Source organism: Pseudomonas oleovorans subsp. oleovorans, from assembly GCF_002197815.1.
Lineage (GTDB): Bacteria > Pseudomonadota > Gammaproteobacteria > Pseudomonadales > Pseudomonadaceae > Aquipseudomonas > Aquipseudomonas oleovorans.
In genome coordinates this window covers 1-57671 of the sequence record NZ_NIUB01000024.1, presented here as the reverse complement: position 1 = coordinate 57671, position 57671 = coordinate 1, and the positions used below count along the sequence as shown (strand labels likewise).

The window sequence follows — 57671 nt, the reverse complement described above, 5'->3', positions numbered from 1 at the left end:
CCTGGCTGTAGTCGCCCTGGGTGCGCAACAGCTCCACTTTCTCCCCGGAAACCAGGGTGCCGACGATACGGTAGCCATCGGTAGGGCCACTGCGCACGTAGGTATTGAGGCTGTCGCTGACCCAGCGCTGGTTGCCAGACGTCTCTTCGGCCAGAGACGGTTGTGCGCCGCCGAGCAGGCCACCGAGCAGCAGGCAGGCACCGAGAATGCGAGGTTGAAATGGAGTATGACGAGATAAAAACATGGGGCGATCTTCACGTGGCAGTCAGACGAACCCGGCGAACGGGATGGACGTTGCCGGCCACGCGCTGAACAAAACGCTCGAGCATGATTCAGGCAGAATCCGCGACGTAGACGCCACGCTAGCGGCCAATAGCCATCTATTTCTGCCGGTATGGGCCGACAGCAGACAGACATTGGCCGCTTGCCTGGAGTTCACTCCAGGCAGGAGATGGTAGATGGACGGAAGGTGGCGTCAGCCGTTGTGGCGCTGGACGAAGGTAGAGAAATCCACCAACGGCATCGGCCGGCCAAGCAGATATCCCTGGAACTGAGTGCAACCGTTGTCCGCCAGAAACCTATGCTGCGCCTCAGCTTCCACGCCCTCGGCGATCACCGTCATGCCCATGCTCTGCCCCAGAGCGATCACCGTGCGCACGATGGTTTCGCTGTTGGCATCGGTGAGCACGTCGCAGATGAACGACCGGTCTATTTTCAGTTTGCTCAGCGGCAGGCGCTTGAGGTGGCTGAGGGAAGAAAAGCCGGTACCGAAGTCATCCAGCGAGAAGCGCACGCCATGTTCGACCAGCGCCGTCATCTTGCGCGTGAGGTCTTCCATGTCATGCACGATCAGCGTTTCGGTCAACTCCAGTTCCAGGCGCCGGGCATCGATACCGTGGTGCTCGATCAGACCGAGAATTTCGGCGACGAAACTGCTTTGCGAGAACTGCTTCTGGCTGATGTTCACCGCCAGGCCCAGGTCGCCGAAGAGCGGGTCATCTTTCCATTGCCGCAAGCGCGCGGCCGTTTGCTCCAGCACCCACAGGCCAATGGGGATGATCAACCCGGTGTTCTCGGCGTGATCGATGAACTCACCCGGCGCCAGCAAACCACGCTGTGGGTGCTGCCAGCGAATCAGCAATTCGGCACCGATCACCCGGTTGGCGTCATTGAGCTGCGGTTGGTAATACAGCACGAACTGCCGCTCACGCACGGCCGCGCGCAGGTCACGATCCAGCTCCGAGCGCTCGGCGGTATCGCTTTGCAGGATGTGCAGGAGCAGGAAAAACAGCGCCATGGCGGAAACGCCCTGCACCCAGGAGCCGACGATACGCACGTCGTCCGGCAACGCATAGAGATCGGTGGGCCGCCAGTTGGACGCGGCCAGTGCAACGAACAGCAGCAGACAGAGCAGGCACATGCCGTAACGCAGCCACAGGGGCTCATCGCGGAAGGCCATCAACACGCCGACAGCCACCGGTAGCAGATAGAGATGTGTCGCACGCGGCGCCATGAGGGTCGGCGGGTCGAGCAGCAGGGTCGAAGCGACGACGATAAGGATCAGCGCACCGAACAGAATCAGGTTGGCGCTGCGGGCCTGGTTGCGCAGCGTCAGGGCGAAGACCGCCACACCGCTGAGGATGATGGTCACATCCATGATGACGATGGCCCAATAGCCGCGAGAGGAAAAGAACAGCCCCCAGAGCAGGCCCATCACGATCATCACCAGACTCGACAGCATGCGCATGCGGCGCTCACGGCGCTGACCGACCAGAGCCAGGTCTGCACCATGCCAGAGTTTGCGAACGCGCCTGCCGAAGCTCGAGAGTGATGGCATGGTGAAATCCTGATCCGATCACTTCATTCTTGAAGCTGCCTGGCCGAATGCAAGTTTCCCAGATGTTTTTAATGCAGCCAGTACGCCTCACTGGCCAAGCGTTCGGCCATCAAGTCCATCGGACTCCGCCATGGTGATACCCCTCCCACCGCCTACAGCGCCCCCGTGCGCTGCTATTGCCCCACCTAACGCCGCGCCAGACGCGCCGCTCATATGAACGGTAAGGCCCACCTTCGCGCCCCGCATCTATACAAAAACTGTACAACTTTATTTTTGTACATATATTGGATTCAAACAGGGCTCGTACAACGCTTGCACACCTTGCTCCAGGCCTGCTTGCCACGACCGACGTCAGCCCAAACAAGCTGCGCAATCCGGCAACACTCTCTCCCCTTTTTTGGTTGCCGGATTTTTTTACTCAACGCCCGTCGCCGCCGGGCTCCGAATCAACGGCTGGACGCGGCCCCCGTCAGCCGCCTCAGAGGCAACGACCATGGCCACCCTGATTCGACCTCTGCCCCCTGCCGTATTGCTGTTTTTGCTGCTGCTCGGCCAGCCAGTGCAGGCCACCACCCAGGACGGCTGGCGTGAACAACTACCGCAGGCCAGTCTGGTGGGTAGCGGCGACTTCAGCTGGTTCGGCTTCTCGGTCTACAACGCCAAGTTGTGGAGCCCAGTGCAGCGCGTGGATTTCTCTCAGCCCTTCGCCCTGGAACTGACCTACCGGCGCAGCATCAGCCGGGAAACCCTGGTCGATACCAGCCTCGACGAAATTCGCCGGATCAACGGCGAGCCCCTCGACAGCGAACAGCAAAGCGTCTGGACGAAACAGATGAGCCAGGCGTTCGTCGACGTGAAGGATGGCACGCGCATCACCGGCGTATTCCTGGCCGGCGAGGGCTGCCGCTTCTACGTCGACGGTGAGTTGCAGCACGTGATCGACGACCCGGAGTTCGCCCGCGCCTTCTTCTCCATCTGGCTCGACCCGCAGACCCGCAGCCCGAAACTGCGTGCCGCCCTGCTTGGCCTTAACCCATGAGGTACTACATGAAAGCCCTATTGATCGTGCTGAGCAGCCTGCTGCTGATCAGCTGCGGCCAGGTCCCGGTCGAGCGTTACGCCAACGAGAAACCCGTGCTGGATCTGCCCACCTACTTCTCCGGGCCGGTGCAGGCCTGGGGCATGTTCCAGGATCGCTCCGGTGAGGTGATCAAGCGCTTCCACGTCGATATCCAGAGCCGCCGCGAGGGCGACAAGCTGATCCTCGACGAGCGCTTTCTGTACAGCGACGGCACCCGTCAGCGCCGGGTCTGGACCCTGACCCCGGACGGCGAAGGACGCTGGATCGGCACCGCTGACGATGTGATCGGCGAAGCCATCGGTGAAGTGGCCGGCAACGCCCTGCGCTGGCGTTATCACCTCAACCTGCCGGTGGACGATACAACCTATGTCGTTTACTTCGACGACTGGATGTACCTGATGGATGACGAAACCCTGATCAACCGCTCAGCCATGAGCAAGTTCGGCATCGAGCTGGGCCAGGTCACGCTGTTCTTCCGTCGAGGCACTGCCACACCATGACCCTGCACAGCCTGGGCAACGGCTACAAGGCGCTGGTGATTGGCGCCAGCGGCAGCATTGGCCAGGCCTTCTGCCGGTTACTGCGCGCCGACCCAAACTGCGCCAGCGTGCGTGAGCTGAGCCGCAGCAGCTCACCTGCGCTCGATCTCGAAACTCCCACCAGCATCGCCGAAGCTGCAGCCGCACTGGCCGGCGAAGCACCGTATCAGTTGATCCTGCACACGGCCGGTCTGCTGCACCGCGACGGTATCGCACCAGAGAAAAGCCTGGCTGCCATCGAGGCCGATGCGCTGCAGGCGGTATTTCAGGTCAACGCACTGGGACCGGCGCTGGTGCTGCGCCACTTTCTGCCTCTGCTGGACAATCAGGGTGCCATGGCCATGCTCTCGGCCAAGGTCGGCAGCATCGGCGACAACCGCCTCGGTGGTTGGTACGCCTACCGTGCATCCAAGGCGGCGCTGAACATGCTGATCAAGACCGCCGCCATCGAATTGGCACGCAGCAAGCCCAAAGCTCGACTGCTCAGCCTGCATCCCGGCACAGTGATTTCGCCGCTGTCACAGCCCTTTCGCGGCGCCAGCGCTGCGCGTCCGGCCGAACTGGCCGCCGCTGAAATGCTGCGGGTGATCTATGCGCTGGGGCCCGAGCACAGCGGCAGCTTCCACGCCTACGACGGCCAACCACTGCCCTGGTAGCACCCCCTACAAGCCACCGAACAGGTCGAAGGAGTCCAGCAGACGCCAGGCGATTTCCGGCCTTTTCTCCATGGCCCGGCGGATCGCCGCCGGAATGCTCTGCCGGGTTTTGCGACACAGCCCTGGATGAGTATCAAAATGCATGTGGATGCCGCGCATGCTGCGCACCTCGCCATGGGCCGGCTCGATATGCAGGCGAATGCCCAACTGCTCGAACATGCGCTGTTGCATGCGCTCAAGGTCTTCCAAGCTCTGCAGGTTTTCCAGGCGTTCGAGCAGGCGCTGCTCCTCCTGCCGGGTCAACAGCAGCACGCGGGTATCGGCACCCGGCCTGTCCAGCAGTTCATCACGCTGGCAGTCGCAAGCGCCTGGCGGGCAAGGATTTCGGAGCAGCAGCGGCGAATTCATGGCCCTGATCATAGCCATAGCGAAACGCGCTGCCCATCCACGGCTATCGGCCGACTTGCCAGTAACGCAGACTCCGTTAAGCTCACAGCATTTCCCCCGATGCAAGGATCACCATCATGCTGCGCCTCACTACTCTTGCCGCTGGCCTGCTGCTCTCGGCCAACGCCTTCGCGCTGTCCCTCTCCGATCTGAGCCAGCAGGACGCCAGCGGCGGCCTGAAAGACGCGCTGATCCAGGGCGCCCAGGAGGCCGTCAAGCAACTGGGCACGCCCGGCGGATTCAGCAACAACCCGGACGTGCGCATCGAGCTGCCCGGCAAACTCGGCAAAGCCGCCAAGACCATGAAGATGATGGGCATGGGCGCCCAGGTCGATCAGCTCGAAGCGAGCATGAACAAGGCTGCCGAAGCCGCCGTGCCACAGGCCCAGGCGCTGCTGGTCGACGCGGTGAAGAAGATGACCGTGGCCGATGCCAAATCAATTCTCAGCGGCCCGCAGGACTCGGCCACCCAGTACCTGAACAAGAGCAGCCGCGAACAGATCCGCGCCAAGTTCCTGCCCATCGTCAAGCAGGCCACCGACCAGGTCGGTCTGGCCCAGCAGTACAACGCCTTCGCCGGCCAGGCCGCCAGCTTTGGCGTGGTCGACGCCAAGAGCAGCACGGTGGAAAGCTACGTGACCGAACAGGCACTCGATGGCCTGTTCGAGATGATTGCCAAGCAGGAAGCCAGCATCCGCCAGAACCCGGCCGGTGCCGCTACCAGCCTGGCGAAGAAGGTGTTCGGCGCGCTCTGAGAAGAGCCCTTGACGCAGCCTGAGTAGGAGCCCCGCCCCGGGGCGAAGCCTTTGGCTTTGCGGTGATCTTTCGATTCGCCGCGAGGCGCGGCTCCTACGGGGTGATGTGACCTGCGGGTTATCCGTTTTTGGCCATAGCACGCCGCCCTGATTCGCGGCAGGGTGCCGCTCACATTCGCTACGTCAGCACTTAACTGTCCCCACCAGCGGTGCGTTTGCGCTTAGGGCAGACAAAGCTTGTCCAACGCGGGCCTGGCGAAGAAAAAGCCCTGCATGTAGCGGATACCAAGCTCGATCAGCGCATCACGCTCACCAACACTTTCGATACCCTCGGCGATGATGCGAATGCCCAGGCGCTGCGCGACCAGCACGATACCGGCGACGATGGCCTGGCGCACCGGGTCCTGATCGATGCCGCGGGTCAGGGCCATGTCCAGCTTGAGCAGGTGCGGTTGGAATTCGGCCAGCAGATTGAGCCCGGAGTAGCCCGCGCCAAAATCGTCGATGGCGGTGGTGAAGCCCTGCTTGCCATACTCGGCGAAGATCCGCTTGAGGTGCTCCGCATCATGGATCTGCTCGCCTTCGGTCACCTCGAACATCAGCCGTTCGCGCGGGAAGTCAAAGCGCTGCGCCGCCTCCAGCGTGGCGCGAATGCAGGTCTCGGCGCGATACACCGCATTGGGCAGGAAGTTGATGCTGAGCAGACAATCCGGAATATCGAGCAGCCCGAGCTTCGCAGCCCGCTCGATGGCCTTGACCCGGCAGGCCTGATCGAAACGGTAGCGGTTGCCATCGTTGACCCGTCCGAGAATCTCCCCCGCCGACTCGCCGTTGACACCACGCACCAGCGCCTCGTAGGCGAAGGGTCGCTGCTCCTCGACATCCAGAATCAGCTGAAAGGCCATGGTGAAGTCGAACCCCAGTGCCTCGGGGTTGCGACACTCGGCGCAGCCCACAGCCCGAAATGGCTGAGGAAAGATGCTCTGACTGACAATACCCATAGGCGCTTCCTTATAGAACAAGACGTGGAGACTCCGTCATTGTCATCCTAGTCAAAAACGAAAGGAAGCCACCTGTTTTTCCAGCAACAACGCCAGTTGCTGCAAGCCTTGTGCGGTACGCGATGTATCGGCCACCGCCTCACTGTTCTCCATCGACATCTGTGCGATGCGCTCGACATTGCGCGCCACGTCCTGACTGGCGACCGTCTGCTCACGCAGCGCCAGGGAGATCTGATCCACCACACCGACCACGCTGGTGGCTGCGTGGGACTGCTCCTGAGTGGACACCGACAGCTGGCTGGCGGCGCTGGAGATGTTCTGCGCGGCGCCGACCAGTTGTTCGGCGCCGCCGGCTCCGGCAGAAGCCGACGGCGAAGGAGGGCATAACCCAAAACGAAAGCCCCGCCGGGCTTTTGGCCGGGCGGGGCTTTCGGTTGCCGTTACCGATCAGGCGCAGGCGGCTTGCATCTGCCGATGCGTGTCGATGAGGTGCTGCACCACGCCAGGATCGGCCAGCGTGGAGATGTCGCCGAGGGAGTCGTATTCGGCGGTAGCGATCTTGCGCAGGATGCGGCGCATGATCTTGCCCGAGCGAGTCTTCGGCAGGCCAGGCGCCCACTGAATGACGTCCGGCGTGGCAATCGGACCAATCTCCTTACGCACCCAGTTCTTCAGCTCCTGACGCAACTGCTCGGAAGACTCCTCGCCAGCGTTCAGGGTGACGTAGACGTAGATGCCCTGACCCTTGATGTCGTGCGGTACGCCAACCACCGCGGCCTCGGCCACTTTCGGGTGGGCGACCATGGCGCTTTCCACTTCGGCTGTGCCCATGCGGTGGCCGGAGACGTTGAGCACATCATCGACGCGACCGGTGATCCACCAGTAGCCATCTTCGTCGCGGCGCGCACCGTCACCAGTGAAGTACATGCCGCGGAAGGTCTTGAAGTAGGTGTCGACGAAGCGGTCGTGGTCGCCGTACAGGGTACGTGCCTGACCCGGCCAGGAATCGATGATCACCAGGTTGCCCTCGGCAGGGCCTTCGATGATGTTACCCAGGTTGTCCACCAGCGCCGGCTGCACGCCGAAGAACGGCCGTGCGGCGGAGCCCGGCTTCAGGCCGTGAGCACCTGGTAGCGGGGTCATCAGGCAGGCACCGGTTTCGGTCTGCCACCAGGTATCGACGATCGGGCAGCGGCTCTGGCCAACGTTCTCGTAGTACCACTGCCAGGCTTCCGGGTTGATCGGCTCACCCACAGACCCCAACAGACGCAGGCTGGAACCATCGGCACCTTCGACTGCGGCCTTGCCCTCAGCCATCATGGCGCGGATCGCGGTCGGCGCGGTATAGAGGATGTTGACCTTGTGCTTGTCGACGATCTGCGCCACGCGACGCACGTCCGGATAGTTCGGCACGCCCTCGAACATCAGGGTAGTGGCGCCGTTGGACAGCGGCCCGTAGACGAGGTAGGTGTGGCCGGTGACCCAGCCGATGTCGGCGGTGCACCAGAAGACCTCGCCCGGACGGTAGTCGAACACGCGTTCATGGGTCAGCGAAGCGTAGGTCAGGTAACCGCCGGTGGTGTGCAGCACGCCCTTGGGCTTACCGGTGGAGCCGGAGGTGTAGAGGATGAACAGGGCTTCTTCAGCACCCATTTCCTTCGGCGCGCAGACGCTGCCAGCGACCTTCATCAGGTCTTCGTACCAGATGTCGCGATGCTGGTTCCACTTGATGTCGGAGCCGGTGCGTTTGACCACGATGATCTTCTGCACGCTGGCGGTTTCCGGGTTGGTCAGCGCATCGTCGACGTTGGCTTTCAGCGGCACCTTGCGGCCACCACGCAAGCCCTCGTCGGCGGTGATCACCACCTTGGACTTGCAGTCGATGATGCGGCCAGCCAGCGCTTCCGGGGAGAAGCCGCCAAAAACCACGGAATGGATGGCGCCGATGCGCGCGCAGGCGAGCATCGCCACCACGGCTTCGGGAATCATCGGCATGTAGATGGTGACGACGTCACCACGGTGCACGTCCTGCCCACGCAGGGCGTTGGCGAACTTGCTCACCTCTTCGTGCAGTTGGCGATAGGTGATCTCGCGGTGCTCGGAAGGATCGTCGCCTTCCCAGATGATCGCGACCTGGTCACCACGCTCTTCCAGATGACGGTCGAGGCAGTTGTAGGAGACGTTCAGGGTGCCATCGGCGTACCACTTGATATCGACGTGGTGGTCATCGAAGGTGGTTTGCTTGACCTTGGTGTAGGGCTTGATCCAGTCGATCCGCTTGCCCTGCTCGCGCCAGAAACCCTCGGGGTTGACCACGGACTGTTGGTACATGGCCTTGTACGTGGCCTCGTCAGTGAGGGTCCGCGCGGCCACTTCGGGACGCACAGGGTAAAGAGACGCAGCACTCATGGAATCACCTCGACGGGGAGTTGTTTTTGTATGGTGCCTTTTGTATCCCCCGACCCTTCGTGAGGCCATTCGACCATGGTCTTACCGCTCTAAGACCATCGTCTTGAAGCCCTGCCTGGCATATGGCGAGCCAATTCGACAGCGTCATGGATATGTCGCGACGAAGCAAAAAAACCCGGCACAAGGCCGGGCACAGAGGTAGACACAATTGCTCAGCTCATCCCCAGCCAGTTCGGCAATGCCATGGACACGGCCGGGATGTAGGTGATGATCATCAGGAAGCTCAGCAGCAGCGCTTCCATTTCCTTGCCATCGCCATACAGCGAGGAGTTGGCGTAGACATCGACCTTAACCTTGCCGGCCAGACGCTCCTCCACCAGCTTCTTGAACAGCAGCGCGCCCTGGCCCTTCGGCGTGCTGTCGGCGGTGATATGGGAAAACTTGATCAAGATCGGGGCGGTCGGCTGCGACTCGGCTGCGTGTGCCGAGAGTGCGCCGAGAGTGCGCAACCGGCAAGCACACCGGCCAGGCCACGACGGACGAAATAAAACTTCATGGAAGGCTCCTGTTGTTTTTGTCTGAGCGTCGAGGGAGAAACCCTTCGATTGGCCCGGACTCTACTGCGCCCTCCCCCACGCTGAAATTCACATTTGAACAACCGAGCCTTCGGCATTCACGAAGGCAGTGTTGAAAGATCCTCTGTTGATGAGCTGTTACGCAGATGGTCGAGCATCTGCTTCGCGGTCAGCGAAAGGTTGTCCTGGTTACGCACCGCCACCTTGAGTTCGCGCCGAGCCCAGGGATCGTGCAGCGGGATCACTCGCACATCGAGCGCCGGCAAATAGGTACGCACCGCCAGGTCCGGCAACACACCGACGCCCATGCCAGTGTGGATCATCCGGCAAATGGCCTCGAAGCTACGCACCTGAATGCGCAGGCGCAGGGCCACGCCCTGGCTGTGCGCCGAATGTTGCAGCAGGCTGTGCAAGGACGCGTCCTGCTGCAGGCCGATGAAGTCGTAGCCCACCGCCTCGCGCAGGAACAGGCCGTCGCGCTCGGCCAGCGGATGTTCGCGCGGGGTAACCAGCGCCAGTTGGTCATGGCGGTAGGTGAATACCTGCAGATCCTCGGCCGGCACATGCCCGGCGAAGATGCCGATATCGGTCAGGCCCTCGCGTACGGCGCGGATGGTCTCGCTGCTGACCCGCTCCTCCAGGTCGATCTTCACCTGCGGGTGCAGGCGGCTGAAACTGGCCAGATCCTCGGGCAGAAACTCGATCACCGCCGAGGTGTTGGCGTGGATGCGCACATGGCCTTTCACCCCTTCGCTGAACTCGCTGAGATCGGCGTTGAGCTGCTCGAGGTTGTCCATCATGTTGCGCGCGTGATGCAGCAATGCGTGGCCCGCCGGGGTCAGTTCGACGCCCTTGGGCTGGCGATAGAGCAAAGCGATGCCCAGCTGGTTTTCCAGGTCGCTGACGCGCTTGCTCACTGCGGCAAGAGCCAGGTGCTCGCGTTCGGCGGCGCGGGTCAGGCTGCGCTCGTCGGCGATGGCGACGAACAGCTTGAGGGTGACGAAATCGATGCGGCGCATGAGGGTCTCCATTTCGTGCCTGGCGAAGCGAAGCTACCAGAAAGCTGATTTACAGCATGCCACTTCGTGATACGCGAAGCCTAGCTTGACCATTGGGCAATTGTCGGCACCGCGCCGCTGCGCCATTCTGCGCACCACGAGAAACGCACAGGCAAATCAGGTGCAGCCATGACTCAAAACAACACCCGCAACATGGCCCTGCAGGGGCTCAAGGTGATCGAGATGGGCCAGCTTATCGCCGGTCCCTTCGCCAGCAAACTGCTCGGCGAATTCGGCGCCGACGTGATCAAGATCGAGCCGCCGGGCGTCGGCGACCCACTGCGCAAATGGCGCAAGATCAAGGACGGCACCTCGCTCTGGTGGCACGTGCAGTCGCGCAACAAGCGCTCGCTGACCCTCGACCTGAAGCAGGCCGAAGCCCAGGACATCGTGCGCAAGCTGGTGGCCGAGGCCGATGTGCTGGTGGAGAACTTCCGCCCCGGCACGCTGGAAGGCTGGGGCCTGGGCTATGAGGCGCTGAAGGCGATCAACCCGCGGCTGATCATGCTGCGCATCTCCGGCTATGGGCAGACCGGCCCCTACCGCGACCTGCCAGGTTTCGGCGTGATCGGCGAAGCCATGGGCGGCCTGCGCCACCTTTCCGGCTACCCCGGCCAGGCACCGGTACGCGTGGGCATCAGCATCGGCGACTCGCTGTCCTCGCTGTACGGTGTGATTGGCGTGCTGCTGGCCCTGCAGGAGCGTGCGCGCAGCGGCGAAGGCCAGGAAATCGACGTGGCACTGTACGAGTCGGTATTCGCCATGATGGAAAGCCTGATCCCCGAATACGACGCCTTCGGCTACGTCCGCGAGCCGGCCGGCAGCGCCCTGCCCGGTATCACGCCGTCCAACTCCTACCCCTGCAACGACGGCAGCTACGTGCTGATCGCCGGCAATGGCGACAGCATCTACAAGCGCCTGATGAGCCTGATCGGCCGTGACGACCTGGGCAACGACCCGCGCCTGGCGCAGAACGACGGACGCAGCCAGCATGCCGAGCTGATTGACGGCGCCATCGCCGAATGGACCACGCAGCGTGGCCGCGATGAGGTGATCGAAGCGCTCAAGAGCGCCCGCGTGCCGGCCGGCTACCCTTACACCGCCGCCGATATCGTCAGCGACCCGCACTACCTGGCGCGGCAGATGATCGAGCAGGTGCAGACCAGCGTCGGCCCGCTCAAGGTGCCGGGCGTACTACCGAAGCTCAGCCGCACGCCAGGCCGTATCGGCACCGGCGGCCCGCAGCTCGGAGAGCACAACGACGACATCCTCGCCGGGCTTGGTCTGAGTGCTGAGCAGGTCGCTGGGCTGCGCGAACGCGGGATCATCTAGCCAGATGGCTGCAGATAGTTCCCACGCTCTGCTGCGTGGGAACTCAGCCCAGGACGCTCCGCGTCCACCCCTTAGAGCAGACGACGCAGAGCGTCTGCCGGATGCATTCCCACGCGGACGGTTCGACGTGGGAACGATCAAAGATTGAGGATTACCCATGAGCAAACGCCTTTATATCCAGGACGTCGCCACCCGTGACGGCTTCCAGATCGAAGCGTCCTTCGTGCCCACCGAAGACAAGATCGCCCTGATCGACCGCCTGTCCCACACCGGCCTGGCCAAGATCGAGGTCACCTCCTTCACCTCGCCCAAAGCCATCCCCAACCTGCGCGATGCCGAAGAGGTGATGCGCGGCATCCAGCGCGTGGCTGGCGTGGAATACACCGTGCTGGTGCCCAACGTGAGGGGCTGCGAGCGCGCGTTGTCGTGCGAAGTGGATGAGATCAACCTGGTGATGTCGGCCAGCGACACCCATGGCCTGGCCAACCTGCGCATGACGCCGGAGCAATCGCTGGCGCAGTTCGCCGAGATCATCGAGGTGACGCGTGGCAGCGGCGTGCTCATCAACACCTCGCTGTCGACCACCTTCGGCTGCCCCTTCGAGGGCGAGGTGCCCGAGACGCGCGTATATGAACTGACCGAGCGTCTGCTGGAGATCGGCGTACAGGGCGTGACCCTGTGCGACACCACCGGCATGGCCGACCCGGCACAGGTCGAGCGCATCTGCCGCGAGGCCCTGCAGCGCTGGCCCGAAGCAGTATTTACCGCGCATTTTCACAACACCCGTGGCATGGGCCTGGCCAATGCACTGGCGGCGCTGAATGCTGGCATCGACCGCTTCGACGCCTCGCTCGGCGGCCTCGGTGGCTGCCCCTACGCGCCGGGTGCCAGCGGCAATATCTGCACCGAGGATCTGGTGCACATGTTCCAGCGCATGGGCCTGGACACCGGCGTGAACCTCGATGCCCTGCTCGACGCCGCCGCCACCCTGCCCGACCTGATCGGCCACGAGGTGCCGGGCGCCATCCTCAAGGCGGGCAAATCCGATCGCCGCTATCCCAAGCCGAAGTGGATGCAGGAGGCCGGGCTCTGAGGTTCGGCTACCAAATCGCGGCTAAAGCCCCTCGCACAAGATAGCGTCGGTCCGTCTGCATACCACTTTCATCGCCTGCCCCCGAAGGCTAAGCCCAAAAGCACGGAGTTGATGCTTATCGTGGGAGTCGCGCCCCGCGACGAATGCCATGGCCAACGCTAAAGTCACTCAATGGCTGCAATCGCTTCGCCCCGAGGCGGAGCTCCTACACGGGTAATGAGGTCACACCGTCGCGGCGTTAGGGTCTGCGCCGAGTTGCAACAGCCAATTGCGGTCAGGGGCTGACAAAATAATGTGGGAGGGGCTTTAGCCGCGATGCCCTCATTCGACATGAAAACGCCCGGCACAAGCCGGGCGTTTTCATGTCAGAGGGGAACACTCAACCCTGGTTGGACTTCTCCGCCGCCTGGATCAGCTCGGCACCGATCTCCTTCTCGAACTTCTGCCATACCGGGCGCATCGCCTCACGCCACTCGGCGCGCTGCTGCGGGGTCAGCTCGATGATCTCGGTGGTGCCTGCCTTGGCGATATCCTCTTTGGCCGTGCGGTTGAGCTCGTCAGCCTGCTTGTTCACCTCGACGGAAACCTCGGCCATGATGGTTTCCAGCTCACTGCGCACGTCATCCGGCAGACCCTTCCAGAACTTGGTGTTGGTAATCACCATGTAGTCGATCAGGCCATGATCGGACTCGGTCATGTACTTCTGCACCTCGTGCACCTTCTGGCTGTAGTAGTTCGACCAGGTGTTCTCGGTGCCGTTGACCACGCCGGTCTGCAGGCCCTGATAGACCTCGGCAAAACTCATCTTGCGCGGGTTGGCGCGCACCGCCTTGAACTGCTCCTCGAGCACCGCCGACGCCTGCACACGGAATTTCAGGCCACGGGCATCGGCCGGATCACGCAACGGTTTGTTGGCCGACATCACCTTCAGGCCGTTGTGCCAGTAAGCCAGGCCGGTGATGTTCTTGTCTTCCATTGAGGTCAGCAGCCCACGACCCTCCGGGCTGGCCTGGAAGCGGTCGACCGCCTCCATGTTGTCGAACAGAAATGGCAGGTCGAAGATCTGCACCGGTTTGGCGCACTGCTCGAACTTGGCCAGCGACGGCGCCAGCATCTGCACGTCGCCGAGCAGCAGCGCCTCCATTTCCTTGCCATCGCCGAACAGCGACGAGTTGGGGTAGACCTCTACCTTCACCCGGCCTGGCAGGCGCTCTTCGGCCAGTTGTTTGAACAGCAGCGCGCCCTGCCCCTTGGGTGTGTTGTCTGCCACCACATGGGCGAACTTGATCAGGATGGGCGCATCGGCAGCCTGAGCCAGGCCTGCACAGGACATAATGGCGGCGCAGGCGAGCGCCTTGGCGGTGAGTTTGAACATGACGTTACCTCATTGTTTTTGTAGGTTGGTACGTGGTTACAAGGTGGTTGACTGCCTTGGCAGCCAGCCGTTTTTTGTAGGAGCCGGCTTGCCGGCGATCGGCTGATAAGCATCGCCCGCAAGCGGGCTCCTACGGTTCTCCTGCGCGTTGCAGCAGACGACGAGCGCGACCGAGTACGGGGGCGTCGACCATCTGGCCGTCGACCACGAAGACTCCGTCGCCGCGGCTGGCTGCCGTCATCACCCGGCGCGCCCAGGCCAATTCCTGGTCGGTCGGGCGCAAGGCGTCGTGGACGAGCGCCACCTGAGTCGGGTGGATGCAGAGCAAACCGTCGAAGCCCATGTCGCGGGCATCGCGCGTCGTGCGGGCAAGGCCGTCGCGGTCCTCGATGGCGGGAAATACGCTGTCGAGCGGTGCGGCCAGGCCGGCCGTGCGCGAATGCAGCAGCAAGGCATAACGGGCCTGGTCGAGGATGCGTTCGGCCGCGGCGCTGCCGCTGCTCAGGCCCAGGTCCAGCCCCAGGTCAAGGGCGCCGAAGGACAGGCGCTCGACGCCTTCGCTGCGGGCGATCTCCGCCAGCGCCAGCAGCCCCGCTGCACTCTCGATGATCGGCCACACCGGCTTGCCGCAGGCCGCCACACGCGCCACCTGCGCAGCACTTTCCACCTTGGGCAGCAGCACGCCGATGACACCGGCATGACGGCCGCACAGTTCGATATCGGCGCCATGGCCGGCATGCTCTGGCGCGTTGATGCGCACCAGCAAGCGAGCCTCTGGATTGGCGGTGAGAAAGCCATCGAGATGGGCGCGGGCCTCGACCTTGAGGCTCTCCTGCACGGCGTCTTCCAGGTCGACGATGACCGCGTCGGCACCGACGGCGAGCGCCTTGGGGATGCGCTCCGGGCGGCTCGCCGGCACGAACAGGGCGCTGCGAATGATCTGTGAATTCATACCTTGCCCCGTAGGGTGCGCCGTGCGCACCAGCTTCTGGATTCATCGGTGCGCACAGCGCACCCTACGCAACGACACGCAACCGGATTGAATCCGCAAACAGGCGAGTTCATACCGCCCCCTGTTCATGCAGGCGCTGGATATCGCCAGCGGCATAACCCAGCTCGACGAGCAACGCATCGGTGTGCTGGCCCAACGCCGGGATGGCATCCATGCGCGGTTCGAAGGCGCTGTTGCGCCCCGGCGGCAACAGCGCCGGCAGGCTGCCGCTGGGGCTGTCGACCTGGCGCCAACGCTGGCGCGCTTCGAGTTGCGGGTGAGCCCAGACGCCAGCCATGTCGTTGACCTGGGCATTGGCGATCTGCGCCAGCTCCAGGCGCTCGATGACCTGCGCCGTACTCATGCGCGAGAAGGCTTCGACGATCAGCGCACGCAGTTCGCTGCGGTTTTCGGAACGTTTGAAGTTGGCGGCAAAGCGCTCGTCACTGGCCAGTTCTGGCTGCTCCAGCACCTTGGCGCAGAACGCCTGCCACTCACGCTCGTTCTGCAGGCCGAGCATCACCGTGCCGCCGTCGCCAGCCGGGAACGGGCCATAGGGGTAGATGGTCGAGTGCGCGGCGCCAGCGCGCGGCGGCGGCGTGGCGCCGTCGTAGGCGTAGTACAGCGGGTAACCCATCCACTCCACCAGGCTTTCCAGCATCGACACATCGACGCGACTGCCGACACCGGTCTTGCCGCGCAGCATCAGCGCTGACAGCACGCCGGTATAGGCGTACATACCGGCAGCGATATCGGCGATGGAGCAGCCGGCCTTGGCCATCTCCTCCTCGCCAGCGCCGCCGGTGACGGAGAGAAAGCCGCCCTCGCTCTGGATCAGCAGGTCGTAGGCCTTCTTCTGCTCGTACGGGCCGCCTTCACCGTAGCCGGAGATGTCGCAGACGATCAGCTGGGAAAAGCGTTCGTGCAGCGCTTCGAACGACAACCCCATGCGCGCGGCGGCGCCCGGTGCGAGGTTCTGCACCAGCACGTCGGCCTTGGCCAGCAGGCTATCGAGCACCTGCATCGCATCGTCCTGCTTGAGGTCGAGGGTCAGGCTTTCCTTGGAGCGGTTGGTCCAGACGAAATGCGAGGCCAGGCCGTCGACGCGCTCGTCATAGCCACGGGCGAAGTCGCCACTGCCGGGACGCTCGACCTTGATCACCCGCGCGCCGAGGTCGGCGAGCTGGCGGGTACAGAACGGCGCAGCGATGGCATGTTCCAGGCTGACCACGGTGATGCCATCCAGTGGCCGGGGTTGTTGTGCGTTGTTCATGTCCATGTCCTCGGTCAGACCAACTGGCTCAGGTCGTCGGTTTCGCGCAGGCGCCAGACCCGCTCGATCAGCACGCCGGCCTCATCGCTGCTGCGCTGGCCGGCGAAGGCCAGCAGACGGCGGAACTTGTCTTCCAGCTCGGCGCGGCTGAGGGTGTTGCCGGGGTCGCCCTTGGGTTCGTCGATGGCACCACGCAGGGTGCGGCCATCGGTGGTGATCACCTCGACGCGGCCCAGCCAGCGCTGCGGGTAAGCCACATCCACCTCCGGGTCCAGGCGCATCTGCACCTTGTCGCGGAAGGCGGCCACGGCCGGGTCCTGCAGCGCCAGATTGGCGAACTCGGTCAGCTGCGCACTGCCATGCACGGCGATCAGGCCGAGCACCGTGCCCATGGAGAACTTGGCCTGGTGCACGGTCTGCGGCACGGTCACGCGGCCGAGCACATCGATGGCGCCTTGATGCACACGGGCGATGACGCGCTCGATCTGCTCGTGGCGCAGACCTTCGCGCTGCATCAGGTCGAGCAGCGCGTCAGCCGCCGGATGGGTATGGCGGCAGGAGGCGTGGAACTTGAACGAGGTCTCCACCAGCGCCCAGCGCCGGCCGAGACGGTCCGACAGCTTGCTTGGATTGGCGTCACTGGACATGCCCGCAGCCATGCCCTGCTCGCCTTCGAGAATGTTCTGCGCGCCGGTCAGGCCCTCCTCGGTGAAGTACGCGGCAAGCAGACCATCGGCCGCCGCCTTGGCGGTGTGCAGCTGCTTGGAGTCGGCGGCATCGCGCAGGAACTCCCACAAGCCTGCAGCCTGGGTACCGGCATTACCGAGCAGGTGGATGAACTGCTGCTGGTCGAAGTCCAGCAGCTTGCCCACGGCCACCGCAGCGGCCAGGGTGCCCACAGTCGCCGTGGTGTGAAAGATGCGGTAGTGCGAGCGACCAAGGAATTCGCCGATGCGAATGCCCGCCTCGTAGCCGGCGACCGAGGCCAGCAGCAGCTCGCGCCCGGACTTGCCGAGATCCTGCGCCGCCGCCAGGGCCGCCGGGAAGACCACGGTGGCCGGGTGCAACACCGAGCTGTTGTGCAGGTCGTCCTGCTCTACCAGGTGCGACGATGCGCCGTTGACCAGTGCGGCGAAGTACGCCGAGGTGCCACGACCATTGACCAGGATGCGCGCCGGGCCATCGGCCGGGCCCATCTTCTGCGCATAGGCCTCGAACAGCGGGATGGGGCGGGCGCCCTCGCTAGCCAGAGCCGAGCCGAGCCAGTCGAGGAACAGGTCTTCGGTGCGGTCCAGTACGTGCTCGGGAATCTGCTCGTAATTGAGATTGGCGAGGAATGCAGCGAGCTGCTGAGTATGTGTGCTCATGGTCGCGGCCTCAGAAAGAGCGTGGCAGCTCGAGCAGGTGCTCGGCTACATAAGAGAGGATCAGGTTGGTGGAGATCGGCGCCACCTGGTACAGGCGGGTTTCGCGGAACTTGCGCTCGACGTCGTATTCGTTGGCGAAGCCGAAGCCGCCATGGGTCTGCAGGCAGGCGTTGGCCGCCTCCCAGCTGGCCTTGGCCGCCAGGTACTTGGCCATGTTGGCAGCGGCCCCGGCATTGCGCCCCGCGTCGTATTCCTCGCAGGCGCGCCAGCGCATCAGGTCGGCCGCCTCGATCTCGATATGCGCCTCGGCGATGGGGAATTGCACGCCCTGGTTCTGCCCGATGGGCCGGCCGAACACCACACGATCACGGGCGTACTGCGCGGACTTCTCGATAAACCAGCGACCATCGCCGATGCACTCCGCCGCGATCAGCGTGCGCTCGGCATTGAGGCCGTCGAGGATGTAGCGGAAACCTTTGCCTTCTTCACCAATCAGGCTGCTGGCGGGGATTTCCAGGTTGTCGAAGAACAGCTCGTTGGTCTCGTGGTTGACCATGTTGGCGATCGGCTGCACGGTCAGGCCGTTGCCGATGGCCTCGCGCAGGTCGACCAGGAAGATCGACATGCCCTCGGACTTGCGCTGCACCTCGGCCAGCGGCGTGGTGCGCGCCAGCAGGATCATCAGGTCGGAATGCTGCACACGCGAGATCCACACCTTCTGCCCGTTGATCACATACTTGTCGCCCTGGCGCACGGCGGTGGTCTTGATCTTGGTGGTGTCGGTGCCGGTGGTCGGCTCGGTGACGCCCATCGACTGCAGGCGCAGCTCGCCGCTGGCCAGCTTCGGCAGGTAGTGGCGCTTCTGCTCCTCGCTGCCGTTACGCAGCAAGGTGAACATGTTGTACATCTGCCCGTGGATGGTGCCGGAGTTGCCGCCGCAGTGGTTGACTTCCTCGAGGATCACCGAGGCTTCGGCCAGCCCCAGGCCCGAGCCGCCGTATTCCTCGGGGATCATCGCCGACAGCCAGCCGGCTTCGGTCATGGCCGTGACGAAGGCCTCGGGGAAGCCCTTCTCTTCATCGATCTTGCGCCAGTATTCGGCCGGGAATTCCGCACAGAGCGCGCGCACGCCTTCACGGATGGCGTTGAGTTCTTCGTTATTGTTGTAGTCCATCGGTCTTCCTCGAAATCATGTGGGCGTGGCACTGCCCGGTAACGATGTAGGGCGTACTCGCGAAGCAGTACGCCGTTAGAAAGCTGAGCCTTAGGTGCGGTGCCGGTACTGGCATGGTTCGGCGGACTGTTCGCTGTCGCTACGAGCGGCCGGCGTCCCGGTCCGCCCTACAAAATCAGTCGAACTGCACGTCGGCGCGCTGCGCCAGGCCGGCCTCGTTACCTGCCCACAGCTCGGCGTGGCCCTCGCCACTGATACGCCCGCCCACCTCGAAGGGGTTCGGTGCGATCAACGGGCGCAGGCCGCGATAGGCGAAATGACGCAGGCGCGCCTGCGGGTTGGCGCGGCAGAAGGCGCGCAGGTTCAGGGTGGCGATCAGCGGGCCGTGCACCACCAGGCCGCTGTAGCCTTCGGTTTCGGTGACATAGGGCCAGTCGTAGTGGATGCGGTGGCCGTTGAAGGTAACCGCGCTGTAGCGAAACAGCAGGGTGCTGGACGGTGTGACTGCCTCACGCCAGTCGCCGGCAATAAGCGGCTCGCCACTGCTGGTCTTGGGCGGGCTGGGCTCGCGGTAGACGATGTCCTGCTCCTCGCGGATGGCCAGTTGGCCGTCCTGCAGGTAGTCGTGCTGCACGGTGACGAACAGCAGCGCGCCGGTGCGGCCGTGCTTTTCCTCGATGTGCTTGATGGTCGATACCCGGCTGGCTTCGCCACCCACCCGCAGTGGCTGGATGAACTCGATTCGGCCGCCGGCCCACATGCGGTTGCGGTTGTCGGCCGGCGGCAGGAAGCTACCACGCGCCGGATGGCCGTCCTCGCCCAGACCGTTCTCGGCGATTGGCTCTTGAAAAAACGCCCAGTGCCACAGCGGCGGCAGCACCTCGCCATGGGCCGGCGTGGCTTCGCCAAAGGTGGCGGCGATGCGCTTGACCAGATTGCGGCTGAGTTGGTCGTGGGCTTCTTCGCTACGACCGATCCAGGCGGAAAAAGCAGAATCACTCATGGGGCAGGTTCCAGCTCGGTTCTTGTGTGAGCTGGAGCATGCGACGCCGCCCGCGTTCAGAGAATCCGCATTTATTTAAACCAGCGTTCGGATATGCTTAACGCCAATCCTGTAGGAGCCCGCTTGCGGGCGATGCTTTACAGATCGCCAGTGATCGCCCGCAAGCGGGCTCCTACGAATGACCTCAGGAAATGGCCACCATGCATTTCGATCTGCCCGACCTGCGCCTGTTCATCCATATCGCCGAGTCGCCAAGCCTGACCCAGGGCGCGCGCAAGGCGTTTCTCTCGCCGGCCGCCGCCAGCGCGCGGATCAAGGCGCTGGAAAACCAGCTCGGCAGCCGCCTGCTGTACCGCGACAGCCGTGGCGTCGAGCTGACCCCGGCCGGCCAGCGCCTGCTGCAGCATGCGCGGCTGATCATGCGCCAGGTGGATTATCTGAAGAGCGAATTCACCGAATACGGCACCGACGCCGTCGGGCATATCCGCATCTTCGCCAACACCACGGCAGTGACCGAGTTCCTCCCCGAGGTCATGGCCGGTTTTCTCGCCGAACGCCCGGGCGTCACCGTCGACCTGCAGGAGCGCCTCAGCCGCGACATAGTTCGTGGGGTACTCGACGGCGCTGCGGATCTGGGCATCATCGCCGGCCCGGTGCAGACGCCCGGCCTGCAGGTGCTGCACTTCAGCACCGACCGCCTGGTGCTGGCGGTGCCACTGGGCCATGCCCTGGCGCGGCGGCAATCGGTGAGCTTCAACGACACCCTCGCCTACCAGCACATCGGCCTGCACGAGGGCAGCACGCTGCTGAGTTTTTTGCGTGAACAGGTGGAGAAACTCGGCGGCAACCTGGCCCTGCGTATCCAGGTATCGAGCTTCGAGGCGATCTGCCGGATGATCGAAGGCGGCGTCGGTATCGGCATCATTCCCGAATCGGCCGCACGCCGGCACAGCCGCACCATGCAACTGGCCATCCTGCAACTGGACGAAGCCTGGGCGGTACGCGAGCGCAGCATGCTGGTACGGGAGCTGGATGCGCTGCCGGGCAGCGTACGCGCGCTGATCGACCGGCTGAACCAGGGCGTCTAGAGCCGGGCGAAATTCCGGGCAAAAAAAGGGCGACCAAATTGGTCGCCCGCCCATTCAAGGCACTCCTCGAAAGGAATGCGGAAACGCTTGCACCCAAATCACGCAGGATGATCGGGACGGCCTCAGTGTCGCCGCCGGTGCCTGCCCTGCCTATTGCACCAAGGTCGTAGGGCACGTGACCAATGGCGGGCCATACTCCGACAACATTTCGCCGGCCATGGAGACGCCATGAACACCGAGCACCTCGCCCTGTTGCAGCAGGCGCCAGCCAGCACTCACGACGATGACACCTGGGCCAGGCTGTGCTGCGAACAAGCCCTGCTGGCACTCGAAGAAGGTTGTTATGCGGTCGGCGCACTGCTGGTGGATGGCGCAGGTGAATTGCTGTGCAGCGCTCGCAACCAGGTGTTCACCTCGACTTACAGCAGCGCCGCCCACGCCGAGATGCAGGTGCTCGACCAGCTCGAAAGCGAACATGCGCAAGTCGACCGCCGAGGTCTGACCCTGTACGTCAGCCTCGAACCCTGCCTGATGTGCTACGGCCGTATCCTGCTGGCCGGCATCACCCGCGTACGCTACCTGGCGCGTGACCGTGACGGCGGATTCGCCCTGCGTCACGGCCGCCTGCCTCCGGCCTGGGCCAATCTCGCTTCCGGCCTTGCGGTGGTTCAGGCCAAGGTCGATCCCTACTGGCTCGACCTAGCCGAGCAACTGATCGAGCGCCTGCAAGACCGACGAGCCATGCGCGAGCGCGTGCTCGCGGCATGGCGCGGCGGTCGTTGAAAACCGTAGGGGGCGCCGTGCGCACCCAAAATCGCAGACATCAACCAGAGCTAGCGGAGCGTTGGTGCGCGCGGCGCACCCTGCGTCTACTCCTTGCCCAACCCGTGCTGCCGTAGCTTGTTGGCGATGGTGGTATGGGAGACACCGAGGCGCTTGCCCAACTGACGGCTGCTCGGGTGATCGCGGAACAGCCGCTCCAGCACCGCCTTCTCGAAGCGGCCGAGGATATCGTCGAGGTTGCCGTCGACAGAGAACTCACCGAGCGGCTGTGGCGCGCCGTAGTCCGGCAGGCGGATATGCTCGGCCTTTACCGTACCGCCATCGCACAGCGACACCGCCTGGAACAGCACGTTTTCCAGTTGCCGCACGTTGCCCGGCCAATGGTAATGGGCCATGCGCTCGAAGGCCTGCGGCGCCAGTTTCGGCAGCGCACAACCGATCTGCCGGCTGGCGGAATCGAGAAAGTGCTCGACCAAAGGTGCCAGGCCATCGAGGCATTCGCGCAGCGGCGGGATATGCAGGCTGAGCACGTTAAGGCGGTGGTAGAGATCCTGACGAAACTCGCCATGGGCGCAGAGTTCGGACAGATCGACCTGGGTGGCGCAGATCACTCGCACGTCCAGGTACACCTCCTCGTCGCTGCCCACACGGCGGAAGCAACCATCCTGCAGAAAGCGCAGCAGCTTGGCCTGCAGACGCGGGCTCATCTCGCCGACGCCATCGAGAAACAGCGTGCCGCCTGCAGTCAGCTCCAACAGTCCGAGCTTGCCTTCCGGGCGCGCGCCTTCGAAAGCACCGGGGCCGTAGCCGAACAGCTCGGTCTCGGCCATGGACTCTGGTAACCCTGCGCAGTTAAGTGCCATGAACGGCGATTGCCCGCGCGGGCTGGCCAGGTGACAGGCGCGCGCCAGCAGCTCCTTGCCGGTGCCGGTTTCGCCCTCGATCAGCAGCGGCGCGTCCAGCGGCGCCATACGGCGCGCTTCCTTGACTACCGCGGCCATCACCTTGGAGCTCTGGAAGATCGAGTCGAAGCCGCGCAGCTCCTGCTTGCGCACGTGGTAGATGCGCTCGCCGACGCGGTCGGCGCGGTGCAGGGTCAGCACCGCGCCGGCCAGCGCCTCGCTGTCGTCGTGCTCGTTCTGCAACGGCGCGATATCGGCGAGAAACACATCGCCCTTGATCTTCACCCGCAGGCCGTTGATCCGCGCCTTGTTGGCGCGCACCAACTCGGGCAGGTCGAAGTCCTCGGCATAACGCGACAGCGCCATGCCCGGCACCTCGTCGACGCGCACGCCGAGCAGCTGCGCGGCGCTGCGATTGGCGGCGACGATGCTGCCGCCCATGTCGATCGACAGCACCGGGAAATCCAGCGCACCGAGCAGCGCGTTGAGCTCCAGATGACGGCGCTCGCTGGGCATCAGGCCCACGCGCTTGACGCCGAATACCCCGGCAATGGCCTCGAACTTCGGCCGCAGTGACTGGAACTGCAGGTTGATCAGATTTGGACAGTGCAGGTAGATGGCGTTGCCCTGCTCGCCGCCCACTTCGCCGCGGGCGACATTGATGCCGTAGTCGACCAGCAGGTTGAGGATGTCACGCAGGATGCCAACACGGTTTTGGCAGTGGACCTTGATACGCATGGCTCAGGCTCTTGTTAGACGTCATCCACGGCCTGCTGCGCGTCGGCGCTACTGCGTTAAAAACAAGCTGGATCGCCAGCCCGGTCGGAATGCTCATGTACAAAAGTACAGTCGCCCGCGACCCCGGCCGCTCCTCTCTCGTTTTCGCCTTGTAGCGCTCTAGCTCGCGAGGCCGTGAATAGCGTCTTGGTCTTATTGTTATGGCCGCCGCCAGGTCGCTGAAATCGACGATGGCAGCATAATTTCCGTCAAGAATATGTGACAGCCAAACACAGCAGCAAGCCGATAAATCGCCATACCGCCAATATCGTAATCAAAATTTTACAGTTTCCCCGGCTAATCCTGGACTGCCCTGCTTATGAGCACCGTTTCAACCCGAGCGATCAGCGGCATGCTCGGGTCAGGACAAGAACAACAGCCCCCAGAAGGAGGCAGCGATGAAGAGTACGCAGTACCTGGCCCGGGAACCGGACGAGAGTGGCTTTATCCATTACCCGGAAAGCGAGCATCGGGTGTGGAATACCCTGATCACCCGCCAACTGGAAGTGATCGAGAATCGCGCCTGCCAGGAATACCTGGACGGTATCGAGCAACTCGGCCTGCCCATGGAGCGCATTCCGCAGCTCGGCGAGATCAACCGCGTGCTCGAAGCCAGCACCGGCTGGCGAGTGGCGCGGGTGCCGGCACTGATCCCGTTCCAGACCTTCTTCGAGCTGCTGGCCAGCAAGCAGTTTCCTGTCGCCACCTTCATCCGCACGCCCGAGGAGCTGGACTACCTGAAGGAACCGGACATCTTCCACGAGATATTCGGCCACTGCCCGATGCTGACCAACCCCTGGTTCGCCGAATTCACCCACACCTACGGCAAGCTCGGTCTCAAGGCCACGAAAGAGCAGCGTATCTACCTGGCGCGGCTGTACTGGCTGACCATCGAGTTCGGCCTGCTCGACACTCCGCAGGGCCGGCGCATCTATGGCGGCGGCATCCTCTCCTCGCCGAAGGAAACCCTCTACGCCCTGTCCGACGTGCCCGAGCACCAGCCCTTCGATGCGCTGGAAGCGATGCGCACGCCGTATCGCATCGACATCCTGCAGCCGGTGTACTTCGTCCTGCCCGAGCTCAAGCGCCTGTTCGAGCTGGCTCAGGAAGACATTATGGCGCTGGTGCATCAAGCCATGGCGCTCGGCCTGCACGCGCCGAAATTTCCGCCGAAAGCCGCGTAGACCGTGACGGCCCATTACCAACAAATGGCGTTGCCCTATCAATTCGCCGCGGGGGCGCGGCTCCTACACGATGGTGCAATCCAACATCCTGTAGGAGCGCCGCCCCGGCGCGAAACGATTGCGGCCTGACTCCCTTATCGGCGTTGCCCCCGCGATTCGCCGCGAGGGCGCGGCTCCTACACTCGATGATCAACTACTGTCATTACATTGTTTACCCAGGAGAACCCCAATGAGCCTTGCCCAAAACCAATGCGAAGCCTGCCGCGCCGATGCGCCGAAAGTGACCGATGAAGAACTCGCCGAGCTGATCCGCGAGATCCCCGACTGGAACATCGAGGTACGCGGCGACCATATGGAGCTGGAGCGCGTGTACCTGTTCAAGAATTTCCGCCATGCCCTGGCATTCACCAACGCCGTTGGCGCCATCGCCGAGGAAGTGGGCCATCACCCTGCGCTGCTCACCGAATGGGGCAAGGTCACCGTCACCTGGTGGAGCCACGAAATGCGCGGCCTGCACCGCAACGACTTCATCATGGCCGCACGTACCGATGTGCTGGCCGCTAGCGCCGAGGGCCGCAAGTGAAGCATTTCGCCCAGATCGCCCGCGTCCCGGGTGATCCCATCCTCAGCCTGATGGAAGCCTATCGCCTCGACAGCAACCCGGCGCGCCTGGACCTTGGTGTCGGCGTCTACAAGGACGCCCAGGGCCTGACGCCGATCCCGCGTGCGGTGAAGCTGGCCGAGCAGCGCCTGATCGACGTCGAACAAACCAAGACCTACATCGGCGGCCACGGCGACGCGGCATTCGGCACACTGCTGAGCCAGCTGGTGCTGGGCGCTGACTCGGCACTGCTCGCCGAGCAGCGCGCCGGCGCAACACAAACACCCGGTGGCACCGGCGCGCTGCGCCTGGCGGGCGACTTCATCCGCCACTGCCTGCCGGGGCGCGGTATCTGGCTGAGCGACCCGACCTGGCCGATCCACGAAACCCTGTTCGCCGAGGCCGGCCTCAAGGTCGGTCACTACGCCTATGTCGGCGCCGATAACCGCCTCGACGTGGAGACCATGATCGCCGCCCTCACCCATCTGCCCAAGGGCGACGTGGTGCTACTGCATGCCTGCTGCCACAATCCCACCGGCTTCGACCTCGCTCCGCGCGACTGGAAACGCGTGCTGGAGGTGGTCAAGGCGCGTGAACTGCTGCCACTGATCGACTTCGCCTACCAGGGCTTTGGCGATGGTCTGGAAGAAGATGCCTGGGCAGTGCGCCTGTTCGCCGCCGAGTTGCCGGAGCTGCTGATCACCAGCTCCTGCTCGAAGAACTTCGGCCTCTATCGCGAACGCACCGGTGCCCTGATCGTCTGCGCCAGCGAGGCAGAGAAACTCGTCGACATTCGCAGTCAGCTGGCCTCCATCGCCCGCAACCTGTGGTCGACGCCGCCGGCTCACGGCGCGGCGGTGGTGGCGCAGATCCTCGGTGACGATGAACTGAAGCGCCTGTGGCAGGACGAGCTGGAGGGTATGCGCCTGCGCGTTGCCAGCCTGCGCCGTGGCCTGGTCGAGGCACTGGCGCCACACGGCCTGAGCGAGCGTTTCGCGCACATCGCCGAACAGCGTGGCATGTTCTCCTACACCGGCTTGTCGCCGCTGCAGGTGCAACGCCTGCGCGAGGAGTTCAGCGTGTACATGGTCGGCAGTGGCCGCGCCAACGTCGCCGGACTGGACGCCACACGGCTCGACCAATTGGCCAGCGCCATCGCCCAGGTCAGCCTTTGATGCAGCCAACGCAACGGGCCGGAATCGGTGCACGCACAGGTTCCGGCGCCCCGGCAGCGCGCAGCGTAGCGACTCAGAAAATACTCAACTACCGTTTATCGATAAAAATAAATCTTATAAATCAATAACTTAAACAAACAACCCGGCAGGCACTGGCCTGCTTCATGCTTGCCATCAGCGGCATAGTCCCCTAGGGTGGTTTGCATGTTGTCTCTCATTGCCCCCATCAGCTCGTTGCTGAGCGGCGTGGCTCTGCTCCTGCTCGGCAATGGTCTACTCAACACCCTCCTAACCCTGCGTGGCGTCGCCGAAGGCTACTCCACCACGATGCTCGGCCTGATCATGTCCGGGTACTTCGTCGGGTTCCTCCTCGGCACCTGGCTGGCGACTCCGCTGGTTCGACGCATCGGACATATCCGCGCGTTCGCCTGCTGCGCCGCCCTGGCTGCCATTGCCGCCCTGCTCCATCTGCTGCTGATCGATCCGTGGGTCTGGCTGCTGCTGCGTGTGCTCTACGGTCTGGCGCTGGTGACGCTGTACATGGTCATCGAGAGCTGGCTCAACGCCAAAGCGCCCAACGAGAAGCGCGGCCAAGTGTTCGCCCTGTACATGGCGGTCAACCTCGGCGCCCTGGCCCTGGCTCAGCAACTGCTGCACCTGGCCGACCCGGTGCAATTCACCCTCTTCGCCATCGCTGCCATCCTCATTAGCGCCGCGCTGATGCCCATCACCCTGACCCGCCAGGCACAGCCGAGCCTGCCCGAGACACCGCCGAGCAACCTGCGCCAACTGTGGAATATTGCGCCGCTAGCGATAGTCGCAGCCGGCCTCTCCGGCCTTGCCATGGGCGGCTTCTGGGGCATGGCGCCGGTCTATGCCAGCCTGGCCGGTTTCGATACGCCGGGCGTCGGCCTGCTGATGACCGCGACCATTCTCGGTGGCGCCCTGCTGCAATGGCCCATCGGTATCTACTCGGATCGCCACGACCGGCGCCAGGTACTGCTCTGGGTGGTGATACTGGCAGTCGCCCTGGCGCTGATCATGAGCCTGCTGCCGGCCGGCCCACTGCTGCTCGGCGCCATCTTCATCTGGGGCGGCCTAGCTTTCGCCATCTACCCCATCGCCGTCGCACAACTGATCGACCAGTTGCACAGCGACGAGATCCTCTCTGGCTCCGCCAGCTTGCTGATGGTCAATGGCATCGGCTCGGTGTGCGGCCCGCTATTGGCCGGTCTGCTGATGGAGCAGTTGGGCGCCAGCGCGCTGCCGCTGTACTTCGCTTGCACCCTCGGCCTGCTGGCCGCCTACACCTTTTACCGGCTGCGCCATGTCAGCGATCTGGTCAGCGGCGACGCTGCGCACTTCACGCCCATGCTGCGCACCAGCCCCACGGTATTGGAGCTGATGCCCGATGCGCCGCCGCACGAACAGATGGAGGACGACCTGAACCCAGCGTCCTGAAGATGTGAACCGGCTGTTTCGGCAAGGCCCCGAGCCTACCCCAAGCAGCCAGAAACCCGGCCCGTCGGCCGCTCGCCACCGAGCAACGCCGCAGCGGCCACTTCTGGAGAAACAACGATGCTATTAGCTACCGACCTGGATGGAACCTTTCTCGCTGGCGACCCCGAAGATCGCCTGAGCCTCTACCAGACCATCGCCGCCCACCCCGAGATCAAGCTCGCCTATGTCACCGGGCGCAGCCTGGAAGCCGTACTGCCGCTGCTGGCCGACCCAACGCTGCCGCAGCCGGATTTCATCATCGCCGACGTCGGCGCGACCCTGGTGCATGGCGACAGCCTGCAGCCGATCCAGCCGCTGCAGAGTGTGGTCGATGCCCGCTGGCCCGGCGAAAGCCAGGTGGCCAGCGCCATCGAGGCGTTCGGCCTGGAGCGCCAGGACGTGCCGCAGGCGCGGCGCTGCTCCTACTTCTGCACACCCGAGCAGGCGGCCAACCCGGCGCTGCGCGAGATCGCCAACGAGCTGGGCTGCGACCTGCTGTACTCCGCCGAGCTGTACCTGGACTTTCTGCCCAGGGGCGTGAACAAGGGCAGCAGCCTGCAAGCGCTGGCCGACTGGCTCGAACTGGATCACGACCAGGTGCTGGCCGCCGGCGATACGCTCAATGACCTGTCCATGCTCAGCGCCAGCTTCCACGGCGTCTGCGTCGGCCAGTCGGAAAGCGCGCTGCTGGAGGCCACCCGCAGCCATTCGCGCACCCTGCACGCCAACCGTCCGGGCTGCGGCGGCATCCTCGAAGCCTTCGCCCATTTCGGCTTCCTTGGCGAGCACGGTATCGCCGCCGAACGCCGCCAGGCCGCGCAGCCGGGTAAGGCCGAGCTGGTGATGGTCTATCATCGCCTGCCCTATGAGGAATACCGCAACGCGGCCGGCAAGCTGCAACGTCGTCGCCCGACCTCACCCAACGGCATCATTCCCACCCTGCTCAGCTTCTTCGGCGACGGCCGCCCCGGCTCCTGGGTTGCCTGGGCCGTGCACGAGGACGGCGACGAACCGTTCGACAGCCACACCACCGTGGACGCCGAGCGCTATCCCAAGCTCACCGCCGCGCGGGTCAAGCTGAGCAAGGAAGAAGTCGACATTTTCTACAAGCGCTTCTCCAAGGAAGCCTTCTGGCCGACCCTGCACACTTTCTGGGAGCGCGCCGTCTTCAACGAAGACGACTGGCAGGTATTCCTCAAGGTCAACCGCGCCTTCGCCGAACGCACCGCGCTGGAGGCCGCCGAAGGCGCCATCGTCTGGCTGCACGACTACAACCTGTGGATGGTGCCGGCCTACCTGCGCGAGCTGCGCCCGGATCTGCGCATCGCCTTCTTCCACCACACCTACTTCCCCTCGGCCGACGTGTTCAACGTGTTGCCGTGGCGCCGACAGATCGTCGGCAGCCTGTTGCAGTGCGACTACATCGGTTTTCACATTCCACGCCAGGTGGAAAACTTCGTCGACGTCGCCCGTGGCGTGTTCCCGCTGAAAACCCTGGAGCGGCAGAACTGCGCGCCGCGCTTCATCACTTACGGCTGCGCCGTGGGCCTGGAGCGCATGACCACCGAACTGGACACCGGCACGCGCCAGGTCAAACTGGGTGCGCACCCGGTGGGGCTGGATATCGACCGCGTGCGCAATGCATTGGAGGCACCGAAGATCAAGGAGCTGATGGCCCAGCTACGCGAAGAGATGAAAGGCGTGAAGCTGATCCTCTCGGTCGAACGCCTCGACTACACCAAGGGCATCCTGGAAAAACTCAACGCCTACGAACGCCTGTTGGCCGACAACCCCGAGCTGATCGGCAAAGTCACCCTGGTCACCGTGTGCGTACCGGCGGCCAAGGAGATGACCGTCTACAACGAGCTGCAAAGCCAGATCGAGCAGGCGGTCGGCCGCATCAACGGCCGCTTCGCCCGCATTGGCTGGACACCACTGCAGTTCTTCTTCCGCAGCCTGCCCTTCGAGGAAGTCAGCGCCTGGTACGCCATGGCTGACGTGATGTGGATCACCCCGCTGCGCGACGGGCTGAACCTGGTGGCCAAGGAGTTCGTCGCAGCGCAAGGCCTGCTCGGCGGGCGTGGTGTGCTGGTGCTGTCGGAGTTCGCCGGCGCGGCAGCCGAACTCAAGGGCGCGCTGCTGACCAACCCGCACGACCCGGCCGACCTGGCACAGACCTGCTACCTGGCGCTGAACCTGCCCAAGAGCGAGGCCCAGGCGCGCCTGCGCGAGCTGTTCGATATCGTCTGCTTCAACGACATTCGCCGCTGGGGCGAGGACGTCCTCGCCGGCGTGGCGCCCTCGGAACAACAGCCGTCGCTGACACTGGCCAGCTAAGCTCGACCAGACGGTGCGCACAGCGCACCCTACGCGGTCGAAGTAGGGTGCGCTGTGCGCACCGACACGACTGCAGGCCTAGACGCGGAAGCGGCTGACCATGGCCTGCAACTGACCGCCCAGACGGGCCAGTTCGGCGCTGGAGGCAGCGGTTTCTTCGCTGGCGCTGGCAGTTTGTTCGGAGATGTCACGCACGCTGATCACGCTGCGGCTGATCTCCTCGGCCACGGCGCTCTGCTCTTCGGCGGCCGCCGCGATCTGCTGGTTCATCGACTGGATGTTGGACACCGCCTGGGTGATGCTGGCCAGCGACACACCGGCCTTGCGGGTCAGCTCGACGCTGCTGTCGGTGATGTCGCGGCTGGTGCGCATCGCCGCTGCCACCTGCTGAGTACCACTCTGCAAGCCGGCGATCAGCGCTTCGATTTCCTCGGTGGACTTCTGCGTACGCTGGGCCAAGCCGCGCACTTCATCGGCCACCACGGCAAACCCACGACCGGCCTCACCGGCCCGCGCCGCCTCGATGGCAGCGTTGAGCGCCAGCAGGTTGGTCTGCTCGGCCACCGACTTGATCACGTCCATCACGCTGCCGATCTTGTCGCTTTCCTGCTGCAGGCCAGTCATGGCCTCGGAGGAACGCCCCACTTCGGCAGCCAGACGCTCGATCTGCGACACCACCTGAGCCACCACCTGATCACCCTGACGCGCTTCGGCATCGGCAGCGGTCGCGGCATCGGAGGCCTGCTCGGCATTGCGCGCCACTTCCTGCACGGTGGCGGACATTTCATGCATGGCCGTGGCCACCTGATCGGTTTCCTGGCGCTGATGATTGGCACCCGCGCTGGTCTGCTCGGTCACGGCGGAAAGCTGCTCGGCAGCGCTGGCGATCTGCGCCACGCCATCGCGAATGCCGCTGATCAGCTCTCGCAGGGTGCCGGCCATCTGCGCGATGCCCTGCTGCAACATGCCCAGCTCGTCACGACGCGTGATGCGCGCCGACTCGGTCAGGTCGCCATCGGCAATACGCTGCACGGCGCCTAGGGTGTCCTGCAGCGGACGCGTGATCTGGCGCGTGATCAGCCAGGCTGCCAACACACCGAACAGCAGCGCCAGCAGCACGGCGATGATCTGCCAGGTGCGCGCCTCGGCGCTCTCGATGGCCAGACGCTCGATCTGGAACTTGTACAGGGTGTCACTGATGCGGACGATCTCGGTCTGCTGGTCGGTCATTTCCTGACGGGTGCGGGCGATATCGGCCGTGGCGCCCTTGAACGCCTGCACGGTCTGCTCGAACTGCGCCAGGGCCGCCTCGATACGGCGTACGGCTTCTTGCTGGGTGCTACCAAAAACCTGCTCCAGGGTATCCAGGCTGGCACGGGCCATGGCGATACGCTCGGACAGCGCCTGTTCGATTTGGGCATCGGGGCGCTGTCATAACGTTCAAGCAGATAGCGCAGGCGCAACAATTCGCCATGCGTAGCGGTCAGCGCCTGCAGTTGCGGGAAGCGATTGGCGTCGTATTCCGGCAGCTGTTCGATACTGCGCCGCATCGTGGCCAGCAGCTCACTCAATTGCTGGTCTTCGACAGCGACCTGATCACGCACCTTGGCCGCTACTGCGTAGGCGGCGCGCATGCCGGCCAGAGAGCGCTGGTAGTCCTGGTTATAGCGGTCCTGCTCCTGCAGCAGCTTGACGTTCACTGGATTGGTGAAGGTGCCGAGCAATTTTTTCTGCTGCTGCAGATAGATGTCGAGGTTGGTCAGCAAACGCTCGGTGCTGGGGGCATCGCCCTTGGCCAGCATGAACTGCAGACGGGCGATCCGCAGATTGGTCAGCGTGGCGTTCAGTTGCGTAATTTCGCTCATCCAGCTGCTGCGCTGGATAACGCTGCCCAGGCCGCTCCAGGCAGTCCAGGCCAGCGCCAGGGTCAACGCCAGCACCAGGCCGAAGCCGAGAGCAAGCTTGCGGGTCACGCTGAGATTAGCGAACCAGGTGTTCATAAAAATTCTCCAACTGCGGATGTTTCAGGTTTAGCTGGAGAATTGTTTTTATTGACGCCAGCACAATGACATTACCTGACGTCACAGGCGTCCAACACGGCACAGATTTTAAGTCGATCCGACAATCGGCAGCGACGCGTTTCAGTCCAACAGCTGCAGTGCCTCGGCGCTGCATTGCTGGATACGCGCCCAGTCGCTGTTTTCCACCCATTCGCGCTGGAACATCCAGGTACCGCCGACACACATGACGTTGGGCTGCGCCATGTAGCGCTGCAGGTTATCCAGGGTGATACCGCCGGTCGGGCAAAACCGCACGCCAGCGAACGGCCCGGCCAGCGCCTTGAGCGCCGCCACCCCGCCGCACACCTCGGCGGGGAACAGCTTGAAGCGGCGATAGCCCAGGGCGTAGCCGATCATGATCTCCGACGCACTACTGATGCCCGGCAACAGTGGCAGCGGATTGTCCAGCGCGGCCAGCAGCAGCTCGCGGGTGCTGCCTGGGGTGACGATGAACTGCGCCCCAGCATCCGTGGCGGCGGCCAGCATCTGCTCGTCGAGCACGGTGCCAGCGCCGACGCACAGCTCGGGGCGCTCGGCGCGCAGACGACGAATCGCCTCCAGGCCGTGCTCCGAGCGCAGGGTCACCTCCAGCACACGCAGGCCACCGGCAGCCAGCGCATCGGCCAGCGGCAGGATGTCCGCCTCACGGGCGATGGTGATCACCGGCATGATCCGTGCCTGGGCGCAGATGCGGTCGATCTCGGCGATTTTGTCGGCCATGCGCGCGCGCTGGCCTTGGTCGAGGCTGGTCATGTCAGGGGCACCAATAGATTTCGAGAGGGGAATGCAGGAAGGCGCGGATCGGCATGCGCGCCACCTCGCCGGGCGCCAGCGCCTCGGCCAGGGTGGCCAGCTTGGCCTGGCCCTGGATCGCAAGCAGCGGCAGGCGCGCGCCGGCCAGCAGCGGCAGGGTCAGGGTCAGGCGCTGTGCGGGCTGGCTCGGCGCCTGCATCGGCAATACCCGGCGCGAGCAGTCGGCGCGTAGCGCCAGATCGAGATTGGGGCTGTCCGGGAACAACGAGGCGGTGTGGCCGTCGTCGCCCATGCCGAGCACCAGCACGTCGATCGGCGGCAGTTCGGCAAAGGCCGCATCGGCCAACTCGGCCGCCTGCTCCAGGCTACCGGCGACCCGGTACAGGCCGAGGAACTTCGCCTCGGAGGCCGCGCCACGCAGCAGATGACGGCGCACCAGCGCCTCGTTGCTGCTGGCGTGATTGACCGGCACCCAACGCTCGTCGGCCAGGCTGACCCGCACCTGCGCCCAGGGCAGATCCTGCTGCGCCAGCGCCTCGAAGAACGACACCGGACTGCGCCCGCCGGACACCACCAGGGTCGCCTGACCGCGAACGGCGATGGCCTCACGCAAGGCATCAGCCACGCGCACGGCCAGCGCCTGAGCCATTGGTCCGGCAGCGTCATGCGTACAGGCCCGGACGCCTGGCGGCAGTTGCAGTTCAGAGATCGCCATACCAGCTCCTGCCATCACGGGTGATCAAGGCAACCGACGCCATCGGGCCCCAACTACCGGCGGTATAGGGTTTCGGCGCCTCGCCGAGCTGCTTCCAGCCGGCGATCAGCTGATCGCACCACTGCCAGGCATATTCGATTTCGTCCTTGCGCACGAACAGGTTCTGGTTGCCGCGCATCACTTCCAGCAGCAGACGTTCGTAGGCATCGGGGATGCGCGCGCTGCGGTAGGTATCGGAAAAACTCAGTTGCAGCGGACCACTGCGTAGCTGCATGCCCTTGTCCAGGCCCTGATCCTTGGTCAGCACCTGCAGGGCGATACCCTCGTCCGGCTGCAGGCGGATGATCAGCTTGTTGCCGATCAGCTGGCGTTGCTCCGGGGCGAAGATGTAGTGCGGCGGCGCCTTGAAGTGGATGACGATCTGCGACAGCTTCTGCGGCATGCGCTTGCCGGTGCGCAGGTAGAACGCCACGCCGGCCCAGCGCCAGTTGCGGATGTCGGCACGCAGGGCGACGAAGGTTTCGGTGTCGCTCTGAGTGTTGGAATTCTCTTCTTCCAGATAGCCGGGCACCGGCCGACCGTCGCTGCTGCCGGCCACGTACTGGCCGCGCACCACGCGCTGGCCAAGCTGTTCGGCGCTGATCGGCTCCAGAGCCTTGAGCACCTTGACCTTCTCGTCGCGGATGCTGTCGGCGGACAGGTCGCTGGGCGGGTCCATGGCGATCAGGCAGAGCAACTGCAGCAGGTGGTTCTGGATCATGTCGCGCAGCTGGCCGGCCTGGTCGAAATAGCCCCAACGCCCCTCGATGCCGACCTTCTCGGCCACGGTGATTTCCACGTGGGAGATGTGGTTCTGGTTCCACTGGGTTTCAAACAGGCTGTTGGCGAAGCGCAGGGCGATCAGGTTCTGCACCGTCTCCTTGCCCAGGTAATGGTCGATGCGATAGACGCGGTTCTCCGCGAACACCTGCGCCACCGCATCGTTCACCGCACGCGAAGAGGCCAGGTCGTGGCCGATGGGCTTTTCCAGCACCACCCGGCAGCGCTCGGCCAGGCCCACCGCGGCCAGGTTGGCGCAGATGCCGCCATATACCGAGGCTGGCGTGGCGAAGTAGGCGATCAACTGATCCTGCGGGCTGACCTGCTCGAGCAGCGCCGAGTAGTCCTCGGCCTTGAGAAAGTCCATGGTCAGGTAGCTCAGACGCGCCAGGAACCGCGCCATGTCGGTTTCCGTCAGCTCCTTGGCTGGCACATGCAGGCGCAACGCCTGCTCGATGGCACGCAGGTGGTCGCTCGGCTCGCCCGCTTCACGGGCCAGGGCGAGAATGCGCGTGGCATCGTGTAGCAAACCAGCGCGATCAAGCTGGTAAAGCGCGGGAAACAACTTGCGCAAGGCCAGATCGCCCAGCGCTCCGAACAAGGCAAAGGTGCAGGATTCAAGCTTTATCGCGGGCATGGAGTTTGTTCTTTTATCAAGATGCACTAGAAATACCGGGTGATACTGCTTTTATCAAGGAAAAATGTTGTGATAGCAACAACATCATTCACTGCATCCGATAAGTCAGTGGTGACCTTGAGGCGGCATCAGTAGGATAGGCCGGTTGTTTTACCGCCCATCGCCTGTCGCCAAGCCCGTTCAACCGCCTGTTAGGAGCCCTTATGGACCGCGTGCGCAACCTGCTGGAACAGATCCAGAGCCGCCTGGACGACCTGAACAAGGCCGAACGCAAGGTCGCCGAAGTGATCCTGCACGACCCGCAGCAGGCCACGCGCTTCAGCATCGCCGCACTGGCCCAGGCGGCGGGTGTCAGCGAGCCGACGGTCAACCGTTTCTGCCGCTCCTTCGGTGCCAACGGCTACCCGGAACTGAAGATGCAGCTGGCGCAGAGCCTGGCCAGCGGCGCCGCCTACGTCAGCCGTGCGGTATCGGCCGACGACGGCCCCGAGGCCTACACGCGCAAGATCTTCGGCAGCACCATCGCCTCGCTGGACAGCGCCTGCCAGAGCCTCGACCCGCAGCACATCAGCCGCGCCGTCGACCTGCTGATCCAGGCGCGGCAGATCCATTTCTTCGGCCTCGGCGCCTCGGCCTCGGTGGCGCTCGACGCGCAACACAAGTTCTTTCGCTTCAACCTGGCGGTGTCAGCGCATTCCGACGTGCTGATGCAACGCATGATCGCCTCGGTGGCGCACACCGGCGATCTGTTCGTGATCATTTCCTACACCGGGCGCACCCGCGAGCTGGTGGAAGTGGCGCGTCTGGCCCGCGAGAACGGTGCATCGGTGCTTGGCCTCACCGCTGCCGGCTCGCCGCTGGCCAGGGCCAGCACCCTGAGCCTGGACATTCCACTGCCGGAAGACACCGACATCTACATGCCGATGACCTCGCGCATCATCCAGCTCACCGTGCTCGACGTGCTCGCCACCGGCGTCACCCTGCGCCGCGGCGTCGACTTCCAGCCGCACCTGCGCAAGATCAAGGAAAGCCTCAGCGCCAGCCGCTACCCGGCGGACGAAGAGCCGCTCTAGGGCTTTTGTAGGAGCCAGCTTGCTGGCGATCGGTTCTATCGACACTCCTTGGAAAAGCATCGCCGGCAAGCCGGCTCCTACAGTTCTGCTGCGCTGGACGCTTCTGGTAGGCTTGCCGGCTTTTCCGAACCTGCCAGGAAATCTGCCATGCAAGCACTGATCGCCCTCAGCCGTTTCATCGGCAACACCTTCGCCGTCTGGGTGTTGCTGTTCGCCGTCATGGCATTCTTCCAGCCCAGCTGGTTCCTGCCACTGACCGCCTGGATCGTGCCGCTGCTCGGACTGATCATGTTCGGCATGGGCCTGACCCTCAAGGGCGCGGACTTTCAGGAAGTCGCCCGTCGCCCGCTGGCCGTGCTGCTTGGCGTACTGGCCCAGTTCATCATCATGCCCAGCACCGCCTGGCTGCTGTGCCAGATATTCGCGCTGCCGCCGGAAATCGCCGTGGGCGTGATTCTGGTCGGCTGCTGCCCGGGCGGCACTGCCTCCAACGTGATCACCTGGTTCGCCCGTGGCGACCTGGCGCTGTCGGTGTCGATCACCGCCGTCACCACCCTGCTCGCCCCGCTGGTCACCCCGGCGCTGATCTGGATGCTGGCCTCGGAATGGCTGCCAGTATCGTTCAGCGCCATGTTCATCTCCATCCTCAAGATGGTGCTGCTGCCCATCGCCCTGGGTCTGATCGCCCAGCGCCTGCTCGGCGAGCGAGTGAAGACCGCCGTGGAGGTGCTGCCGCTGATTTCCGTGGTGAGCATCGTCGCCATCGTCGCTGCGGTCGTCGCCGCCAGCCAGGGCAAGATCGCCGAATCCGGCCTGCTGATCATGGCCGTGGTGATCCTGCACAACGGCATCGGCCTGGGCCTGGGTTACCTGGCCGGGCGCCTGTTCGGCATGTCGCTGGCGCAGCGCAAGACGCTGTCGATCGAAGTCGGCATGCAGAACTCCGGCCTCGGTGCCGCGTTGGCCAGCGCACACTTCAGCCCGCTGGCCGCCGTGCCCAGCGCCCTGTTCAGCGTCTGGCACAACCTGTCCGGCCCGCTGCTGGCGACCCTGTACCGCCGCATGGGCCAGAACGCCAAGCACAGCGCAGACTGACTCAGCATCTCGCACCAATCCGGGGCGCCTTGCCCCGGACGCGCCAATGTGCACAATAATGGCGCACGCGAGGACGACCTCCACACCCTGAGCCCAGGGTGGCTCATCCGGGGACGGCCCCTTCAGCCACTGGAGGTGACTATGTCCTGGATCATTCTGTTTCTCGCCGGCCTGTTCGAGGTCGGCTGGGCCATCGGCCTGAAATACACCGAAGGCTTCACCCGCCCCTTGCCAACGGCGCTGACCGTCTGCGCCATGCTGGTCAGCCTCGGCCTGCTCGGCCTGGCGATGAAGGAACTGCCGCTGGGTACCGCCTACGCCATCTGGACCGGCGTCGGCGCCGTGGGCACGGTGATCGCCGGCATCATCCTGTTCGGCGAATCCATGGCGCTGCTGCGCCTGGCCAGCGTCGCGCTGATCGTCTGCGGGCTGATCGGTCTCAAGCTGAGCCACTGAAAAAGCCGGAATCCAGCTTCGTGGGAGGCGCTTTAGCGGCGAATCGCGGCTGCAACTGCAGGGATGCAGGAGGTAGAGCGAAGCAGGATGCCCGAGCCGAAAGCCCCTCCCACATGGTTCAAGTCAACGCCAATCCCCACGCAAGGCCGCCACCTGCGCCTGCAACGCCTCGCGCTTGGCCTGCTCCGGCGCAATCGGCGTTCCCGCCACCAGGCACACCCGCGACCACAGGCGCTTGAACAGCCCTTTGTGCGGGTCGCGACTGAAGAAGCTGCCCCACAAACCTTGCAGCGCCATGGGAATCACCGGCACCGGGTTCTCTTCGAGAATGCGTTCGACCCCTGCCTTGAACTCGTCGATCTCGCCATCCGTGGTCAGCTTGCCCTCGGGGAAAATGCACACCAACTCGCCATTGCGCAGGTATTCGGCGATCTTCCTGAACGCCGCGTCGTAGATCAGCAGGTCCTCGCTGCGCCCGGCAATCGGCACGGCGCCGGCGGTGCGGAAAATGAAATTGAGCACCGGCAGGTCGTAGATCTTGTAGTACATGACGAAGCGCACCGGCCGGCGAATGGCGCCGCCGATCAACAGTGCATCGACGAACGACACGTGGTTGCACACCAGAACCGCCGCGCCCTCGTCGGGAATCGCGTCCAGCCCCTTGTGCTCGACCCGGTACAGCGAATGCCCCAGCAGCCAGATGAGAAAACGCATGCTGAATTCGGGGACGATCTTGAAGATGTAGCTGTTGACCGCGATGTTCATCAGTGAGATGGCCAGGAACAACTGCGGAATCGACAGCCCGGCGACGCTCAGGAACAGGATCGCTGCAATGGCCGACGCCACCATGAACAGCGCATTGAGGATATTGTTGGCCGCGATCACCCGCGCCCGCTCGTGCTCGGCGGTGCGCGACTGGATCAGCGCGTACAGCGGCACGATGTAGAAGCCGCCAAACAGACCGATGCCGAGGATGCAGCCGAGAATCCACCAGGCCTGGCCGTAGCCAAGCAGCGCCAGCCAGTCATGCGGCGCGGCGCCCTGTGGGAAACCGCCGGAGAACCACCACAGCAGCATGCCGAACAGGGTCAGGCCAATGGAGCCGAACGGCACCAGGCCGATCTCCACCTTGTGCCCGCTCATGCGCTCGCAAAGCATCGAGCCCAGGCCGATACCCAGCGAGAACACGGTGAGAATCAGCGTCACTACGCTCTCGTCACCGTACAGCCACTCCTTGGCGTAAGCCGGAATCTGCGTCAGGTAGATCGCGCCGAGAAACCAGAACCAGGAGTTGCCCACCAGCGAGCGCGACACCGCCGGACGCTGGCCCAGGCCAAGCTTCATGATGGCCCAGGACTGACGAAAGATGTTCCAGTCCAGCGGCAACTCAGGCATCGCCGCCGACGCCCTGGGAATACCCAGGCTGGCTAGGTAGCCAAGCAGCGCCACAGCCACCACCGAACCGGCGACGATGGGCGCATAATTGCTGCTGGCCATCATGATCCCGGCGCCGATGGTGCCAGCCAGAATCGCCAGGAACGTACCCATCTCCACCAGGGCGTTGCCGCCCACCAGCTCCTGCTCCCTGAGGTGCTGCGGCAGAATCGAATACTTCACCGGGCCAAACAGCGCCGACTGCGTACCCATGGCGAACAACACGACAAGCATCAGCGGCAGGTTGTCCAGCAGCACCCCGACGGCACCGGCGAGCATGATCAGGATCTCGGCGAACTTGATCTTGCGGATCAGCGCGTCCTTGGCGAACTTCTCGCCAAACTGGCCGCCGAGGGCGGAGAACAGAAAGAATGGCAGGATGAACAGCAAGGCACAGAGATTGACCAGCAGATCGCGGTCGGCGCCCGTGTTGAGCTTGAAGAGGATGGCGAGAATCAGCGACTGCTTGAAGATATTGTCGTTGAAGGCGCCGAGCAATTGCGTCACGAAAAACGGCAGAAAGCGCTTCTTGCCGAGCAGGGCGAACTGCGATTGTTGGGTCATCGTCCATGGTCCTCGCGGGGGTAGATTTACCCGCACAGGCATTTGACTGCAAATCCCCCCACGAAAGCCACAGGGCAAATACGAGCGCCTTGGCTAAAGCGACTTCGTGGGAGGTGATGCTGTTCATCTAGGGCCGCGAGCGCTTAGCCCCCCCTCTCCCATTCATGGGAGAGGGGCTGGGGGAGAGGGCTGAAAATAGCAGCAAAACCGCCGACTTCCCCTATTCGAACGCGGCCCGCCCTTCCCCCAAAGGGGCCAGGGGACTATTCACGCTCCACCATTTCTTATGTGAACAGCATTACCTTTGTGGGAGGGGCTTTAGCCGCGACTGCATCTGCACAAAGCTCGCCGCTGAAGCGCCTCCTACAACGCGCGCGCCACAGAACGCAACGCAAAAAAAACGGCAGCCCAATCGGGCTACCGTTCTCGAACTCGGAGAAAACGTCAGTGCCCTCGCACTGACTACAACCTCACCTGCACTCCCTGAGGAATGCCAGCGCAGTCTGACAAAAGCCAGCCTCAGCGTCCGTTTAGCTTTGTTACCTGCCTGCAAAGAAATGTAAACGGCAGATGACTGCACGGTCCGCCGCGCGGCACAATCGCGCCCATGAACGCTCACCACCCCGCCTGCTGTAGCCCTCTCGACACGCACAACCCGCTGCCCCGCGTACTGCCCGGCGCGCAGCTGATCAGCACCCGTTTCGACCCAGCCCTGCTCGCAGAAGATGACTTCGCTCGCTGCGATATCGCCCCGGTGCGCGGCGTCGCCAAGCGCCAGGCCGAGTACCTGGCCGGACGCCTATGTGCCCGCGAGGCACTACGCCGCGTGACCGGCCAGCCCAGCGTGCCAGACGTAGGTGAAGACCGCGCGCCGCAGTGGCCACGCGGCGTGGTCGGCTCCATCACCCATGGCGCCAACTGGGCTGCTGCATTGGTCGCCCAGCGTGAGCATTGGCGCGCGCTAGGCCTGGACGTCGAGCGCCTGCTGCCCGCAGAGCGCGCCCAGCGTCTGCAGGGCGAAATTCTCACTCCCGCCGAACTGCAGCGCCTGCAAAACCTGGACAACAAGACCCGCGCCGCGCGCATCAGCCTGACCTTCTCGCTCAAGGAGAGCCTGTTCAAGGCGCTCTACCCGTTGACCCTAACGCGCTTCTATTTCCATGACGCCGAGTTGCTGGAAATGGACCACGACAGCGCACGCCTGCGCCTGCTGATCGACCTGCACCCAGACTGGCGCACGGGCGCCGAGCTGGATGGCCAGTTCGCGCTGTTCGATAACAAGGTGCTGAGTCTGGTGGCCGTGGCGGCGTGATCACGCAACACAACAGCATTGATGGATAACCCGGTGCGCGCGGCGCACCCTGCAAAGCCGGCGGCGGTCACGGCGCAGACCGGATTTCATGCGAGCTGGATAGAGCTATCGCGGCTGAAGCCGCTCCCACGGGACCTGTGGGCGTCTGTAGGAGCGGTTTCAGCCGCGATGCTTTTGGCCGAGCTCAATCGCCCCGGATTGCATCCGGCTACAGCGCAGGCAAAAAATCGGTGCGCACAGCGCACCAGGTCCAGCACACAGTCGCGCCCTACTCCCCCTGCTGCCGTGGCCACACCAGGCTGAAACGCGCACCGCCCAGGCTGTCGCTGCGGCCGATCTGCGCACGGCCGCCGTGCCAGTAGATGATCCGGCGCACGATCGACAGGCCCAGGCCATGCCCGCCAGAGGCCCGCGTGCGGCTGTCATCGAGACGCAGGAAGGGACTGAACAGGCGCTCCCAGGCTTCTTCCGGCACGCCCGGGCCGTCGTCCTCGACGTCGATGCGGCAGCGCTTGTAGCCGACCTGGCAACTGATCAACACCTTGCCTTCGGCGTAACGCATGGCATTGCTCACCAGATTCTGCAGCGCGCGGTGCAGATAGCGCGGCTCGGCCTCGACCCAGCAGGCGCCCTCGGCCTGCACGCTGAGCACCGCCCCCGACTCCACACGCACCTTGTTGCTCAGCGGCGCCAACTCGTCGATCACCTGATCGATCAGTGCCTTGAGCTCCACCTGCTGGAAGTTCAGCGCCGGCGAACCCTGCTCCAGGCGCGCGTAGGTCAGCATCTCGTCGACCAGCTTGTCGAGGTCCTGGATATCGCTGTCCATGCCGTCCATGTACTTGCGCCGGGCAGTTTCGTTCGGCGCGTCGGCGATCATCTCCAGGCCGAAACGCAGCCGCGCCACCGGCGTGCGCAGCTCGTGGGACACCGCACGCACCAGCTCGCGCTGGGTGCTTAGGGAGGTCTGCAGGTGCTCGGCCATGGCGTTGAAACTGCTGGCCAGACGCCCCACCGAGTCCGCGCCACGCGTCGGTACGCGGGCATCCAGGCGGCCGCTGGCGATATGCGTGGCCGCACTTTCCAGCGCACGCAGGCGCTGCTCCAGCGAGCGCACCAACAGATAGACGATCAGGCCGATCAGGCTCAGCCCCAGCGCACCGATCAGCACCAGCAGTTGCGGCGGATAAGGGTTCATCTGATACAGCGGGCCGATCTCCAGCACCCAGGGCGTATCGACGATGCCGGAGAACACATAGATGGAGTCGCCGCCCTTGCCCAGTGCCATCACCGTATCGCCCTCGTCGATACGCCTGCGCTGGTCGAGGTCGAGGGTGGCGTCCTCGAGCCGCACCAACTGCAGGTTGAAGCCGAACTGCTTGGCCGCCTTCAGTTCAGCCAGGCGCTGCGGCTGCTCATGCACCGGGTAGCGCACCAGTTCATCGATCAGCAGATAGTTGGTGGCCCGCGCCAACTGCTCGCTGATCTGCTGGATCTCGCCAGTCAACAGCAGCGGCTGCTTGCCATCGAGCAGGCCATAGACCCTGGCCGAGTGCGGGCCGGTCTGCTGCACCAGCACGTGGCCGCGCTGCAGGCGATTGCGCTCGCTGCTTTCCAGCGGCACCTCGCTCAGTGCCTGCAGCTCCAACGGAATACCGAGCAGACGCGACCACACCACCAGAGCGCGCCTGCGCTCCACCTCGTTCATCGGCAGCAGATTGTCCGCCATCAGGCGGAAGGTGCCGCGCGCCAGGCCTTCGCGGTATTGGTCGCCGCGCACCTCGTTGACCAGGTGCAGGGTACCGACGCCCAGCAGCGCCACCAGCACCAGCGCGGCAAGCATGCCGCCATAGATGCGCAGGAAGATCGAGTTCATGGCCGTCCGATCAATCGCGCAGAATCGGCGACGCATCACCGAACGGCAGCGCCTCGGCGGCCTCGGCGACGAACAAGTAGCCTTTGCTGCGCACCGTCTTGATCATCCGCGGGTGCATCGGGTCATCGCCGATCTTCGGGCGAATGCGCGAAATGCGCACGTCGATGGAGCGGTCCTGGCCGTCGTACTCGATACCGCGCAGGGAATTGAAGATCTCCTCGCGCGACAGAATGCGCCCGGCATTGGCCGCCAGCAGCCAGAGCAGATCGAACTCGGCGCTGGTCAGCTCGATGCCCTGCTCGCCCAGCCAGGCTTCGCGCATGGCGCTGTCGATGGCCAGCGCGCCGAACTGCAGACGCCGTGGCTGACCCTCGTCACGCTCACTCTCGCCGCCCTCACGGCGGCGCAGCAGCGCACGAATGCGCGCCAGCAGCACACGCGGGCGCACCGGCTTGCACACGTAGTCATCGGCGCCCATCTCCAGGCCCAGCACCTGATCCATATCGTCGGTACGCGCGGTGAGCATGAGGATCGGCCCCTTGTAACCGCTGCGCACCTTGCGGCAGATGCTCAAGCCATCTTCACCCGGCAGCATCAGGTCGAGAATCACCAGGTGCGGCTGCTCGGCGAGAATCCGCGCCGCCGCACGCGCGCCATCGGCTTCGATGGCCACTCGCAGGCCGTTGCCCTCCAGATATTCGCGGGTCAACTGCGCCAGGCGCTGGTCATCCTCGACGATCAGAATCTGCCACGCTTCTTGTTCCACACCCTTTCCTCTTCGCATAGCGGCAAGTGCCGCAAACACCGCCGCCATTCTAGGGGCTGAGCGCGTCTCGGCGCGAGCGACAAACCAGCGCCCAGACCTGGCACCTGGTTAAGCACAGCACATGCCAAAAACACTATATATAGTGGTAGTCTGTGCGCCGCCGAACAGCTTCGCCACATTGCTGCAAACCTTCCGCCAGGAGCGACGAACGGTCATTAGCAGCCAGAGCCAGAGAACACGCGGGCTACGCTGTTAACACCCACAAGGCACTCACAGCTTATCCACAGGCTGTGCTTTTTCTAGCGCCTTGCAATGCCTCCAACAGCGCACTATCTTGTATCCCTATTGCACGGCACCCACCAGATGTTGGGTTACTGCAGAAAACGGGACACAAAAAGAACGAATCGCGCAAGCCCTTTTCACAGGGTTTTCCAGATATCCCGGCTAACCGTTTCGCCCTAACCCAGGACTGGCCTGGGTTACAGCCGCGCAGCAACGCCAGACGTTGCGTGTGAGCCGGTCAGACAGCGGTCTTATCCGCAAGTCGACCACTATATGTAGTAGGCGGGGCGTGGTAATGCCCCGCTGTGACTTATGCGCCAGGACGGCACTTGAAGTCGTGTCCACCCTGCCCGCTCTTGCGACACCCCGTACCCGGCCCCGCTGCCGCGTGCGGCTCAGTTGTTAACAGGCCGTTGAAAAACGTAGGCGAGGCAGGCAAGACAAGGCAAAAACGACCGAAAAAGCGCAGTTTACGTGTTGTAAATGAGCATTTTGAGGTCGTTTTTAACGCAGGATTGCCAACGCAGGTAGTTTTTCAACCGCCTGCTAATGGAATGAACGGCGGACAGGGCACAGTTTCTAATCGTGACGTCCAACCAAAAATTACAGAACACGGAGATCTCCATGCATACCGACACTACTCGCGAGAACCCGCAGGCCGTGGCGCCGCAGGCCGCTGAATCCTCCCAGGATCTGGCTGCCACCGCCCCCGGCCAACTGCGTGTGATCAAGCGCAACGGCACTGTCGTCCCCTACACCGATGACAAGATCACCGTCGCCATCACCAAGGCCTTCCTCGCAGTAGAAGGCGGCACCGCCGCCGCCTCGTCGCGCATCCACGATACCGTTGCGCGCCTGACCGAGCAGGTCACCGCCACCTTCAAGCGCCGCATGCCGTCCGGCGGCACCATCCACATCGAAGAGATTCAGGACCAGGTCGAACTGGCCCTGATGCGCGCCGGCGAGCAGAAAGTCGCCCGCGACTACGTGATCTACCGCGAAGCCCAGGCCAACAAGCGCAAGAGCGCCAATGCCGGCAGCGACATCGCCCAGCCGCACCCGAGCATCCGCATCACCACCGCTGGCGGTGAACTGCAGCCGCTGGACATGGGCCGCCTGCAGACCATCATCCGTGAAGCCTGTGAAGGCCTGGCCGAAGTCGATGGTTCGCTGATCGAGCGCGAAACCCTGAAGAACCTGTACGACGGCGTGGCCGAGAAGGACGTCAACACCGCTCTGGTGATGACCGCCCGTACCCTGGTCGAGCGTGAGCCGAACTACAGCTACGTCACCGCCCGCCTGCTGATGGACAACATCCGCGCCGAGGCCCTGAGCTTCCTCAACATCACTGCCAGCGCCACTCACCACGAGATGGCCGACCTGTACGCCAAGGCCCTGCCGGCCTACGTGGAAAAAGGCGCCGAGTTCGAGCTGCTCGACCCGAAACTCAAAGAGTACGACCTGGAGAAACTGGGCAAGGCGCTGAACCACGAGCGCGACCAGCAGTTCACCTACCTGGGCCTGCAGACCCTGTACGACCGTTACTTCATCCACAAGGACGGCATCCGTTTCGAACTGCCGCAGGTGTTCTTCATGCGCGTGGCCATGGGCCTGGCCATCGAAGAGCCGAAGAACCGCGAAGACCGCGCCATCGAGTTCTACAACCTGCTGTCCTCGTTCGACTACATGGCGTCGACCCCGACCCTGTTCAACGCCGGCACCCTGCGTCCGCAGCTGTCGTCGTGCTACCTGACCACCGTGCCGGACGACCTGTCGGGCATCTATGGCGCCATCCACGACAACGCCATGTTGTCGAAATTCGCCGGCGGTCTGGGTAACGACTGGACGCCGGTGCGCGCGCTGGGCTCCTACATCAAGGGCACCAACGGCAAATCCCAGGGCGTCGTGCCCTTCCTCAAAGTGGTCAACGACACCGCCGTGGCGGTCAACCAGGGCGGCAAGCGCAAGGGCGCGGTCTGCGCCTACCTGGAAACCTGGCACATGGACATCGAGGAATTCCTCGAGCTGCGCAAGAACACCGGTGACGACCGTCGTCGTACCCACGACATGAATACCGCCAACTGGATTCCGGATCTGTTCATGAAGCGCGTCTTCGAAGACGGCAAGTGGACCCTGTTCAGCCCGTCCGAAGTACCGGACCTGCACGACCTCACCGGCAAGGCCTTTGAAGAGCGCTACGAGTACTACGAAGCCCTGATCGAGTACGGCAAGATCAAGCTGTACAAGACCATCCAGGCCAAAGACCTGTGGCGCAAGATGCTCTCGATGCTGTTCGAGACCGGCCACCCATGGCTGACCTTCAAGGACCCGTGCAACCTGCGCAGCCCGCAGCAGCACGTGGGCGTGGTACACAGCTCCAACCTGTGCACCGAGATCACCCTGAACACCAACAAGGACGAGATCGCCGTCTGCAACCTGGGTTCGGTCAACCTGGTCAACCACATCAATGACGGCAAGCTGGACACCGAGAAACTCAGCCGCACCGTGAAGACCGCGGTGCGCATGCTCGATAACGTCATCGACATCAACTACTACAGCGTGCCGCAGGCGAAGAACTCCAACCTCAAGCACCGTCCGGTCGGCCTCGGCCTGATGGGCTTCCAGGACGCCCTGTACCTGCAGCACATCGCCTACGGCTCCGACGCTGCCGTCGAGTTCGCCGACAAGTCGATGGAAGCCATCAGCTACTACGCCATCCAGGCCTCCTGTGACCTGGCCGAAGAGCGCGGCAGCTACAGCACCTTCGAAGGCTCGCTGTGGAGCAAGGGCATCCTGCCGCTGGACTCGCAGCAACTGCTGATCGAAGCCCGTGGCCAGAAGTACATCGACGTCGACCTGTCCGAATCGCTGGATTGGGCACCGATCCGCGAGCGCGTGAAGAAAGGTATTCGTAACTCGAACATCATGGCCATCGCGCCGACCGCGACCATCTCCAACATCATTGGCGTGTCGCAGTCCATCGAGCCGACCTACCAGAACCTGTACGTGAAATCGAACCTCTCCGGCGAATTCACCGTGATCAACCCCTACCTGGTGCGCGACCTGAAAAATCGCGGCCTGTGGGACCCGGTCATGGTCAACGACCTGAAGTACTACGACGGTTCCGTGCAGCAGATCGAGCGCATCCCGCAGGATCTGAAAGACCTGTACGCCACCGCCTTCGAAGTGGAAACCAAGTGGATCGTCGACGCCGCCAGCCGTCGCCAGAAGTGGATCGACCAGGCTCAGTCGCTGAACCTGTACATCGCCGGCGCCTCGGGCAAGAAGCTGGACGTGACCTACCGCATGGCCTGGTACCGTGGCCTGAAAACCACCTACTACCTCCGTGCCCTGGCCGCCACCAGCACCGAGAAGTCCACCATCAACACCGGCAAGCTCAACGCAGTTTCCGCTGGTGGTGACGAAGGTTTCTCGGCCAAGGCCCAGGCGCCTGCCCAGCAGGCCGCCCCGGCCCCGGCGCCAGTACCAAAGGCCTGTGCCATCGACGAACCAGACTGCGAAGCCTGTCAGTGAAGGCTTTCGCGTGGATCTGAGCGGCGCCCGCGTCGTTGCCAGGTAGGCCGGCCCCCATCACGTACTGAAGTACGCTCAGGGGCTCCGACCTACCAGGCGCCTAGCGCTCACTCGCTCAGCTACACGCTCGAAGGTTGGATGAAAAGCTAGAGCAACACACCGATCGATCCCCTCTCCCGCTTGCGGGAGAGGGTTAGGGAGAGGGCAAGCGGTTCGGCTTGTATATGTGGGAGGGGCTTTAGCCGCGACCCAAAGCCCGAGCAGAACCGCCAACCCTCCCCCCAAAATTCCCGCCCCTCCCCCGGGTCGAGGGGCAACGGTCAGCCAGCAATCCACCGCCTGCTGACCAGTGGTACCCGTTTTACCCTTGCGCGCATCACGCAACGGAACATAATTCAAATTATCTGTATATCCATACAGGCCGGTTTATTCACCGGCCCTCACGCAGGAGCCAAGCCATGCTGAGCTGGGATGAATTCGACAAGGAAGACGGCGCAGAAGCAGCCGTCGCAAGCAACGCCAACGCACAGAGCGCCGGCACCAATTTCGACAAGCTCGACAGCGAAGCTGCCGGCTCGGTCGAGCAGGCCCGCGCCGTCGACGCCAACGACTCCGACGCCGTGGCCCGCGCCAAGAAAGCCCTGAACGACCTCGACATCCAGGAAGGCCTGGACGACCTCGAAGGCGCCTCCGCGCGCGTACAGGTCGGCGACAAGCAGATGATCAACGCCCGCGCCGACCTCAACCAACTCGTACCCTTCAAGTACGACTGGGCCTGGCAGAAGTATCTGGATGGTTGCGCCAACCACTGGATGCCGCAGGAAGTGAACATGAACGCCGACATCGCGCTGTGGAAATCCACAGACGGTCTCAGCGAAGACGAGCGCCGCATCGTCATGCGCAACCTCGGCTTCTTCTCCACCGCCGACAGCCTGGTGGCCAATAACCTGGTCCTGGCCGTGTACCGCCTGATCACCAACCCCGAGTGCCGCCAGTACATCCTGCGCCAGGCCTTCGAGGAAGCGATCCACACCCACGCCTACCAGTACTGCATCGAATCGCTGGGCATGGATGAAGGCGAGATCTTCAACATGTACCACGAGATCCCGAGCGTCGCGAAGAAGGCCTCCTGGGGCCTGAAGTACACCCGCTCGATCTCCGACCCGCAGTTCCAGACCGGCACCCCGGAAACCGACCGCCAGTTCCTGCGTAACCTGATCGCCTACTACTGCGTACTGGAAGGCATCTTCTTCTATTGCGGCTTCACCCAGATCCTCTCCATGGGCCGCCGCAACAAGATGACCGGCACCGCCGAGCAGTTCCAGTACATCCTGCGTGACGAGTCCATGCACCTGAACTTCGGCATCGACGTGATCAACCAGATCAAGATCGAGAACCCACACCTGTGGGATGCCCAGATGAAGGACGAAGCGACCCAGATGATCCTGCAGGGCACCCAGCTGGAGATCGAATACGCACGTGACACCATGCCGCGCGGCGTACTGGGCATGAACGCCGCGATGATGGAGGACTACCTCAAATTCATCGCCAACCGCCGCCTGACCCAGATCGGCCTGAAGGAAGAGTACCCAGGTACTACCAACCCCTTCCCGTGGATGAGCGAGATCATGGACCTGAAGAAGGAGAAGAACTTCTTCGAGACCCGCGTGATCGAGTATCAGACTGGTGGGGCGTTGAGCTGGGATTGAGTTGGGTTCAACACATTAAAACGTCCACGATGTAGCTGCTCCTCAGAAGGGGGAGCAGCTTGGAGACAGGATGATTGAGTTTCTTGGTCAGGGCACTGGCCCATACACTGTCCACAATGTATTTACCCCAACCCAACCAGCCAAGCTTACGTTCATTGACCGGGACATTGTCAATAACGACCTAGTCGATGCTCTAGAGACGCCAGGAACACAGGTAGTTGTGTATGGGCATACTGGTAGCGGAAAAACTACGCTACTCACCAACAAGTTAGAACAGATTTACTCCCACCACATTACAACCAGATGCATGAAGGGAATGACCTTTGAGCAAATCCTTACAGAGGCATTTGATCAATTAGCACCCTTTTATGAGTCTGATCGCTCAAATTCAACAAGCGAAAGCGTGAAGGCAAATATTGCTGCCTCATACTCATCCATTAAATCCTCGCTTGAAGCAGCTAAAACCAAGGCCATCAGCGCTACAGAAAAGAGAGTTCTACCTCCACAACTTACCCCTCAGGCGCTGGGTAGGCTAATCGGAAACTCGGGGCAATGCTGGGTCATAGAAGACTTCCACAAAATCGAAGCAGCAGAAAAGGAAAAGCTTTCTCAGCTTCTGAAAGTATTCATGGATCTAGCATACGAGTATCCAACCGTAAAAATCGTTTGCCTCGGAGCCGTGGACACTGCACGTCAAGTCGTTGACTACGACAAGGAAATGAAAGAGAGAGTGGCAGAAATTGCTGTCCCACTGATGACCGAAGAAGAACTCTTCTCCATCATCACTAAAGGAGAGCAACTTCTTAATATAAGATTCACCCCAAGCGCAAAACGGAAGGTGGTTAAGTACGCATGCGGCATAGCATCAATATGCCACAGACTCTGTCTTAACATGTGCATTAGTGCAAACATAAAATACAAACAAAGCACCCAAACCGCAATAGATGATGAAAACTTCGACAACGCAGTCGAAAAATACATTAGAAGCGCATCAGACTCCTTAAAAAACTCTTTTGACAAAGCATTGAAAATCAGAAGAAGCACAAAGTTTGATAGCTCCACACTTATCATCAAAGCGCTATCACTGGCACCAGAAAGAGGCCTTGCCAGGTTCAACTTACTCAAAAGAATCAAAGAAAATGAACCGACTTACACAGATCAAATCTTAAAGTCTCACCTAGCCAAATTAGTAGACCCAGAGTACGGCTCAATCCTGAGACACGACAGCAACTCCGGACTATATGCATTTACAGACCAATTCCATCGCGCATACGCTCAATCTCTCCAACACACAGATGACAAACAAACTCAGCCACAGTTAATCAGACAAATCTTTATCACTCTCAAGGAAGACTACGCAGTAATCGAGTACGAGAGCTCTGCTGAAAATTAACTCTGATATTGGAAGCGAGTAGCTCGGACAACCGCCGCAAACGGTGGATGAAAAAGCGTCATCCACCCTACGACGAAATAACCGCCGCCGGGTGGACAACGCGAAGCTTGTCCACCATGGTTCAGGCACCGCCACCGCTCAAGGATGAGCCGCCATGTCCAATTACCGACGCGCCCGGAAGGTAAAGGGGACAAATTTATTTTCTGGACGGTAATCGGGGACAGACCACGATTTACCGGCGTCACTCATGCACCTTTTCGCCCTTACGGCGAGTCACTTGACTCGCTTCGCTCGCCCTTCGGGCCAGCCTGCGGCTGTTACTCCGCTTCGCTCCGTTTCTCTTTACTCGCGCAGAAAGTAACCAAAGAGAAAGCGCGCCCGGCATCCGGGTTTCGCTGCGCTCAACTCCCCTCGCTCCGGCGCTGTTCCGAGGGTCGTCGCGAAGGGCCATCCCTGGCCCATCACTCCTCGTTTGGCATCCATGCCAAACGCCCCTCTCCACAGCACCTCCACTCGGCCTCCTGACGGGATTCGGGGACCGCGGTGTTTGAACGTGTTGTGGAAGGCAGAGCAAAAAAGCAAAAGCAGAGCTTAAAGCGAGAGCATTGCGGCCAAGCCGCAATGCTCTCGCTCTGTTTGGTGCTGGATCGCCGATCTCACAGACGACGCCAAACGCCCCGTCAGGAGGCCGAGTGGAATCGTTGTGTAAGGGGTTGAGCGGCATGGATGCCGCGAGAGCCGCGATGGGCCAGGGATGGCCCTTCGCGGCGTGCCCCTGGAACGACGATGGAGCGAGGGAACCCGACGAAGTCGGGCCGGATGGCAGGGGCACAGACCTTTTGCTTACTTTTGGGGCGTCTGCCAAAAGTGAGCCGCTGTAAGAGCGGAACCGGTATCGGCAACAACGTAGAAGCGGCGGGTTCACGCCGAAGGGAAGTGAGCCGGCTACCACCGCAATGGTGGATGGAAAAAGCGTCATCCACCCTACGCCTGCCGAAACGTTGGAGCTATCGAGCTGCCATGGTTGTTGATAGAAAAACACTGCAGCACACTGAGGCTTCATCGTAAGGAGACGACACCAAATGCCGGACACGCCCAGCCCGTCTGGAATGACAAAAGTCACCCCGGTTACCTGTCCGTCATCCAACGCCTCCTGCAATTCTGGCGCTCGAATGGCTGGCCCGTCCTTCACGTAAAACACGATGAAAAGACACCCACGTCGAGCTATTACGTTCACGGCCCCTGGAATGGCATCAAACAGGAAGTCGCGCCGATAGAGGGCGAAGCCGTCATCATCAAGAATGAAAACTGCGCGTTCATAGGCACCCACTTGGATGCCACGCTGAAGGGAATGAACGCAAATCGCATCGTGCTGACGGGCGTTGTGATCCATAACAGCATGGATGCCACCGTCCGCGCAGGCAAAGCGCTCGGGTACAGCATCATCCTCCCGTCAGATGCCACAACCGCCGTACCTGTAACAGGGCCAGGTGGAACCCGCTGGGAAGCCTCGACCGTGCACGAGCTGACGTTGGCCATACTGGGCGCCGAATATGCTGAGGTCATGTCATCAGACGATGTGATTGCACGACTCAGCGAGTAACCCGGACGCCGTATCCAACGGTGGATGAAGAAAGTGTCATCCACCCTGCGCACCGCTTGGATTGCCCTCCACTGACCGCCTTGCGCCAATCTCAGGGAAAGTCGGCCGGCTCAGCCTCATGGGCCTTGTGCAGCAGCTCGATGAACGGCCTTGCCTCAGCGAGCATATGAGCGGCGATGGCAGTGACCGGAATCCCCGGTGTCCATGAGTTCATCACGGCCGCCCCAGAGAGCTCTTTCACCCGCTCGAGCGTGATGACTTCACAACGCTGGGGCATGCCGAGGCGGGCAAGTTGACGCTGAACCATGCCCATCATGGTGCCTTTGAGCATCTCGGCCTCAGGCCAGATCACCGTCTCACCATCCCAGAACGCCAGGTTCCAGATCGTGGCCTCACTCAGGTGCCCACGTTGATTGACGAAGGCCGCATCATCGAAACCCTCACGTATGGCCTGGTGCAAGTAATAGGTCTTGCCGATTTCACCGACATGCTTGATTGCCGCCAGCGGCCTCTCATGCTCGATGACACTCAAGCACAACGGGCCTTGCGGCCCATCGGACGGTGCGGCTGTGCGTACGAACACGGCAGGCTCAACCTCCATGCTGGCGGCCGTGAACTCGCCGTGAGGTGAAAAGACGGTGACGGTCAGTGACTGGTCGCTCGTGCCTTCTTCGACCGCGGTGCGAATGTATGACCGTAGCAACGCTTCAGCAGGCGCACGGTTGAAGAGTTTCAGAGAGGCATCGCGCAGACGCTGCAGGTGAAGATCCAGCCCCTTGATTCTGGAGTGTCTGACCTGCATCGCGGTGAAGTGGGCAAAACCGGCGAAAGCCAACGGGTTCAGCGGTGAAGCGCTGACGGGTTGTCCATCGATGTAGGACGACCGGGACGTATTCCGATGCTGGAACCGCCACTTCTTCCTGAACGGAAGTGGGAGAGGACGGCGTCGCGCAGCCAGCCGTCAGGACGGCCAGCAGCAGGAAACTGCGGTAGGGAAGGGCGGCGTGCATGGTGCGGCTCTCGGCAAGGTCGAGCCGAGACCATCGCCATTCTGCGAAGCCGCATCAGCAAACAAAGGGAATTGGCGTGTTGCCGGTTTTTATGCCGCCCCACACTCGACGAGAGTGGCGATGTGCTGATCTGTTTCCGCAACCCTTCTGCCATACACTTTGACCCACAAGCGCTTGGTAGTCTGCAACTTGCTCGACGTGGACAATGATGCATTGCGCGAATTAACGAAGGTGGCGCAGTTCAACGGCACCCCGGCGGGGCAGACGGGGCTGGAGAAACTGCAGAAGCGGCTGGCGCAGCGAATCGCCGCTTGATCCTGAGTACACGGCTGGCGGCGCGGCAGGCTGAACTATCGCCTTTCGATAAAGCCGATACGACGATGACCGATGCGGGCGAGAAGATAGCTCAGCCTATCGCTGTTGCAGCTGCTCAAACAGGTCGGTCAGCCAGCTGGGACGGGATGTGTTCTGCTCATCTTTACCGAAGAAGGCATCCAGAATGTAGCGATTCTGCTCCTGGCCAGTTGAAGCAGTAGCCATGCGCCCAGACTTGCCGATCACGTCGTCCAGTGTGATACCCGCCGCCGCACCTTTTTCGGTTACGGCCCAGACGCCGTTGACATTGGTAATGTCCGGCTCGAAGGGCTTGAGCTTCACGTCCTCGGAGGCGCTCAGGACGATGTTGTCCTTGATGCTGATGACCGGGGTATAGGTAGCGTATTGGCTACCGAGCGAAGAGTGTGTCGCGCCTTCGGCGGAAAACTTCGTCACCATCTGTTCGAGGAAACCCAGGTCGCTGGTATTGCTCAACGCGCCATAGCCTGGATCGAGGATATGGCGCAAGAAGCCCTGATCAATACGAGTACTGCCGATCGCCGATCCATTCAGGATGCTTGAAGCGGTGGCAGTGTCCTTATCGTTGAAGCTGACCGTGAGTTGGTGCCCTTGGGCGTCGTAGTTGTGACCGTTATTGAAGTTCGAGCGCAACCGCCCATTGTCGTGCTGACGGTAGTCGCCAAGCTCTTCGGCCAGGCGATCCACATAGGTCAGATCGGCGCCTTCGTCCTGCGCATAAGCGTACATGTCCGACAGCAAGGCACGATCTTCGTAGGTGAGGAAGTCGTAAGCGCTGCGACCGATGTTGTTGGCACTCATGCCTTGGGCGCCGTTGGCTACCGCAGGCTCTTTCCCGCCGAACAGGCGGGAAACCATGAGATCGTAGCCATTACTGGCGGGGCCGGCTGTCGATGCCGTGGTGTTGGCCGCGCTGGCGGACTGCGCAGCGGAGATGGATTGCGATGCCGTGGATGAAGAGGCGCTAACCTCCTCTTTGCCAGCGTGAGGCGCTGACGCGAACAACTGGTCGATCAGATTGGCAGGACTACTGCCCTTGCCCTCGGCCCGATGAGTCATGTAGTTGAAGTCGAGGTCGATCAGCTCTTGCAGACGAGAAGCATAGTCGTCCGGGTACTGCGCCTGCTCGATGGCGGGCAGCTCATTGTAGTAGGCAAGCACTTCTTTGAAGAAATTGGTCATCTTGCCGGTGCGGTTGTACTCGTCCATCGCCTGGGCTACAACCTTCTGACGCCATGCTTCCTCTTGGCTGTATGCCTCTGACCATGCGGCCCGCCGCTCGTTAACAGTGAAACTGCCGCTGTCATCATAGGCAATCAGTGCCAATTGATCGCGGGACATGACCTTGAAGGGATTGCTACCTGAACCGTTGACGAAGCTGGTAGCTTGTTTGGCGCGGGCCAGCAGCTCAGGGTCGTCGGTATTGGGCACCTCAGCATCGTGCCGCTCCTGATTCAGGTAGTAATCGTAGCCAGTGATCTGATCAAGCTGTGCCGTAGCCTTCTGGCCCAGCTCCTTACGGCTGAGGCTGGCATCACGAGCCTCAGCATGCGCAGCCGCCTCACCCAATTGGCGAGCCAGGTTAGAGACCGTGCTGGTGCTGCCTGCGGGGGGCGTGGTACTGGTCTTGCCGTCGGCGGAAACGTCCTGGGTTTGGCCCGCAGCACCAGTGGCATTGCCTGTCAGGCGACTGATTAGAGAGGTGTAGGTGGTGATGCCGATCATGGCGAGCCCTTCTGCTCAGTCCGTATCCGCCGCCTTGGCGGCAAAATCCTTGTCCCTATAGGGACCTTCGCCCAGCAGCTGTTCGATCAGGCTAGCCGCGCTGCCCTTGCCCCCGACCTGATGAGTCATGTAGTTGAAGTCGAGGTCGATCAGCTCTTGTAGACGGGAAGCATAGCTTTCTGGGTACTGCGCCTGCTCGATGGCGGGCAGCTCGTTGTAGTAGGCAAGCACTTCTTTGAAGAAATTGGACATCTTGCCGGTGCGGTTGTACTCATCATTGGCTTTGGCGATGACTTGCTGCTTCCATGCTTGTCGTTGGTCATAAGACTCCTGCCATGCGGCCTGCCGCTCGTTAACCGTGAAGGTACCGCTGTCGTCATAAATGACTAAGGTCAATTGATCCGGTGATAAGCCGGCAAAGGGGTTCTTACCCTGACCGTTGACGAAGCTGGTAGCTTGCTTGGCGCGAGCCAGCAGTTCGGGATCGTCCGTATTGGGTACCTCAGCGTCGTGTTTAGCTTTGTTTATGTAGTACTGGTCACCAATTATCTGATCAAGCTGTGCCGTGGCCTTTTGGCCCAGTTCCTTGCGACTGAGGCTGGCATCGCGGGTTTCAGCGCGTACCGCTGCTTCGCCCAACTGGCGGGCCAGGTTGGAAACGGTGATGGTGGGGCCGGTGCCTCCTGCTGGGATCGTGGCACTGGTCTTGCCGGCAGTGGAAACGTCCTGGGTTTGGCCCGTAGCAGTAGTAGCGCTGCCAGCCAAGCGGCTACCGGATAGGGATGTGTAGGTAGTAATACCGGCCATGACTGTTTCTCCATCGCCTCAGCTGCGGCTTGGCTTCATACAAACTTATAGTTCACAGCATTAACGGCTGCATAGCGGAAAGCTTTAGCCTCCGCATGCTCTGCAAACAAAGCGCAAGGAATACTTATGCACCCATGGTATCGTTGGACGCCGCCAGGTCAAATAGAACAAAAAAGGCGCCCGGGTCTCTCGTCAGTAACTATACGCTGTCGGCAACGATAGCCCTGGCAGTATTGCCGAAATGCTGGCCATTGTAGGTGTCCGGTGTGGCGGAGGAGTTTGGCATGACTTTTCCCTGTTTTGTCAAAGCTCTCGATGCCGCTGCAAACGTTCCCAGTGATGCGGAACATTACCGGGAACGCGCGCGGCTTTGCTGTTTATCTCATCGTGAATTCAACCGACCATGCATGGGTCGCGATATTGGTGGAGGTAATATTCGCCGTACAAATTGCCCCCCCGCTGGGAGTGGCCGTCTTGTTCCACGTAGGAATCTTGACACCACCACTGCCCAGCATGTTGACGTAGGTAGTAGTAAAGACGCACTCCTTGCTGCCAATCTTGTAGCGGACGTTAGCGAAGTTCGCATCGGGAGAAATCAAACTCTGGACTTGATAGCTGTCACTGCCTCCCGCTGACACACTGCTATCCGGTTTCGGTGAGGCATTGGCATAAGTGCTCGTCTCATTGGCCGTGATAATCGTATAGACAGCGGCAGGCGTACCGGTGGCCCCGACATGCTTGAAGGTAATCGTGACTGGCGGGCCGGCGTGGGCGGCGCCAGCAGCGGACAGTGCAGCGGTAGTAAGCAGAGCGAGCAGTGATTTACGTGTTTTCATGTTGTACATCTCCATATGAATTGTTGCCGCTGACCGAAAACTGACCCAGTAGAGGCTGTTCTGCCGACTGAAAACTGACCCAGGTGTTCAACTGCTTCTGCTCAATTTTTGAGCAGGAGAACACAGGGTGATCAGTATGGAAATGATGGGCAAAATTCGGCGGATGTATTTCCGCGACAAGCTGTCGCTACATGAGATAGCCAAGCGCACCGGGTTGGCGCGCAACACGATTCGCAAGTGGGTCAGAGCACCTGAGGCCAAGCCGCCGGTCTACCAACGCCGCGCGATCTTTAACAAACTCAGCCCTTTTCACGCCACGCTGGAGCAGGCGCTAAAAGCCGATTCGCTGCGGCCCAAGCAACAGCGGCGCAGTGCCAAGGCGCTGTTGGCGCAAATCAAAGCCGAAGGTTATGACGGCGGCTACAGCCAGCTCACCGCGTTTATCCGTGCCTGGCGAGGGGGACAGGGCAAGGCGTCGCAGGCCTTTGTGCCGCTGACCTTTGCTCTTGGCGAGGCGTTTCAGTTTGACTGGAGCGAGGAAGGCT

General features: G+C 62.6%; 45 protein-coding genes and 4 pseudogenes (1 of these 49 running past the window's edge). 23 read left to right on the top strand and 26 right to left on the bottom strand.

What is annotated here, in order from left to right; all coding sequences use genetic code 11:
- Both PSOLE_RS15125 and PSOLE_RS15120 read right to left on the bottom strand, forming a co-directional pair.
- On the bottom strand, positions 1 to 244 hold the beginning of the coding sequence (locus tag PSOLE_RS15125) for a TIGR04211 family SH3 domain-containing protein (RefSeq protein ID WP_074858464.1). The gene continues 413 nt to the left of window position 1, outside the view; the window shows 244 of its 657 coding nt (coding positions 1-244); it begins with the start codon at positions 242 to 244; its stop codon lies beyond the left edge, outside the window.
- A gap of 231 nt (positions 245 to 475) precedes the next feature.
- Entirely contained in the window at positions 476 to 1837 is a 1362-nt protein-coding gene (locus PSOLE_RS15120; RefSeq protein WP_074858468.1) for a putative bifunctional diguanylate cyclase/phosphodiesterase, read from the bottom strand.
- Positions 1838 to 2330: 493 nt separating this feature from the next.
- Between PSOLE_RS15120 and PSOLE_RS15115 the strand changes: the two genes are divergently transcribed.
- The 3 genes from PSOLE_RS15115 to PSOLE_RS15105 are packed head-to-tail and all read left to right on the top strand — an operon-like array spanning position 2331 to position 4113.
- Positions 2331 to 2876 carry a chalcone isomerase family protein gene (locus PSOLE_RS15115; RefSeq protein WP_074858470.1) on the top strand — a complete coding sequence of 182 codons (546 nt, stop codon included), beginning with the start codon at positions 2331 to 2333 and terminating at the stop codon, positions 2874 to 2876.
- Positions 2877 to 2884: 8 nt separating this feature from the next.
- Positions 2885 to 3418 (top strand): DUF3833 domain-containing protein, encoded by a 534-nt coding sequence (locus PSOLE_RS15110; RefSeq protein ID WP_074858472.1) that lies wholly within the window; start codon positions 2885 to 2887, stop codon positions 3416 to 3418.
- Positions 3415 to 4113, top strand: a complete 699-nt coding sequence (locus PSOLE_RS15105; RefSeq protein WP_074858475.1) for an SDR family NAD(P)-dependent oxidoreductase — start codon at positions 3415 to 3417, stop codon at positions 4111 to 4113. The genes PSOLE_RS15110 and PSOLE_RS15105 overlap by 4 nt, the downstream gene beginning before the upstream one ends.
- Positions 4114 to 4119: 6 nt before the next feature.
- Here PSOLE_RS15105 and PSOLE_RS15100 read toward each other — a convergent pair whose 3' ends face one another.
- Complete coding sequence (locus PSOLE_RS15100; protein WP_074858479.1) at positions 4120 to 4521, bottom strand: hypothetical protein; 402 nt, start codon at positions 4519 to 4521, stop codon at positions 4120 to 4122.
- A gap of 116 nt (positions 4522 to 4637) precedes the next feature.
- Between PSOLE_RS15100 and PSOLE_RS15095 the strand changes: the two genes are divergently transcribed.
- Positions 4638 to 5315 (top strand): DUF4197 domain-containing protein, encoded by a 678-nt coding sequence (locus PSOLE_RS15095; protein ID WP_074858484.1) that lies wholly within the window; start codon positions 4638 to 4640, stop codon positions 5313 to 5315.
- Between the two features lie 221 nt (positions 5316 to 5536).
- Here PSOLE_RS15095 and PSOLE_RS15090 read toward each other — a convergent pair whose 3' ends face one another.
- The 5 genes and pseudogenes from PSOLE_RS15090 to PSOLE_RS15070 form a co-directional block, all read right to left on the bottom strand.
- The gene (locus tag PSOLE_RS15090) at positions 5537 to 6316 is read right to left on the bottom strand and encodes an EAL domain-containing protein (protein WP_074858489.1); all 780 of its coding nucleotides are present in this window, start codon (positions 6314 to 6316) and stop codon (positions 5537 to 5539) included.
- A 51-nt stretch (positions 6317 to 6367) separates the two neighbouring features.
- Positions 6368 to 6574, bottom strand: a pseudogene (locus tag PSOLE_RS15085) (methyl-accepting chemotaxis protein); the annotation flags it as partial.
- Between the two features lie 189 nt (positions 6575 to 6763).
- Positions 6764 to 8725: an acetate--CoA ligase gene (gene acs, locus PSOLE_RS15080; RefSeq protein WP_074858492.1), complete on the bottom strand. Its 1962-nt coding sequence runs from the start codon at positions 8723 to 8725 to the stop codon at positions 6764 to 6766.
- Between the two features lie 266 nt (positions 8726 to 8991).
- Positions 8992 to 9234 (bottom strand): annotated as a pseudogene (locus PSOLE_RS15075) (C4-dicarboxylate ABC transporter); the annotation flags it as partial.
- Positions 9235 to 9398: 164 nt separating this feature from the next.
- Positions 9399 to 10319, bottom strand: a complete 921-nt coding sequence (locus tag PSOLE_RS15070; protein WP_074858496.1) for a LysR family transcriptional regulator — start codon at positions 10317 to 10319, stop codon at positions 9399 to 9401.
- A gap of 168 nt (positions 10320 to 10487) precedes the next feature.
- Between PSOLE_RS15070 and PSOLE_RS15065 the strand changes: the two genes are divergently transcribed.
- Positions 10488 to 11690: a CaiB/BaiF CoA transferase family protein gene (locus PSOLE_RS15065; protein ID WP_074858500.1), complete on the top strand. Its 1203-nt coding sequence runs from the start codon at positions 10488 to 10490 to the stop codon at positions 11688 to 11690.
- A 157-nt stretch (positions 11691 to 11847) separates the two neighbouring features.
- Positions 11848 to 12783 (top strand): hydroxymethylglutaryl-CoA lyase, encoded by a 936-nt coding sequence (locus tag PSOLE_RS15060; protein ID WP_074858503.1) that lies wholly within the window; start codon positions 11848 to 11850, stop codon positions 12781 to 12783.
- A gap of 379 nt (positions 12784 to 13162) precedes the next feature.
- On the opposite strand, the gene PSOLE_RS15055 is transcribed toward PSOLE_RS15060, so the two are convergent.
- The 6 genes from PSOLE_RS15055 to PSOLE_RS15030 form a co-directional block, all read right to left on the bottom strand.
- On the bottom strand, positions 13163 to 14158 hold the full coding sequence (locus PSOLE_RS15055; RefSeq protein WP_074858506.1) for a TRAP transporter substrate-binding protein: 996 nt from the start codon (positions 14156 to 14158) through the stop codon (positions 13163 to 13165).
- Positions 14159 to 14288: 130 nt separating this feature from the next.
- The gene (locus PSOLE_RS15050) at positions 14289 to 15110 is read right to left on the bottom strand and encodes an HpcH/HpaI aldolase/citrate lyase family protein (protein WP_003462158.1); all 822 of its coding nucleotides are present in this window, start codon (positions 15108 to 15110) and stop codon (positions 14289 to 14291) included.
- Between the two features lie 109 nt (positions 15111 to 15219).
- Positions 15220 to 16422 (bottom strand): CaiB/BaiF CoA transferase family protein, encoded by a 1203-nt coding sequence (locus PSOLE_RS15045; protein WP_074858509.1) that lies wholly within the window; start codon positions 16420 to 16422, stop codon positions 15220 to 15222.
- Between the two features lie 14 nt (positions 16423 to 16436).
- On the bottom strand, positions 16437 to 17789 hold the full coding sequence (locus PSOLE_RS15040) for an MmgE/PrpD family protein (RefSeq protein ID WP_074858512.1): 1353 nt from the start codon (positions 17787 to 17789) through the stop codon (positions 16437 to 16439).
- 10 nt (positions 17790 to 17799) lie between these two features.
- The gene (locus tag PSOLE_RS15035) at positions 17800 to 18963 is read right to left on the bottom strand and encodes an acyl-CoA dehydrogenase family protein (protein ID WP_059391297.1); all 1164 of its coding nucleotides are present in this window, start codon (positions 18961 to 18963) and stop codon (positions 17800 to 17802) included.
- A gap of 175 nt (positions 18964 to 19138) precedes the next feature.
- A complete protein-coding gene (locus PSOLE_RS15030) occupies positions 19139 to 19966 on the bottom strand; it encodes an FAS1-like dehydratase domain-containing protein (protein WP_074858514.1) in 828 nt (275 codons plus the stop codon).
- Between the two features lie 200 nt (positions 19967 to 20166).
- On the opposite strand from PSOLE_RS15030, the gene PSOLE_RS15025 reads away from it, so the two are divergent.
- On the top strand, positions 20167 to 21054 hold the full coding sequence (locus PSOLE_RS15025) for a LysR family transcriptional regulator (protein ID WP_003462167.1): 888 nt from the start codon (positions 20167 to 20169) through the stop codon (positions 21052 to 21054).
- Between the two features lie 228 nt (positions 21055 to 21282).
- The gene (locus PSOLE_RS15020; RefSeq protein ID WP_003462169.1) at positions 21283 to 21837 is read left to right on the top strand and encodes a nucleoside deaminase; all 555 of its coding nucleotides are present in this window, start codon (positions 21283 to 21285) and stop codon (positions 21835 to 21837) included.
- Positions 21838 to 21923: 86 nt separating this feature from the next.
- Here the strand turns inward: PSOLE_RS15020 and PSOLE_RS15015 are convergent, their stop codons facing one another.
- A complete protein-coding gene (locus PSOLE_RS15015; RefSeq protein WP_003462171.1) occupies positions 21924 to 23477 on the bottom strand; it encodes a sigma-54-dependent phenylalanine hydroxylase transcriptional regulator PhhR in 1554 nt (517 codons plus the stop codon).
- A gap of 437 nt (positions 23478 to 23914) precedes the next feature.
- Between PSOLE_RS15015 and phhA the strand changes: the two genes are divergently transcribed.
- The 5 genes from phhA (at position 23915) to ggpS (ending at position 30313) form a co-directional block, all read left to right on the top strand.
- Complete coding sequence (phhA, locus tag PSOLE_RS15010) at positions 23915 to 24700, top strand: phenylalanine 4-monooxygenase (protein WP_003462173.1); 786 nt, start codon at positions 23915 to 23917, stop codon at positions 24698 to 24700.
- Between the two features lie 229 nt (positions 24701 to 24929).
- On the top strand, positions 24930 to 25283 hold the full coding sequence (locus PSOLE_RS15005; protein ID WP_003462175.1) for a 4a-hydroxytetrahydrobiopterin dehydratase: 354 nt from the start codon (positions 24930 to 24932) through the stop codon (positions 25281 to 25283).
- Complete coding sequence (locus PSOLE_RS15000) at positions 25280 to 26476, top strand: amino acid aminotransferase (protein WP_074858520.1); 1197 nt, start codon at positions 25280 to 25282, stop codon at positions 26474 to 26476. Before PSOLE_RS15005 ends, PSOLE_RS15000 begins: the two co-directional genes overlap by 4 nt.
- A 204-nt stretch (positions 26477 to 26680) precedes the next feature.
- Positions 26681 to 27937, top strand: coding sequence for an MFS transporter (locus tag PSOLE_RS14995; RefSeq protein WP_074858524.1), 1257 nt, complete (start codon positions 26681 to 26683; stop codon positions 27935 to 27937).
- Between the two features lie 117 nt (positions 27938 to 28054).
- Positions 28055 to 30313 carry a glucosylglycerol-phosphate synthase gene (gene ggpS / locus PSOLE_RS14990; RefSeq protein ID WP_074858527.1) on the top strand — a complete coding sequence of 753 codons (2259 nt, stop codon included), beginning with the start codon at positions 28055 to 28057 and terminating at the stop codon, positions 30311 to 30313.
- Positions 30314 to 30391: 78 nt separating this feature from the next.
- Here ggpS and PSOLE_RS14985 read toward each other — a convergent pair.
- The 4 genes and pseudogenes from PSOLE_RS14985 to zwf all read right to left on the bottom strand — a co-directional run bounded on the left by PSOLE_RS14985 (position 30392) and on the right by zwf (position 35297).
- A pseudogene (locus tag PSOLE_RS14985) lies at positions 30392 to 32313 on the bottom strand (methyl-accepting chemotaxis protein).
- Between the two features lie 141 nt (positions 32314 to 32454).
- Positions 32455 to 33126 carry a bifunctional 4-hydroxy-2-oxoglutarate aldolase/2-dehydro-3-deoxy-phosphogluconate aldolase gene (locus PSOLE_RS14980; RefSeq protein ID WP_074858530.1) on the bottom strand — a complete coding sequence of 224 codons (672 nt, stop codon included), beginning with the start codon at positions 33124 to 33126 and terminating at the stop codon, positions 32455 to 32457.
- 1 nt (position 33127) lies between these two features.
- Complete coding sequence (pgl, locus tag PSOLE_RS14975; RefSeq protein WP_074858532.1) at positions 33128 to 33841, bottom strand: 6-phosphogluconolactonase; 714 nt, start codon at positions 33839 to 33841, stop codon at positions 33128 to 33130.
- Positions 33828 to 35297, bottom strand: coding sequence for a glucose-6-phosphate dehydrogenase (gene zwf / locus PSOLE_RS14970; protein WP_003462188.1), 1470 nt, complete (start codon positions 35295 to 35297; stop codon positions 33828 to 33830). The genes pgl and zwf overlap by 14 nt, the downstream gene beginning before the upstream one ends.
- Positions 35298 to 35500: 203 nt before the next feature.
- Here zwf and PSOLE_RS14965 point away from each other — a divergent pair, with 203 nt between their 5' ends.
- From PSOLE_RS14965 to sugE, 3 genes are all read left to right on the top strand, one after another.
- Complete coding sequence (locus tag PSOLE_RS14965; protein ID WP_074858535.1) at positions 35501 to 36370, top strand: MurR/RpiR family transcriptional regulator; 870 nt, start codon at positions 35501 to 35503, stop codon at positions 36368 to 36370.
- Between the two features lie 147 nt (positions 36371 to 36517).
- The gene (locus tag PSOLE_RS14960) at positions 36518 to 37465 is read left to right on the top strand and encodes a bile acid:sodium symporter family protein (RefSeq protein WP_074858537.1); all 948 of its coding nucleotides are present in this window, start codon (positions 36518 to 36520) and stop codon (positions 37463 to 37465) included.
- 141 nt (positions 37466 to 37606) lie between these two features.
- Complete coding sequence (gene sugE, locus PSOLE_RS14955; protein WP_017362132.1) at positions 37607 to 37921, top strand: quaternary ammonium compound efflux SMR transporter SugE; 315 nt, start codon at positions 37607 to 37609, stop codon at positions 37919 to 37921.
- A 123-nt stretch (positions 37922 to 38044) separates the two neighbouring features.
- On the opposite strand, the gene PSOLE_RS14950 is transcribed toward sugE, so the two are convergent.
- A complete protein-coding gene (locus PSOLE_RS14950) occupies positions 38045 to 39919 on the bottom strand; it encodes an MFS transporter (protein WP_074858540.1) in 1875 nt (624 codons plus the stop codon).
- Between the two features lie 607 nt (positions 39920 to 40526).
- Here PSOLE_RS14950 and PSOLE_RS14945 point away from each other — a divergent pair.
- The gene (locus PSOLE_RS14945) at positions 40527 to 41231 is read left to right on the top strand and encodes a 4'-phosphopantetheinyl transferase family protein (protein WP_055985048.1); all 705 of its coding nucleotides are present in this window, start codon (positions 40527 to 40529) and stop codon (positions 41229 to 41231) included.
- 268 nt (positions 41232 to 41499) lie between these two features.
- Here PSOLE_RS14945 and PSOLE_RS14940 read toward each other — a convergent pair whose 3' ends face one another.
- Entirely contained in the window at positions 41500 to 43107 is a 1608-nt protein-coding gene (locus PSOLE_RS14940; protein WP_074858543.1) for an ATP-binding protein, read from the bottom strand.
- Positions 43108 to 43117: 10 nt separating this feature from the next.
- The gene (locus PSOLE_RS14935; RefSeq protein WP_074858547.1) at positions 43118 to 43873 is read right to left on the bottom strand and encodes a winged helix-turn-helix domain-containing protein; all 756 of its coding nucleotides are present in this window, start codon (positions 43871 to 43873) and stop codon (positions 43118 to 43120) included.
- A gap of 906 nt (positions 43874 to 44779) precedes the next feature.
- Here PSOLE_RS14935 and PSOLE_RS14925 point away from each other — a divergent pair.
- The 4 genes from PSOLE_RS14925 (at position 44780) to PSOLE_RS14905 (ending at position 52394) form a co-directional block, all read left to right on the top strand.
- Positions 44780 to 47689 (top strand): ribonucleoside-diphosphate reductase subunit alpha, encoded by a 2910-nt coding sequence (locus PSOLE_RS14925; protein ID WP_074858549.1) that lies wholly within the window; start codon positions 44780 to 44782, stop codon positions 47687 to 47689.
- A 458-nt stretch (positions 47690 to 48147) separates the two neighbouring features.
- Complete coding sequence (locus tag PSOLE_RS14920; protein ID WP_055985058.1) at positions 48148 to 49398, top strand: ribonucleotide-diphosphate reductase subunit beta; 1251 nt, start codon at positions 48148 to 48150, stop codon at positions 49396 to 49398.
- Between the two features lie 70 nt (positions 49399 to 49468).
- Positions 49469 to 50791 (top strand): AAA family ATPase, encoded by a 1323-nt coding sequence (locus PSOLE_RS14915; RefSeq protein WP_003462213.1) that lies wholly within the window; start codon positions 49469 to 49471, stop codon positions 50789 to 50791.
- A 1051-nt stretch (positions 50792 to 51842) separates the two neighbouring features.
- Positions 51843 to 52394 (top strand): isochorismatase family protein, encoded by a 552-nt coding sequence (locus PSOLE_RS14905; protein ID WP_055986222.1) that lies wholly within the window; start codon positions 51843 to 51845, stop codon positions 52392 to 52394.
- Positions 52395 to 52485: 91 nt separating this feature from the next.
- Here PSOLE_RS14905 and PSOLE_RS14900 read toward each other — a convergent pair whose 3' ends face one another.
- Entirely contained in the window at positions 52486 to 53268 is a 783-nt protein-coding gene (locus tag PSOLE_RS14900; RefSeq protein ID WP_055986219.1) for an aminotransferase class IV family protein, read from the bottom strand.
- Between the two features lie 325 nt (positions 53269 to 53593).
- On the opposite strand from PSOLE_RS14900, the gene PSOLE_RS24945 reads away from it, so the two are divergent.
- Positions 53594 to 53719, top strand: coding sequence for a hypothetical protein (locus PSOLE_RS24945; protein ID WP_255311657.1), 126 nt, complete (start codon positions 53594 to 53596; stop codon positions 53717 to 53719).
- A 96-nt stretch (positions 53720 to 53815) separates the two neighbouring features.
- Here PSOLE_RS24945 and PSOLE_RS24725 read toward each other — a convergent pair whose 3' ends face one another.
- The 3 genes from PSOLE_RS24725 to PSOLE_RS14885 form a co-directional block, all read right to left on the bottom strand.
- A complete protein-coding gene (locus PSOLE_RS24725) occupies positions 53816 to 55483 on the bottom strand; it encodes a hypothetical protein (RefSeq protein WP_074858556.1) in 1668 nt (555 codons plus the stop codon).
- Positions 55484 to 55498: 15 nt separating this feature from the next.
- A complete protein-coding gene (locus tag PSOLE_RS14890; RefSeq protein WP_033947703.1) occupies positions 55499 to 56290 on the bottom strand; it encodes a hypothetical protein in 792 nt (263 codons plus the stop codon).
- A 377-nt stretch (positions 56291 to 56667) separates the two neighbouring features.
- Positions 56668 to 57126 carry a hypothetical protein gene (locus tag PSOLE_RS14885; RefSeq protein ID WP_042919384.1) on the bottom strand — a complete coding sequence of 153 codons (459 nt, stop codon included), beginning with the start codon at positions 57124 to 57126 and terminating at the stop codon, positions 56668 to 56670.
- Positions 57127 to 57262: 136 nt separating this feature from the next.
- Between PSOLE_RS14885 and PSOLE_RS14880 the strand changes: the two are divergent.
- Positions 57263 to 57671 (top strand): annotated as a pseudogene (locus PSOLE_RS14880) (IS21 family transposase); the annotation flags it as partial.

What these genes read in the sequence shown, in the direction of transcription:
- PSOLE_RS15120 (WP_074858468.1), bottom strand. Translation starts at nt 1,837, where the DNA reads ATGCCATCACTCTCGAGCTTCGGCAGGCGCGTTCGCAAACTCTGGCAT.
- PSOLE_RS15115 (WP_074858470.1), top strand. Translation starts at nt 2,331, where the DNA reads ATGGCCACCCTGATTCGACCTCTGCCCCCTGCCGTATTGCTGTTTTTG.
- PSOLE_RS15110 (WP_074858472.1), top strand. Translation starts at nt 2,885, where the DNA reads ATGAAAGCCCTATTGATCGTGCTGAGCAGCCTGCTGCTGATCAGCTGC.
- PSOLE_RS15105 (WP_074858475.1), top strand. Translation starts at nt 3,415, where the DNA reads ATGACCCTGCACAGCCTGGGCAACGGCTACAAGGCGCTGGTGATTGGC.
- PSOLE_RS15100 (WP_074858479.1), bottom strand. Translation starts at nt 4,521, where the DNA reads ATGAATTCGCCGCTGCTGCTCCGAAATCCTTGCCCGCCAGGCGCTTGC.
- PSOLE_RS15095 (WP_074858484.1), top strand. Translation starts at nt 4,638, where the DNA reads ATGCTGCGCCTCACTACTCTTGCCGCTGGCCTGCTGCTCTCGGCCAAC.
- PSOLE_RS15090 (WP_074858489.1), bottom strand. Translation starts at nt 6,316, where the DNA reads ATGGGTATTGTCAGTCAGAGCATCTTTCCTCAGCCATTTCGGGCTGTG.
- acs (WP_074858492.1), bottom strand. Translation starts at nt 8,725, where the DNA reads ATGAGTGCTGCGTCTCTTTACCCTGTGCGTCCCGAAGTGGCCGCGCGG.
- PSOLE_RS15070 (WP_074858496.1), bottom strand. Translation starts at nt 10,319, where the DNA reads ATGCGCCGCATCGATTTCGTCACCCTCAAGCTGTTCGTCGCCATCGCC.
- PSOLE_RS15065 (WP_074858500.1), top strand. Translation starts at nt 10,488, where the DNA reads ATGACTCAAAACAACACCCGCAACATGGCCCTGCAGGGGCTCAAGGTG.
- PSOLE_RS15060 (WP_074858503.1), top strand. Translation starts at nt 11,848, where the DNA reads ATGAGCAAACGCCTTTATATCCAGGACGTCGCCACCCGTGACGGCTTC.
- PSOLE_RS15055 (WP_074858506.1), bottom strand. Translation starts at nt 14,158, where the DNA reads ATGTTCAAACTCACCGCCAAGGCGCTCGCCTGCGCCGCCATTATGTCC.
- PSOLE_RS15050 (WP_003462158.1), bottom strand. Translation starts at nt 15,110, where the DNA reads ATGAATTCACAGATCATTCGCAGCGCCCTGTTCGTGCCGGCGAGCCGC.
- PSOLE_RS15045 (WP_074858509.1), bottom strand. Translation starts at nt 16,422, where the DNA reads ATGAACAACGCACAACAACCCCGGCCACTGGATGGCATCACCGTGGTC.
- PSOLE_RS15040 (WP_074858512.1), bottom strand. Translation starts at nt 17,789, where the DNA reads ATGAGCACACATACTCAGCAGCTCGCTGCATTCCTCGCCAATCTCAAT.
- PSOLE_RS15035 (WP_059391297.1), bottom strand. Translation starts at nt 18,963, where the DNA reads ATGGACTACAACAATAACGAAGAACTCAACGCCATCCGTGAAGGCGTG.
- PSOLE_RS15030 (WP_074858514.1), bottom strand. Translation starts at nt 19,966, where the DNA reads ATGAGTGATTCTGCTTTTTCCGCCTGGATCGGTCGTAGCGAAGAAGCC.
- PSOLE_RS15025 (WP_003462167.1), top strand. Translation starts at nt 20,167, where the DNA reads ATGCATTTCGATCTGCCCGACCTGCGCCTGTTCATCCATATCGCCGAG.
- PSOLE_RS15020 (WP_003462169.1), top strand. Translation starts at nt 21,283, where the DNA reads ATGAACACCGAGCACCTCGCCCTGTTGCAGCAGGCGCCAGCCAGCACT.
- PSOLE_RS15015 (WP_003462171.1), bottom strand. Translation starts at nt 23,477, where the DNA reads ATGCGTATCAAGGTCCACTGCCAAAACCGTGTTGGCATCCTGCGTGAC.
- phhA (WP_003462173.1), top strand. Translation starts at nt 23,915, where the DNA reads ATGAAGAGTACGCAGTACCTGGCCCGGGAACCGGACGAGAGTGGCTTT.
- PSOLE_RS15005 (WP_003462175.1), top strand. Translation starts at nt 24,930, where the DNA reads ATGAGCCTTGCCCAAAACCAATGCGAAGCCTGCCGCGCCGATGCGCCG.
- PSOLE_RS14995 (WP_074858524.1), top strand. Translation starts at nt 26,681, where the DNA reads ATGTTGTCTCTCATTGCCCCCATCAGCTCGTTGCTGAGCGGCGTGGCT.
- ggpS (WP_074858527.1), top strand. Translation starts at nt 28,055, where the DNA reads ATGCTATTAGCTACCGACCTGGATGGAACCTTTCTCGCTGGCGACCCC.
- PSOLE_RS14980 (WP_074858530.1), bottom strand. Translation starts at nt 33,126, where the DNA reads ATGACCAGCCTCGACCAAGGCCAGCGCGCGCGCATGGCCGACAAAATC.
- pgl (WP_074858532.1), bottom strand. Translation starts at nt 33,841, where the DNA reads ATGGCGATCTCTGAACTGCAACTGCCGCCAGGCGTCCGGGCCTGTACG.
- zwf (WP_003462188.1), bottom strand. Translation starts at nt 35,297, where the DNA reads ATGCCCGCGATAAAGCTTGAATCCTGCACCTTTGCCTTGTTCGGAGCG.
- PSOLE_RS14965 (WP_074858535.1), top strand. Translation starts at nt 35,501, where the DNA reads ATGGACCGCGTGCGCAACCTGCTGGAACAGATCCAGAGCCGCCTGGAC.
- PSOLE_RS14960 (WP_074858537.1), top strand. Translation starts at nt 36,518, where the DNA reads ATGCAAGCACTGATCGCCCTCAGCCGTTTCATCGGCAACACCTTCGCC.
- sugE (WP_017362132.1), top strand. Translation starts at nt 37,607, where the DNA reads ATGTCCTGGATCATTCTGTTTCTCGCCGGCCTGTTCGAGGTCGGCTGG.
- PSOLE_RS14950 (WP_074858540.1), bottom strand. Translation starts at nt 39,919, where the DNA reads ATGACCCAACAATCGCAGTTCGCCCTGCTCGGCAAGAAGCGCTTTCTG.
- PSOLE_RS14945 (WP_055985048.1), top strand. Translation starts at nt 40,527, where the DNA reads ATGAACGCTCACCACCCCGCCTGCTGTAGCCCTCTCGACACGCACAAC.
- PSOLE_RS14940 (WP_074858543.1), bottom strand. Translation starts at nt 43,107, where the DNA reads ATGAACTCGATCTTCCTGCGCATCTATGGCGGCATGCTTGCCGCGCTG.
- PSOLE_RS14925 (WP_074858549.1), top strand. Translation starts at nt 44,780, where the DNA reads ATGCATACCGACACTACTCGCGAGAACCCGCAGGCCGTGGCGCCGCAG.
- PSOLE_RS14920 (WP_055985058.1), top strand. Translation starts at nt 48,148, where the DNA reads ATGCTGAGCTGGGATGAATTCGACAAGGAAGACGGCGCAGAAGCAGCC.
- PSOLE_RS14915 (WP_003462213.1), top strand. Translation starts at nt 49,469, where the DNA reads ATGATTGAGTTTCTTGGTCAGGGCACTGGCCCATACACTGTCCACAAT.
- PSOLE_RS24725 (WP_074858556.1), bottom strand. Translation starts at nt 55,483, where the DNA reads ATGATCGGCATCACCACCTACACCTCTCTAATCAGTCGCCTGACAGGC.
- PSOLE_RS14890 (WP_033947703.1), bottom strand. Translation starts at nt 56,290, where the DNA reads ATGGCCGGTATTACTACCTACACATCCCTATCCGGTAGCCGCTTGGCT.
- PSOLE_RS14885 (WP_042919384.1), bottom strand. Translation starts at nt 57,126, where the DNA reads ATGAAAACACGTAAATCACTGCTCGCTCTGCTTACTACCGCTGCACTG.